This window comes from Prosthecobacter gellanilyticus, from assembly GCF_007992435.1.
GTDB lineage: Bacteria > Verrucomicrobiota > Verrucomicrobiia > Verrucomicrobiales > Verrucomicrobiaceae > Prosthecobacter > Prosthecobacter gellanilyticus.
The window spans coordinates 1-57,671 of sequence record NZ_BKAG01000036.1 but is presented as its reverse complement, the minus strand read 5'-3'; the positions used below and the strand labels follow the sequence as shown (position 1 = coordinate 57,671).

The following is a 57,671-nucleotide window of genomic DNA, read 5'->3' as shown; positions in this document are numbered from 1 at the left end:
CTGGAAGCGGAAGATCCAGCAGCATGCGATGGGGGCCTGGAGTCCTTGGACGAAGGTGGTTCCGAACAAGCTGTGATGGGTTAAACGGACAGTTGTGGTTGCCTGATCCCTTGGACTCCGTCCAGCCCATTGGAATGGGGTGGTACGACGGGAGCCGCGAAAAAACAGGCTGCAAGATGAGGCGCGCTTGACCCGTCCGTTTGTTTCTGCGTTTTCTCTTTTCTCGTGACTCCCGAACAAACCAACCTGCTTCTCCTTTCCGTCGCCTCCGTGGCGGTGCTCGTCGTGCTCATTGCCTGGGTGCGGATGAATGCCTTCCTGGCTCTCCTTCTCGCTGCCATGGTCATGGGCCTGGGCTCAGGCATGGACCCGATGGCGATGATGACCGCCTTTGAAAAAGGCATGGGCGGCACGCTGGGCGGCATCGCCGGCATCCTGGGACTCGGAACGATCCTCGGCGGCTTGCTCGCCGCCTCCGGTGGTGCAGATGTGCTGGCGAAGGCGCTCATTGGCCTCTTTGGTCCGAAGCGTGTGCACTGGTGCCTGATGGTGCTCGGATTGCTGATCGGTCTGACCACCTGGTTTGCGGTGGGCCTGGTGATGCTGGTGCCGATCCTGCTGACGCTGGCTCGCGAGACGAAGGAGCCTTTCCTGAAGCTGGCGATCCCACTGCTGGCCGTGCTTTCCATCATGCATGGGGTCATGCCTCCGCATCCCGGCCCCGTGGTCGCGCTGCAGGCGCTGCATGCGGATCTGGGCAAGGTCATCCTTTGGGGGCTGCTGGCCGCAGTGCCCGTGGCAGCTGTGTCAGGACCTATCTTTGCCCATTGGGCCATTCGTCATGTGAAGGTCGAAGCTCCTGAACCACCGCCGGTGGATCCTGAAATTGCAGCCCGTCCGAAGCCTTCACTGGGCGTGACGGTGGCGGTGCTGCTGGTGCCGATTCTTTTGCTACTGACTCAGACCGTGGCCGAACTGCTGTATGAGGACAAAACCCACACGGTGCGCAAGGTCGCCTCAGTGATTGGCAATCCGACCCTGGCGCTGGGCATCTCGGTGATCTTCGCGGGCATCGTATTCCGCTTCTCACGCAGTGAGGCGCTGAAGATGGGTGAAAAGGCCATCGGTGCCGTGGGCATGACGCTGCTGGTGGTCGGTGGTGGTGGTGGTTTTAAAGGTGTGCTGGAAGCAAGCGGTGCTGCGACGGCCATCGGTGCCATGGCCACGTCTGCTCATCTTCCTCCGATGATCTTTGGCTGGCTCTGTGCAGCTCTGGTGCGCGTGGCCACAGGCTCCGCCACAGTGGCGATCACGACCGCGAGCGGTCTGGTGGCACCCGTGGTGCTGGGCAATCCCGATGTGAATCCCGAACTCGTCGTGGTGGGGATTGGTTGCGGATCACTGTTCCTTTCGCATCTCAATGATGCAGGCTTCTGGATCGTGAAGGAGACGCTCGGCATGTCCGTGGCCCAGACGCTGCGCACCTGGACAGTCACGGAAACCCTGGTGGGCGTGACGGGACTCCTGGTGGCGTGGGGGCTGGACAGTGTGTTTTAAACCACACACTGCATCGCCCCAGTTCATGCGTGAGGCTCAGTCAAAGAGCGATCCAACGGCCGAGGCAATGCCTTCAATGGCATGACCTAGAATCTCAGCGGCATCCACCGCATCCATAGTATCCAGGATCCTCGACAAGGTTCTCCGCACTCCAAAGATCCCGAAGAGCAGCAGCATCAATGACACGGATGCCCAGATGAAGCCCTGGCCGTCAGCATCCTGCATGAAGCTGCTGAAGCTGAGAAGGCCTGCGATGCCTCCGAGGACACCGAAGATGATGCGCAGCGGACTCGGCAGAACCTGGACCTTGATGTCTCGCAGTTCGGCCTCCGTGAGCGGATGCCCTTCTTTGATGGAGGCGCGTATTCCTGCCTTTTCGATCTTCTTGACCAGACGCTCGGATTTTGGGTCCATGGTGATGGGATGGTTTCTCCTGAACGCTAAATCTCCCCCATCTGGGCGGCAAGGTTGTCATCTCTGAATCTCAGCACAAGCTCGACCAGCTTCGTCCAGTGCCTCTCAGTCGCATAGACCATCAGCCGGCGCGTGAGGGGAAACCCCGCCCAAAATCGCGTTCGGCGAGGCCTGTCACGCAGATTGCGAATGATCTGCGAACACAACCATTCCTCGTCAAAGCCAGCCCACGCACCGGCAACGCTGAGCAAATTAAGCGAGACCACCGGTGCCACCTCCACAAGATAGACCTGCCGTAACTCTTCAATGCTGAGCTTCGACTCAGCCATGACCTTGGCAATGCGCTCCAGATCCTCATTCGCCAGTTCAGTATCCAGCCAAAGCTCAGAGAGGGCGATCCACACCCGCCTGCGCCTTTGGATCTGCGATTCATCAAGCATGGGAATGGAGTCAGAGTCGTGTCACCCGAGCTCCTCAGCAAGCCCAACAATGATGCCTTCAGGCCCGCGAACATAGGCGAGCCGACAGGCGTTCTCATACTGTACCACCTCACCGACGAGCTCAGCACCTTGGGCCAGCAGACGCGCAACAATCTCGTCAATGCCTTCCACCGCAAACATGAGGCGGCGGATCCCGAGTGCATTCACCGGCGCTTTCGCGGGCTCCATCTTGATCGGCTCCGGCGTGTGAAACTTGTCCAGCTCGATCCGTGAATATCCATCCGGAGTGCGCATCAGCACCAAAGTAGCTCTAACACCTTGAAGACCGATAAGGCGGTCCACCGAAAGTCCCTCGACCGTTGTTTCGCCCTCCACCTCAAGCCCCACCGCGAGAAAAAAGGCCTTCACCGCCTCCAGGTCCTCCACCACGATGAGGATGTTGTCCATTCGCTTGAGCGCAGGCTTCTTCGTGGGATTGGATGAGGTGGACATAGCGGTGCGTGACAGGATTGGAGTCTTGTGTACGAGGAGTGACTTCAGGTAATCTCTGGCCATCCAGCAGGCGAGACAAAACGTGGGAGTCCAAGACTAGATACCCCAGGTCTGGGGGTTGCCCAGAAGCCATCTCTGCCTTATTCTTTTCTCATGCCCGACTCTGAACAAACGCTCGATTACCTGGAGCAGCAGATTCCCAGCCTTTCCGCCGCTGCTGTGAATGTGGCTTACTGGCAGGCGCTGGCCACAGGTCAGGCTGTCCTCGTCAGTGGTGAATGCGGCATCTATGAGGCCCTGGCAGATGGCACGATGAAACTGGTCAAGCCGCTGGCCAAACCTCTGAGTGTGCCAGTTGGAACGCGTGTGAAAATCCCCTGAACCATGAGCGTGCCGCGCCTGCGCATGTTTGCCGGCCCCAACGGCTCTGGCAAAAGCACCATCAAGGGTGTGCTGCCGCCAGGGCTGCTAGGGGTCTATCTAAATCCTGATGACATCCAAAAGGAAATCACAGAACTTGGATACTTAAAGTTAGACCGTTATGAGGTGAACACGACGAGGGAGGAGATCCTCACCTTTTTTCAGGAGTCCACGCTGCTACGAAGAGCCCAGTTGGTGAAGCAGTCATCCCATCTGTGGTTCGATGACGGAAAACTGCACTTTGAAGGAGTGGAAGTGAATGCCTACTTCGCATCCGTAGCAGCGGATTTTTTGCGGCAGAAACTGCTGGAGAAACGGGTCTCTTTCTCTTTCGAGACTGTAATGTCATCTCCAGACAAAGTGGAGCTGCTCGAAAAGGCGCAAGCCCTGGGCTACCGCACCTATCTCTACTACATCGCCACTGAAGACCCTGCCATCAACGTGGCACGCGTTAAGACTCGGGTAAGCCTGGGTGGACATGATGTGCCTGAAGAAAAGATCGTGAGTCGCTACGCTCGATCGCTGGATCTCCTGCTGGCAGCGGTGAAACACACCAACCGCACTTACTTGTTCGACAACTCTCAAAACGGCGACGGACGCCTTTGGGTAGCGGAAATCACGGATGGACGTAATCTTGAACTCAAGTGCGACCCCATGCCGCTATGGTTCCAAAATGCCGTTTGGGACAAGATCAGACCATCGCTCTGAAACTCACCCCGCCTGCTGCGCCGGCGTCTTCACCTGATCGAGGAGCTTGGTGATCACGTCATCAATCTTCACGTTCTGGGCTTCGCCTTCAAAGTTCAGGATGATGCGGTGACGCAGGGCGACGTGGGCGATGGCGCGGATGTCATCCGTGCTGACGGCGGTCGCACCATTCACGGCGGCGAGTACACGGGCACCACGGATGAGACTCTGCAGACCACGGGGGCTGCTGCCGTAAGAGACAAAGCGCTGCACTTCAGGCAGGGCGCCGGGTTGCTCGGGATGAGTCGCCAGTACCAGACGGCTGGCGTAGTGGGCCACAGGATCCGCCACAGGCAGCTCGGCGAGCTCCTTTTGCATGCGGGTCAGGTCCGCACCACTGATGATGCTGGAGAGCTTCGGCTCGGTGAAGCCTGTGGTGCGGCGGCTGATCTCGACCAAAGAATCCAGATCCGGGAAGGGCACACGGATCTTGAACATGAAGCGGTCCAGCTGGGCCTCGGGCAGCGGGTAGGTGCCTTCCATCTCCATGGGGTTCTGCGTGGCCAGCACGAAGAAGGGATCTGGCAGGATGTGGCGCTCGCCACCAGTGGTCACAGCGCGCTCCTGCATCACCTCCAGCAGCGCGGCCTGGGTCTTCGGAGTGGCACGGTTGATCTCATCCACCAGCAGCAGATTTTTAAAGACGGGGCCTTTCTCAAAGAACATCACGCGGCGGCCATGCTCGTTTTCGTTCACGATGTGCGTGCCCAAAATGTCTGCCGGCATGAGGTCCGGCGTGCACTGCACGCGACCTGGCTCGAGGCCGATGACCTGGGAAAGCGTCCGCACAAGGAAAGTCTTGCCGAGTCCGGGCACGCCTTCGAGCAGCACGTGACCTCCTGCGAAGACAGCGACGAGCACGTCCGTGAGGAGCTGGTCATAGCCCACGATGGCCTTTTGCAGTTCCGTTTTAAGCTGACCGAAGAGGGGGCGGAAGGTGGACATGGGGATGTGCGCTGGCGAGTCATAGGCGGCTCTCGTGCTCGTGCAAAGGAAAGCACGGGAAGCTTGCGGGTTGCTGCATCTGGCTGAACATCCACGCACCGCTGTTTTCGGTTCTCAGTTTCCGGCTCTCCGCGTCTCCCCTCACCCTTTCTCCGCGTCTTCCTCCCCCATGAGCACTCCCCTACCCCGCGTCGGTCTCCTCGGTCTTGGCATCATCGGCAGCCGCGTGGCTGAAAACCTGCGCAAGGCGGGCTATGAAGTCTCCGTCTGGAGCAAAACCGGCCGTGATGTGGAAGGCGCGCTCCCCAGCGCTCTCGAGGTGGCCCAGGCCACGCAGGTGATCCAGCTTTTCGTCCGGGATGATGCCGCGCTGCTGGAGGCCATCCGCGCCATGCAGTCCTCTTTGAAGTCCACCCACGTGGTCATGAACCACGCCACCGTGAGCAAGGAAGCCACCCTGGAGGCCGCCCGCCTCTGCGCCAGCAAGGAAGCCGCGTTTCTGGATGCCCCCTTCACCGGCAGCAAGATGGCCGCGCAGAATGGCAAGCTCTGCTACTACATCGGCGGTTCCACGGAGGTGCTGGAGCAGGTGCGTCCCGTGCTGGAGGCCAGCTCCGCCAAAATCGTCCACCTCGGTGCCATTGGCGATGCCATGGTGCTGAAGATCGTGACCAACCTCGTCACCGGCGTGACTGTGAAGGCGCTGGCCGAGGCCGCCGCCATCACCCAAGGCGAAGGCGTGCCCTTGGAAGCCCTGAAGACCGCGCTCGAGTCCAATGCCAACTACAGCACACTCATCGGCATGAAGCTGCCTGCCATCATGAGCGGTGACTTCGAGGCCCATTTCTCCCTGATCAACATGCTCAAGGATGCCGACTTCGCCCGCATCCTGGCCGCCGGTTCAGGCACAAAGACCCCCGCTCTGGACTGCACCGCCGAAGCCATGCGCGCCGGAGTGAGTCAGGGATTCGGTGATCTGGACTTCTCCGTGATCGGTAAGCTGGGGTAGACAGCCCACATCCTCCCGGCGGAGGCGGCTCGATCCTTTTTCAGCCCCCATCGTTTAACCTCAGCCCCTCACCGCCATGAACCACACCTGCCCACGCTGCCACCGCGCTCTTTACGACAGGCATCTTAAAGCCTGTGGTTACTGTGACACGCCCATCCCTGAAGATCGGCAATACGCTCCGCACCAGATTGCTGAGCTCGACCAGACTCTGGCGGAGCTTAATATGCAAAGATGGCAGCAGGAAGTTGATGCCGATAGACGCCGAAACCACATCGTTATCTTTGCCGACGGCGGATCAGTTTGATCACAAACAAGCACGAGGTCCCCCCATGACGCAAAACACCCGCACGAAATCCGCGCGGGTGTTTTGTAAAAGGCTTGTCGACCCGGATTTCTCCGGAACCAACAGGCTGAATGGATTAGCGATTGAGCGGCAGCAATTCCACCGAGACGGGCATCGCAGCGCCGGAGACGCTGACGACATCCACATTGTGGGGTGACGGAACCACGTCATCGCCTTCAAAGTGGCGGCTGAGCAGGATGCCCTCGATCTCCAGCTGACGATCATGTTCCACTTCGCGGATCAGCTCGCTCTCCACGGCCAGCGAAGGCTGGGCGGCGAGAGCGGCTGGCATCGGCTCAGCGGCAGCGATCATCTCATGAGATGAGGAAGCCAGTCCAGGACCAGAGACTTTGACAGTTCCCCAGGCGGCAACCACAGCCACACAGGCGGTGACGGTAGCGGCCGTCCACTTTGGCGAAACCAGATTATCCCAGAAGGTCGTCATGCGCTCCCAGAGGAGGCCACGTGCCGACTGGCGCAGAAGCTCAGCCCGCTGACGCTGGTGAAAGCTGGCGAGAAAATCTTCCACAAAGTCCTCCCCGGGGGTCTCATAGCGCTTCAGTCGAATGATTCTCTGCAAATTTTCGAATTCGCTCATGGGTCGATTGTTAATGATAGGGTTACGGGGGGTTGTAAACAGATTGGCTTTGATAGACGTAGCAATTATTTGACCAAATCCTCCAAGTAACTCTGCAGCAAACGGTGTGCATAGAAAAGCCTGGAGCGCACGGTGCCTTCTGAGACACCCAGGATCTTGGCAATTTCATTATGCTGAAGGCCCTGGACATCATACAGCGTGACAACTGTGCGGTGGTCCTCCGACAGCCTCTGCAACGCGTCGTTCAACCTTTTTTGCAATTCGTGAATATTCACCTCCCGGACCGTGTCCCGGTTGGCCGTGGTGATCTTGATGAAGTCCGGATCGTTCTGAATGCCGTTGTCCACGTCATCCAGGCTGACCTTCGTATACCGGCCACGCTTCTTCAGGAAGTTCAGCGTCATGTTCACCGCGATCGAGTAGATCCAGGTGTAGAACGATGATTTGCCCATGAAGCGCTTCAGAGAGCGGTAGGCCTTGGCAAAGACCTCCTGCAGCAGGTCCGCCGTGTCATCCCGGTTTGAGGTCATATTATAGACCAAGCCGTAGAGCTTCGGCGTGTATTTGCGCACTAGGTCGTCAAACGCACGCGTGTCACCCGCCTGCGCCCTTTCCACAAGAATCCGGTCTTCAGCAGCGCTGCTGTTGGGAGGGGATTCGGGCTCGGTGGCAGTTTCCATCACGGAATGTATGGGCGGTGTAAAGACAGGGGTTGTCATAACAGCAAATCATTGTCACGAAACAGAAACAAGTTATTCTTCATCTAAAGAAACGCATGGGATCATCAAAACGACCCCCCAAACGGTGGAAAATGGGGTGAAGACCCGGGCGCACACCCATCTGGCGTTCAAACTTAACTCCTCAGGAGCATGGCCATGAGGCTCATCAGGCCATAAGAAAAGTCATAGGGTCAAGGCATGTTCCGAAGGTCACACCCACTGATTAACCGATCTTCTGGGCGCATTCTTGGCATTTGGGCCGTCTGCCAGGGCGCAGCAGCCAGCTTGACGGAAGACGATCAGGGGTGGGCGGAGACTCAGGAGGCACTTGACCCAACGCGGCATGGAGCAGCGTCGGATTTGACATAACGAACGATGATAGAACTCGAACCACTCTTCACATCATAGACGGACAAAACCTCTCCCCAGAGATATTTGCCGACGGGTAGTCGTAGCATCTCAGCAAGCCAGCGTTCATGATAGGCCTTTCGGGCCAACTCGCGCTCCTCAGACCAGTCATCCCAGGAAGTGCCGAAGCGAGCGGCATCGTGGAAAAGACGGAGTGAATCCAATCGCTCACCGTGAAACTGTAGCGTGATAATGAGTTCAGTGTCCCGTTGTGGAATGCTGGGCAGTTTGAAGCTGCACCAAGGCTCATTACGGACCAGCACTGAAGAGCCTGAAAAGGAACCATCTTCAAGAAAGCGCCCACGCGACAGTGCCGATGAGATGACGGCACTTGTTGCTGGGAGAATGATACGGCCCGTATTTGGATCAGCCATCATGGACGGAAACTAAAATGGTTCTTGTCGTAGCGGTGTGAATCTCTGCACCCTCCCTTGTCTGCGGAAAAAGTCACTGCATCTGCCACCGATCTATCTCGGAGCCAGATGCTTCTTCACAAACTCACACACCGGCCCCACGCCGCCCTGTACCACCGGGAAAGTGTGACCTCCGGGCAAGCGAAGGGTTTCGTGCGAGATGTCAGCGACCTTGAGCTTCGCGGAAAGCCGGTCATTCATCACAGCATCCGTGGCCTTTTCACCGATAACCAAAAGGATGTTCAAGCCACGCAATTCCTCGGCACGGTTCATTGGATTGAACTCAGGCCAGCGGGCGGGATCAGTGCCAAACGTTTCGGGCGTGCGCGGGAAGTGCGCTTCCTGCGCCGGAAAGTCCACCACCGCGATGATGGTGGCCAGAGTGGAGAAGGACTCGGGATGTCTCAAACAAGCCCAGGTGGATCCAAAGCCGCCAGCGGACCATCCCCCAATCGCTCGTTGAGAACGTTCCGTACTGATGTGCACCACCTTGCCAGCGAGAGCGATGACCTCATCCAGATAGGTCGCGTATTGGCGCTGAGGATTGAACGGCGAATCAAAGTACCAGCCGTTTTCCCCCTTCGGCAGCACGATCACATAGGGCTGCGCCAGCAGATGCTCGCGGCTCGGCGGATCTTCGATTAGCGTCTTCTCATTGCGACCCAGGCCATGCAGGAAGAACAGCACCGGCCAGGGCTTTCCCGTCTCCTCATACCCCACCGGATACACCACATTGAAGGCCATTTTCTTTTGCAGCGCCTTGCTCGGGAAATCATAGTGCTGGATGCGCTCCTGCACCGGGGTCATCACCACGCCCTCAGGCAAGGGAGCAGCCGCCACATCAAAACGGATGGCGAGAGTCAACGACAGCAGGAGAAGAAGACGATGCATCATGAGACGCGATTTTTGTCATCCAGGCCTTCAAATGACAATCGCCAAAATAAATCACGACCGAAGCAACTCATTCCATTCAGTCTCCCGTCTCCTTATCGGATGACTTTTTGGAAAGTTCACGAAGCAATCGCATCAATCGTCGATACTGAAGCTCGTCCACTACCATCAGCACCAAGCCCAAGATGAAAAGGCACCGTCCGCCGACAGCCCATCCCTTCCATTCAGCGCGAACCAAAAACGGCATCAGTATAAATGACGGGCCTGCCAAGAGGAGGCCGACGAACGACATTTCATAGTTGTAGAATCCGGCTGCTTTCGGAAACCGGCCTGCTGGGCGAGTGAGTCGCATAACCTTTGATCACGATGATCTCAAATCACGGCCATCGTGGCAATCATTTTGATCCCCGTTCGCCAGCCACCCGCGTAACACCTTGGCTCGCCATGTCCCTCCACATACGCCCCGCCGACTCCAACGACATCCAAGTCGTCTCTGCCATCCTCGGTGAAGCAGCGGAGTGGTTGCAGCAGCAAGGTACGCCGATGTGGAAGGCGGATGAATTGCTGCCGGACAACATCGAGCAAGACGTGCTGGATGGCTTGTTTTACCTGGCGGAGAAAGACGGAGTCTGTGTGGGCACCGTGAAGTTCCAGCTCGAGGATCCGCTCTTCTGGCCCGACCTGCAAGAAGGCGAGGCCGCCTATGTCCATCGCCTGGCCGTGAGCCGCGCAGCAGCGGGCGGCGGTATCTCGAAGCAGTTGCTGCAATGGGCAGCGGATCGCACTCGCGAACTGGGGAGGCGCTACCTGCGTCTAGACTGTGAAGCAGACCGCACCCGCCTCCGGGAAGTCTACGAGCGCTTCGGCTTCAAGCATCACAGCGACCGGCAGGTAGGACCGTATTTCGTGTCCAGGTATGAGCTGGCGTTGGCATGAAGGCGGGGCCCCCTGCTTTCGCCCCGAAATCACCGCGTCAACTCATAAAGTTCAAAAGAACACCTTCCAACTTGCACCCGGCAAACGTAGCCACTACCTACGCCCACCCCCATGCCGAAGAAAGCCGCCGCCCCCTCAAAGCCTGCTGTTGTCGCTCCTGTCGCCCCCACGGATGCCATCCAGATCCGCGGCGCGAGGCAAAACAACCTGCGCGGCTTCGACCTGGACCTGCCCCTGGGCAAGCTGAGCGTGGTCACCGGCCCCAGCGGCAGCGGCAAGTCCTCCCTGGCCTTTGACACCATCTATGCGGAAGGCCAGCGGCGGTATGTGGAGACCTTCTCCCCCTACACCCGACAGTTCTTTGAGCGCATGGACAAGCCGAAGGTGGATGCCATCCACGGCATCCCGCCGGCCATCGCGATCGAGCAGGTCAATAACATCCGCTCCACGCGCAGCACGGTGGGCACGATCACGGAGATCAATGACTACCTCAAAATGCTCTTCCCGCGCCTGGCCGAGGGCACCTGCCCGGAATGCCATCGCCCCGTGCGCCCAGAAACGCCCGAGAGTATCCAGGCGGAGCTTTTGACCAAGCATGCCGGGCAAAACGCGCTCATCGGCTTCGGCGTGCCAGTACCGAAGGACACCAAGACCGAGGACTTCTTCCCCTTCCTCCAGGCCCAGGGCTATCTGCGCATCTGGGTGTATGGCGAGCTGATCCGCACCGATGAAGCCACCGCGCTCAAAGGCCGCAAACTGCCCGCCATCGTACTCGTGGTGCAGGACCGAGTCACCCTCGAAAAGAAGAACACCGCGCGACTCAGCGAAGCCGTCGAAGCCTCCTTGAGACTCGGCAAAGGCCAGCTCACGGTGATCCTTACAGCCGAAGGCCAGCCGAAAACCGCGAACAGCGAACCGAGAACACTTTCCTTCTCGACCGACTGGCGCTGCGCGAACTGCGACATCACTCTTCCCGCCCCCACGCCAGGCCTCTTTTCCTTCAACAATCCCATCGGCGCCTGCTCTGCATGCAAGGGCTTCGGGCGCACGCTGGGCATCGACCTGCGCAAGGCGATGCCGGACGAGTCTCTGAGCATCCGCGAGGGCCTGGTGAAGGCCTTCAGCGGCAGCACGTATCAAGAGAGTCAAGATGACTTGGAGCGCACTGCGAAGCGCAAGGGCATCAACCTCGACACCGCCTTCGCCGACCTGCCTGCCGACGAGCAGAAGTGGATCATCGAAGGCGAGGACAAAGATCCCGAGCGCGCCTGGAGCAACGGCCTGTGGTATGGCGTGCGCGGCTTTTTCAAATGGCTGGAGGCACGCGCCTACAAGATGCATGTCCGCGTGTTCCTGAGCCGTTACCGCGCCTACACCACCTGCTCGGAGTGCGATGGTGGCCGCCTGAAGAAAGAGGCGTATCACTTCCGCATTGGCGACAAAACCATCGCCGATCTATGGAACCTGCCAGTCACCGATCTGCTGCCACTGACTCAAAACTGGCCCGTGCTGAAGGGCGACAACGCGACACGCATGCTGCGTGATGAGATCGGCAGCCGTTTGAGTTATCTCGACCGCGCCGGACTCGGGTACATCCATTTGGATAGGCAAACCCGCACGCTCAGCGGTGGCGAGCTTCAGCGCGTGAACCTCACGACCTGTCTCGGCGCCTCGCTGGTGAACACGCTCTTCGTGCTGGATGAGCCAAGCATCGGCCTGCATCCGCGAGACATCGGCCGCCTCATCGGCGTCATGGAAGGCCTGCGCGACAAGGGCAACACGCTCCTCGTCGTGGAGCATGAGGAAAGCGTGATGCGCGCCGCGGACAATCTCATCGAGATCGGCCCCGGTCGCGGCGACAAAGGCGGCCAGCTGGTCTACTCCGGCGGCTTGGATGGACTGATGATGAAGAAGGGATCACTCACGGGTGATTATCTCTCCGGCATCAAATCGATCCCAGTGCCGGAGAACCGCAGACCAGTTCTCAGTTCTCAGTTCACGGCTTCCAGTTCTCCGGCCAGCAAGACCAGCCCTCGCAAAACAAAAACCGAGAACCGTGAACCGAGAACCACGAACTCTTTGTCCATTCGTGGAGCACGTCAAAACAACCTGAAGAACATCGACGTGGACATCCCGCTCGGTGTCTTCTGTTGCATCACCGGTGTTTCAGGATCAGGCAAGAGCACGCTCATCCATGAGGTGCTTTACCGGAACCTGCTGAGACTGCGTGGCGAGGTCAGTGAAGATGAGCCAGGCCGCGTGAAAAGCATCACCGGCCATGAGCAGCTCAGCCAGGTAGTGATGGTGGACCAGTCACCTCTGGCACGCACCCCGCGCAGCACGCCTGCGGTGTATGTCGGAGCCTTTGACACGATCCGCCAGCTCTTCGCCGATGGTGAAGACGCGAAGGCGCTGGGCATCACCTCCGGCTTCTTCTCCTTCAACAGCGGCGAGGGCCGCTGCGAGCGTTGCTGGGGCACGGGCTATGAGAAGATCGAGATGCAGTTCCTCAGCGATCTCTTCGTCACCTGCCCGGAGTGCGAAGGCAAGCGGTACCAGCCGCATGCACTCAAAGTGCTGCTGCATGGCAAAAGCATCCACGATGTGCTCTGCATGACCATCGAGGAATCCGTGGACTACTTCCGCCAGCCCGAGTTCGCGAAGGCCAAGAAGGCCGCTCAAGTGGCTAACCAACTTTCCATTCTCACTGAGGCCGGACTTGGTTATCTTAAGCTCGGCCAGCCGCTCAATACCCTCAGTGGTGGTGAGGCTCAGCGACTCAAACTTGTCGGTCACCTGATCGAATCTGCTTCACAGCGCGTGCCGGACAGCAAGACCTCTCTGCTCTTGCTCGACGAACCGACCACAGGCCTGCATTTTGATGACATCGCGCTCCTGGTGAAGCTGCTTCAGCGCCTCGTGAATGAAGGCAACAGCCTCATCGTGATCGAGCACAACCTGGACGTGATCCAGTGCGCGGACTGGGTCATCGATCTCGGCCCCGATGGCGGAGCCGCAGGCGGACAACTCGTGGTCACAGGCACACCCGAAACTGTGGCCGAATGCAAAGCTTCCTGGACCGGAAAGTATCTGGCGGAGAAGTTCTCCGTTCACGGTTCTCAGTTCACGGTTGCCGAGAAGCTAAGCGCGCCTCGCAAGTCACCAACCGAGAACAGTGAACCGAGAACAGCGAACGCCATTTCCATTCGCGGCGCTCGCGAGCACAACCTGAAAAACATCAACATCGACATCCCCCGCGACCAGTTTGTGGTCGTCACGGGTTTGAGCGGCAGCGGCAAGTCCACACTCGCCTTTGACCTCGTGTTTGCGGAAGGGCAGCGCCGGTTCCTGGACAGCATGTCCGTCTATGCGCGCACCTTTGTGGAGCAGATGGAGAAGCCGGAGGTGGATCTGATCACGGGCGTGCCGCCCACGGTGGCCATCGAGCAGCGCATCTCGCGCGGCGGTGGCAAGTCCACCGTGGCCACGGTCACAGAGGTCTGGCACTTCCTGCGACTGCTGTTTGCGAAGCTGGGCACGCAGTATTGCCCGAAGTGTGATGTGCCCGTGGTCAAACAAAGCGCCACGGCTATCACGCAGACCATTTCGGATCATGTGAAGCGCGGCGGACTGCATCTGCTCGCGCCATTGATCAAGGCACGCAAAGGCTTCCACACCGAGGTGGCGGAGAATGCGCGCAAGCATGGCATCGAGACCCTGCTGGTGGATGGAGAACTCAAGGACACGCTGACCTTCAAACCGCTCGCTCGATTCAAAGAGCACACCATCGATGCGGTGATTGCACAGGTGCAGAAAGGTCTGTCGCCACTGGAACTGCGTCCCTTGGTCGACAAGGCGCTGAAGATGGGCAAGGGCACGATCAAGCTGCGCTTTGCGGACAAGTCCACGCAAGTGCTGAGCACGGAGATGAGCTGTCCGACATGTGATCTGAGCTTTGAGGAACTGGATCCGCGCTTGTTCTCCTTCAACAGTCCGCACGGCTGGTGCTCGCACTGTCGTGGCTTCGGCTTTGTGGTGAGCGCGCATGGTGCGACACCGAATCGCGATGACATCTCGCAGCTTGCAGCCGAGCTTGAGGAAGAACGCCGCCTGACCCGCCACGAAGATGATGACGAAGGCGACAATGTGCGTCTCCCTTGCCCTCACTGCCACGGCAGCCGTCTGAACCAGACCGCGATGTTTGTGAAGCTGAAGGTGGAGGGAGACACCAGCCTGCCTAACAAGGGATCAAAAAAATCCAGCAAGGCCGCAAGCAAGATGCTTGCGCCACCTTATCTGCGCATCCAGGACCTCAATGGGCTGGCTGCGGAAGAGGCGGAGGTCGAGATGGCCAGGCTGCACTTCAGCGGCACGGAGGGTGAGATCGCACGAGATATCCTGGTGGAGATCAAGCAGCGACTGCACTTCATGAAGGAAGTGGGTCTGGGCTATCTGCAGCTCAATCGCAGCGCGGACACACTGAGCGGTGGTGAGGCCCAGCGCATCCGGCTGGCGGCACAGCTTGGCTCAAACCTGCGCGGCGTGCTGTATGTGCTGGATGAGCCGACCATCGGTCTGCATCCGCGTGACAACGTGCGCCTGCTGAACACGCTCACGGCCTTGCGCGACAAGGGCAACTCGCTGCTCGTGGTCGAGCATGATGACGAGACCATGCGCCGCGCAGACACGATCATCGACCTCGGGCCGGGCGCGGGTCGCTTCGGCGGCGAGATCATCAGCCAGGGCTCGCTGGATCACATCCTCAGTGATCCGCACAGCGTCACCGGCAAGGAACTGCGCGCGCCGCTGAAGCATCCGCTGCGTGGCGAGAGACGTCCCCTGCCCTCCGCCAAGAAGAAGGAAGGCTGGCTCACCATCGAGGGCGCTCGGGCGAACAACCTGCGTGACCTGAAGATCAGCATCCCCATTGGCCGCCTCACCGTGATCACTGGCGTGAGCGGCAGTGGCAAGAGCACTTTTATGCACAGCGTGCTGTGCCCTGCGGCGAAGATCGCGACGAACAAGACGAGTGCGGCCAGGAAGGAAGCGAAGCCCTGGAAGAGCGCGGTCGGTTTCGATCAGCTCTCGGCGGTTCACGAGGTGGATCAATCGCCCATCGGCAAGACCTCGCGCTCCTGCCCGGCGACCTATGTCGGCGTGCTGGATGATATCCGGAAACTCTTCGCGCAGCTTCCGGCTTCACGGGCTCGTGGCTATGATGGCGGACGCTTCTCCTTCAACACCGAAGGCGGGCGCTGTGAAAGCTGCCAGGGCAATGGCGAGATCAAGGTGGAGATGAACTTCCTGCCAACGACCCGCGTGCCTTGTGAAAGCTGCCATGGCCTGCGCTTCAACAGCGCCACGCTGGAGATCGAGTACAACGGCAAAAACATCGGCCAGATCCTGCGCATGAGCATCACAGAGGCAGCGGAGTTCTTCGCCAGCCAGCCGAGGATCGCGCGGCCGCTGCAGTTGCTCGCGGACACAGGTGTCGGCTATCTACAACTCGGTCAGCCGAGTCCGACTTTGAGCGGTGGCGAGGCCCAGCGCATGAAGCTGGTCACGGAACTCAGCGTCGGCCAGGGCAAGACCATCACCCAGAAGCTGCGCGGTCTGAAGACCGAGAAGCGAAACCTCTATCTCATCGAAGAGCCAACCATCGGCCTGCACATGAGCGATGTGGCGCGGCTTCTGGATGTGCTGCACAGGCTCGTCGAGGAAGGCCATACTGTGGTCGTGATCGAGCATCATCCAGACGTGTTTGCGGAAGCGGACTACCTTCTCGATATCGGCCCCGAAGCCGGTGCCGAAGGCGGCCAGCTCGTCGCCAGCGGCACTCCGGAGGAAGTGGCCAAGCACAAGACCAGCTGCACAGCCCCGTTCTTGCGCCAGGTGCTCGGGATCAAGTAAAGTAGTCATGCGCTTTAGCGCGTGAGCACCCGTTACGCCGTAAAGTGACGGGTGCTGGGAAGACATGGATTGGCCGGTGGTTCGCGGATGGGTGCGGGCTGAAGCCCTGCACTACTTTGGTCCCCGCAAGTTCGCCGCCCGTTGTTCCCAAAGTAAGGGCGCCAGCGGCGCCACAAAGTACTCATGCGCTTTAGCGCGTGAGCACCCGTTACGCCGTAAGGTGACGGGTGCTGGGCAGACATGGATTGGCCGGAGGTTAGCGGATGGGTGCGGGCTGAAGCCCTGCACTACTTTGGCCCGCCCAGTTCGCCCCCCGTTGTTCCCAAAGTAAGGGCGCCAGCGGCGCCCCAAAGTACTCATGCGCTTTAGCGCGTGAGCACCTGTTACGCCGTGGAGTGACGGGTGCTGGAAAGACATGGATTGGCCGGCAGCTCGCAGCCAAGTGCGGGCTAAAGCCCTGCACTACTTTGGTCCGCCCAGTTCGCCCCCCGTTGTTCCCAAAGTGAAGCGCCAGCGGCGCCACACAGTACTCATGCGCTTCAGCGCGTGAGAGCCCCGTTACGCCCCAGCGCCAAGGACCCGGGAAATGACAGACTGGTGGACGATTCGCAGCCAAGTGCGGGCTGAAGCCCTGCACTACTTTAGGTTGACCTGCCCCCGGTCTCCCCCCACACTCCGCCCGTCACGACAGGGGCGTCCCGTAGCAGGGACTGAGATGGGTCTTCCTGGACCCGAACCCTCCGAACCTGATGCGGGTCATACCGCCGAAGGGAGCTCGCTCGGAGGTATCTCAGTTCACGGCCACGCGCCGCCCCAACCGAAAACTGAGAACCCTGAACCGAGAACTTCACCACCCATGATCGCCGATCCCAAGACCTCCTTTGAGCCGCATTCTTCTGAGCAGCTCCCCGCCTCCACCCGCGTGTATGTGCAGGGCCAGATCCATACGGATGTGCAGGTGCCCATGCGCGAAATCACGCTGAGCCCCACCAAGGCTTTCAATGGCCGCATCGAGGTGAATGAACCCGTGCGCGTGTATGACACCTCCGGCCCCTGGGGCGATCCGAATTACACCGGCACCGTGGAGGAAGGTCTCCCGGCCCTGCGCAAGGCCTGGATCCTCGCCCGCAATGATGTGGAGGAGTATGAAGGCCGCGCCATCGAGCCACGTGACAATGGTTACCTCACCGCGAACCATGCCGAGTATGCTGCGGCGAAGCGTGAAGGTCTGCTGAGCCCGCTGAAGGCGCCGATCAATGCGCAGCGCAATCCTTTGAAGGCGAAGAGCCATCCCGTGACGCAGCTTCACTACGCGCGTCAGGGCATCATCACCCCGGAGATGGAGTTCATCGCCATCCGTGAAAACATGCGTCGCGCGCAGATCGCGGACTTCACGAACGACATCGTCCGCAATGACCTGGACAAGCAGCATGTGGGCTCGTCCCAGGTCCAATCGGAGTACACCCCGGGCATCTTCCGCCGCTTCCCGCAGCGCATCCCGAACGAGATCACCGCAGAGTTCGTTAGGTCAGAGGTGGCTGCAGGGCGCGCCATCATCCCGGCGAACATCAATCACCCGGAGCTGGAGCCGATGATCATCGGCCGCAATTTCCTGGTGAAGATCAATGCGAACATCGGCAATAGCGCCGTGGCTTCCAGCATCGAGGAAGAGGTGGAGAAAATGCGCTGGGCCACGAAGTGGGGCGGCGATACCGTGATGGACCTTTCCACGGGCAAAAACATCCACGCCACGCGCGAGTGGATCCTGCGCAACAGCCCCGTGCCGATCGGCACAGTGCCCATCTACCAGGCGCTGGAAAAAGTGAACGGCAAGGCCGAGGACCTGACCTGGGAGCTCTTCCGCGACACACTGATCGAGCAGGCCGAGCAGGGCGTGGACTACTTCACCATTCACGCCGGCGTGCTGCTGCGCTTCGTGCCCATGACCGCCTCCCGCATGACGGGCATCGTCAGCCGTGGCGGCAGCATCATGGCCAAGTGGTGCCTGGCCCATCACAAGGAAAACTTCCTCTACACCCACTGGGACGACATCTGCGACATCATGGCCGCTTATGACGTCAGCTTCTCCATCGGCGACGGACTCCGCCCCGGCTCCATCGCCGATGCGAATGACAAGGCGCAGTTTGGCGAGCTGGAGGTGCAGGGCGAGCTCACGAAGCGCGCCTGGGCCAAGGGCGTGCAGGTCATGAACGAAGGCCCCGGCCATGTGCCCATGCACATGATCGAGGAAAACATGGCCAAGCAGCTCGAGTGGTGCCACGAGGCGCCCTTCTACACCCTCGGGCCCCTCACCACGGACATCGCCCCCGGTTATGACCACATCACCAGCGGCATCGGCGCCGCCATGATCGGCTGGTATGGCTGCGCCATGCTCTGCTACGTCACGCCGAAGGAGCACCTCGGCCTGCCGAACAAAGAGGATGTCAAAGCCGGCGTCATCACCTACAAGCTCGCCGCCCACGCCGCCGACCTCGCCAAAGGCCACCCCGGCGCGCAGTACCGCGACAACGCCCTGTCCAAGGCCCGCTTCGAGTTCCGCTGGGAGGATCAGTTTAACCTGAGCCTCGACCCCGTCACCGCCCGCGCCTTCCACGACGAAACCCTCCCCCAGGACGGTGCCAAGAGTGCCCACTTCTGCTCCATGTGCGGCCCCCACTTCTGCAGCATGAAGATCACCGAAGACGTCCGCAAATACGCCGCCGAGCAGGCCATCTCCGAGGATGAAGCGATCAAGCGCGGTATGGAAGAGAAATCGAAGGAGTTTGTGGAGGCTGGAGCGGAGGTTTACACCACGGCCTAACCATCAAATAGCGTCGTTCTATGGCTCTAGTGCAGCAAAATTCCATTCTCTAAAGTCGCCCATGGCCCCACTATTCACGATCGAAGCACCAGCTCGAATTCATATCTCACTAATTAATGAATCTGGTGTATTTGGTCGTGTAGATGGTGGTATTGGTTTCGCCGTGACTGAACCCAAATGGGTTATTGACATTCACCTATCCGATAGCAAGGACGATAAACCAGTCACTGAAGTAGAAGTATTGATTGACCAAGCAATGGCGAAGCTTGGTCAACGGTTCCCTCGAGCTTTGTCACTTAAACTGAACGTTCGGCATTTTCTAGCATCTCATATCGGGCTTGGAGCAAAGACGTCGCTTCTTTTGGCGGCAGCCAGAGCCGTCTGTGAAGTGGAAGGTTTAGCGTTTGATGCCATCGAAATGGCTGGCTATTTAGGAAGAGGGGGAACTTCTGGTGTGGGAGTTCATCTTTCAGACGGAGGCGGGATTGTCTGGGATATCGGACGCAAATATCCTCACGATAAGTCTGCATTCGGACCATCATCGCTTTCATTAGCCCCGCCGCCACCGCTCCTCCTACGTCGACACGCAGAATGGTTACACGTTGTGCATTTCCGCGTAGCTGAAATCGGAATCTTTGGCAAAGCGGAGGTGGACATCTTCAAGAAACATTGCCCAGTGTCTTCTGAGGAGACATGCTCACTCATCGGAATTACAGCCTCGCAAATTTTTCCAGCGCTAATCGAGCACGATGAAGAAGCTTTACAGCAATCTTTGTCTTCGATTCAGGATCTCGGGTTAAAGAAAATAGAGTGGGATCATCAACATGATGTCACCAAACAATTCAGAGAATATTGGCTCCAAAACCATCAAGAATACGCACTTGGCCTATCTAGCATGGGCCCAACCATGTACGTACTCACTTCAAAACCAGAAGACGTTAAGAGGGCGATTACGCAGTCCGGTTTTCATTTTCTGCACTTGACGATGACTTCTATTTCCGATTCAGGTTTCATCATTAGCTACCCGAAAATAACCTAATCCCATGAGCCCAGCCTTTCATACTCATATTTTCTCTATCGGAATTAATGAGTATATCAATTACCGATCACTTCGCTGTTGTGTTAACGATGCCGAAAAGATAGCCGCTGAGCTTACCGGGTTAGCTCAAAACCTCCAATCGTGCTCTCTCAGTACCGGAACCAATGGCACACCACGACCTACTCAAGCAGAGGTTCGGGATGTTCTTTCCAAGATAGGTGCTCTAGACGCAGGAGAGTCTGATATAGTTTTTTTCTATTTTGCCGGTCATGGCAGTCAGTTTGAAGGACGTGACTATCTACTTTGCAACGACACAGCCAAGGACTTAGTATCCGCGATATCAACCGATGAAGTAATAGCATCTTTAGTATCATCAAAAGCAGGGACAGCGGTTCTAATCATTGATGCGTGCCGCTCTGAATTCACAAGGGATGCGAATTCATTCGGAGAGAGGACAGCTGAATTAGCCAGAAGGCGAGGGGTTGTAACTTTTTTCGCATGCAGCCCGGGCGAAGTGTCCCAGGAGCTTGTTGAATTGGACCCCGGGCACGGCGTCTTCACATACGCTTTTTTAGGAGCGCTGAAGCAGCTTTCTCATATCACACCACTTGATCTTGATAGAAAAGTTTGTGAGGAGGTTGCCAGCCTTTGTCAACGGTATAGACTTTCTAAGCAGAGGCCATACACTGCTGTAGCCCCGATCCAAAAGAGTTTAATAGACTTGGTCACGGGCAAATTGGTGGTCGGGTTAGGGGCAGAAGCTAAAAAATGTATTCTTATCTCTGGGCCATCAAATGCAGGTAAAACTACCCTCGGTCAGTTTATTGCGAGTGAGTTCGGATATGTCCACGTGGAAATGAGCACGTTCGCTTGGCAGCGCTACCTTCAAGCTGAGAGCTTTGCTGGCAATATTCAGGAATTTATGGAAGATGTGGTCTGGAAAGACAACTCTTTCGACGTTATTGCACGTGACCTGCTAGATTCACGACTGGACATGAACAAGATTGTAATTTGTGGTTCACGTCGCCCGGAAGAGATCGAAACGCTCAAAAAACAAGGGTGGAACATGATCGAACTCTATCTCTATGCGAATTCTTCTCTTCGATTTAAAAGACATCTAGATTCGTCACCAAAATCACGCTTCGGGGTCGACTATCGCGCCTTCGTGAAACGAGACATGCAAGAGTATGCGTGGGGTCTAGCAAAAGTTGCAACCATGCCAAATTTCAAACTTTTGACGAACGAAGGAAGTATCGAGTCACTGTTAGGCGACACCAAGGCCTTTCTGAGTGACAAGGCCTAAGATGCTCATGCGGATCAAGGACCCGCTAGCAGATCGTATTTCCACGCGCCCGCTTAATGCCAGCGGGAGAAGACTCTGAATAATGCAGGGGCATCTTAGCAGCCAGTGCGCTGAGTTCTCGCGTCCCACAAACGATTCATGAATAGATGCACTTTCTCAATTTCCGTTCGCTCGGTTTCCTTTAATTGTTGTTTCTCTTCAAACAGACCGGCTGATAGCAGATAAAGTGCAGCCATTTCGAAACCAGTTCCTACAATTGACCCTATTCCTGGCACGGCGCTATTGCCTGATGATTCAATCAGGAGTTTGGCAAGAGGAAGTGTTATAGATATGCCTGAACTCAGATTTGGGATGACCTTCTTTCGCTCTCTATCAACATTATTCATTGTGGCCTCTCTTGTTAGTCTTCCATAATCTTCCGCAGCAGAAATGACCTCCTGTGCATTTAGCGCCAAAAACTCAGGAATTGAAGTTGGGTCTGTGATTCGCGCCTTCTCAACCATCTTAGTTACAGCGTCACTAAAACTTTTCCGCTCTGACTCCAAACCTGCTCTAATTCTTGCCGCCTCATGAACTGTTAGAACTTCGTCCATGGACACATGCTTGGCAGATAAATCTGCGGCGTTATTACGCATTAGAAGCGAGATGCAAAAATCTTGGAGTCGCCCGCTCACATCCTCGAAGGGTAATACCTTCCCGAAATACTTTCTAAACAACGGGTTCCGAATTATATCCTCCGCTACTTTCATGTCAGTTGAAATTGGCTGACCATTTCGTTGGGAAATACTACAGGCCAGCAGGGTCATGTATACATTGCATAATTCATTGCTCAATTCGCATGCGTACATGGCATCATCAAACCGTGCCCAACCGAGTTCTAACAACTTTTCAAAGACTCGCTGATCAAACTTTTGTGCGTAGACGAAGTGCCTGGTGAATCCAAAATTCTGCCGATTTTTGAACTCAAATTTTTGCTTATAATCTTTGCCAAGCAAGGACTCAAATATAGCGCCATTTTTAGCGGTTGCTGCATCTGTTAAAAAGTGACAAAACATCTGCGCCACGTCTTCTCTAGCCTCCCAAAACTCGGCGGCTTGAATAAAGTCATATCCAAGATACTGCCGACATATCGCATTTGAAGTTTGAGCGCTCTCAAAACGTTCTTCATCCATTCCGCCAAAAGAAGGTATTATTCGTTGGGCTCTTTCTTGAAAGAGAAGTGCATTAACCAACATCTTGTCTGGGATATTGATAAAAGGATAATATAGAAATGAGCCCGAAAGAGACATAGGTAAATATGTGGCAAAATCACGATGTCACAGCAAGACAAAATACTCTACCATGCATCTTGTCTCTTGGCATATCACCTATCGCGATATTGAGACTTAACCTCCATCCAAAACCGGATATTTCATCAGTGGCTTGCCGTTACATCAAAGATCCTTGTTAAGCATTATACGAAAACAAAAGGAAATGAATAAGGTGCTGATCACGCAAGTTCGGCTATGCGACCGTAAACACTTCTTCTCGCGATATAATATTGCAGCTAGAGCCAACCGATCCGACCACCAAATCACCTCAATCTCACCATGAAACCCAAAAACATCATCTGCCTGTGGTTCGATAAAGATGCGGAGGAGGCGGCGCGGTTTTATGCGGCGACGTTTCCGGACAGTGAGGTCACGGCGGTGCATCTGGCACCGGGGGATTACCCTTCAGGGACGGAGGGGGAGGTGCTGACGGTGGAGTTCACGGTCTGCGGGATTCCCTGTGTGGGGCTGAATGGCGGGCCGGAGTTCAAGCACTGCGAGGCGTTCTCCTTTCAGATCGCCACGGACACGCAGGAGGAGACGGATCGCTACTGGAACGCGATCATCGGCAACGGTGGCGAAGAGAGCCAGTGCGGCTGGTGCCGGGATCGCTGGGGCATCTCCTGGCAGATCACCCCGCGCACCCTGACAGATGCCATGGCCGCCGGTGGAGACGAAGCCAAACGTGCCTTCGCCGCCATGATAGAGATGGGCAAGATCGACATCGCCAAGATCGATGCGGCTCGGCGGGGGTGATGGATTCCCTGGATTGGAGAACCACGGAGTGGTTCCCCATGAGTAGCCCGGGGTGACCAAAGGAAACCCCGGGTAGACCACCATGAATTCACCGCTCAGTATCAATCCCGTAGGGATTGCCCAATGCACGCAGCGTTCACGGTCCCAAACCATGGACATCGCATGCTTCGCTGATTTCCGATTGGAAAAGGCTGTCCCCGCATTGGGCAACTCCTACGGAGTTGATTTTCAGGAAGATGTCAAATATGCCTAACCAGGGGTTTCGCGCGCTAACGCTTGCTGCACCCCTGGCTATTCGGAGGGAACCACTCCGTGGTTCAAGACAGAACTCTCCGTGTCGAAATGCATCAACCTGTGGGTAAAGCCCACAGTCGTGCTGGCCGTCACCAACACAAAAATGTCAGGAGCATTATCGCGGCTCTTTTCCCAGCAGCAGGGCTGCTCAACACTAAAGCGGCAGCAGGCTGCCGCAGTCCATGGACTGAGAATTTTGAGGGTGAGCTTTTCAGCCTGGCGCCTCCGTCAGGACCTCTAATTGCTAGGGGATAGGATTTCCTGCATTCCCATACAGTGGCTGAATGGTCATCAACAGCAATGCACCCAAATTGCGGGGCATGTCTTTGGCGTTGCTGATCCCTTCCACCAGGGTCTTGGTTTTCTTCATCAGTTCCTCATGCGAAATGGGATTCGTGTCACTCATGTCCATGAGGGCCTTGAAAGCATTCCAAACCTTCGGCGGACATTGATCTTTGATCTGATCCTTGGTTGGGTCATAATTCGCGTCGTAATGAGTCATGATCTCATCGGACAGCTTGTTGAGCCGGTCCACTTCGCTGAGAACCTTCTTGGCAAAGCTCGCGGTGTCGTTGGGGGAGGTGGCGATGATGTTTTTCGGTGTGGGCTTGGAAGCAAAAGCTTTCGCACCTCCGCGTTCCATCAGGTTGGTGATGTAGCCAGCGCAGTTCTCCTCATGTGACACCATTTTGTAAGGCATCACGTGCCCTTGCTGATTGAGCAAGGTCTGCAGATCGCCGAGGAACTTTTGTGCCTTTGGAAGCGTGTCGACAGAACCGTCGTCCATGCATTTTTGAATGTCCTGATACTCCTTGCTGGTGGGATCATAGCAATCCCGGAGGTCTTCAGCCCAATCCATCAGATAATCCACGCCATCACCATTCCAATCGTCAGCGACCTCCTCCGGCGTCAAACTAAGCAGCGAACTCCGCTCCGTCGCTTTGGCCCCATCCTTCTGAAGGCTGTCATACCGCTCCACCATGCTGCTCTCATTGAGGCCAAAATAGACAAACTTGTCGCCGGTTGCATCCCCATTGCGCCCGGCAAGGGGCAGGTGAAATTTCTCAGCCTTCAATCCCCAACTGGCCTGGTTGGTATCTGTGTCAACGTAAGCCTTCTGCCGGGCCTTGGGCTCAAACTTCGCATACTCGAGCAACTTTGAAGTGTAGTTGTTGGATGCCTCCTTGAGTTTCGACATGCATTCCTCAAACGAGATTTCCTCATTCTCGAAGGCCGTTAGCGCCTCATGCATGTTTAATTTCATCCGGCCTTGCAGCGTTTGGGTCTCTTCCGGGTCCCCATTTGTGTCCAACAAGATGTCGATGTGATCCGTGTAGTCCTCAACTGCATCCTCCAGGTTGTCGAGGGCGTCGTCATCGTCCTGGATACCGCGGAGGTCCGCAAAGAACTTGTTCGCTTTGGGAGTCACTTCTCTCAGCTCTGCCCTGGTAACTCGCGAATCCTCCAGCCTGGATTCGGTTCGGTCCGCGATCTCGCTTCCGTAGTCATCACGCGCAGTTTCAGACAGATGCCCCTCCTGATTCTTGCCGCGTAGAGCATCGAGAATCTCCCCTTTGCCGCCTGCTGAATCACCGGGCCAAAAGCTGACATACTTGTCCTGAGCGTTGGGATTCACGGTTCGATTTCGAATGCCGGCGGCGGCGTGCCCTGGATGGTCGAGTCCGGAGCTGACCCACCAGCGCACCACGAGATTCCGTTTCAAGGACTGCGCATCTCCCTGCCCGTTGAAGCTCTTCGCAATCGACTCCATTTTCGCCACATTCTTGGCGTTGAGCTTGGGAATCTTGCCTCCAAAGGCTTCACGGATCGCCTTGTCGATGTTGGTTTTGTTCGTTTCCTGCTTCTCTCCAACACCCTTCCCATACTCCTGCTTCAAAGCGCCAACAAAAAGATTGAAAGCCAATTTTTGCTGGGATTGCAGTTTGGTTAGACGTTCGCTTCCCCAGTCGGTGTTTTTGAGAATGCCGCCCGCCAACCAGTCCAGGGCCTTCCCTCCGAATTTCTTGCCCGACGGGACGACCTCCGCCTTGTCATTTCTCTGCTCGATCGAAACCGTGCCTAGGAGCGAGGTTTCCCGGAATTTTTGAACGTTGATGCCGCTCATAAGATTCGACTGAGTTGTTGGTTTGATCGCTTTCCTTTACACAAGCCGGCTCATCACAGTGAGGGCGTCTTCGGCAACAGCCCCGTTCTCCAGGGAGGCATCGCCCTCACGAATCTTGGCGACGACCTCGCGCACTTTCTCCATGCGATGGACGAATGTCTCGAGAAGCTCTTCCATCTTGCCAGCCTCGAGTTGATGCTCGAAGACCGGTTGCACGAAAAGCACGCATTCGACATTACGGTCATAGGTCAGCGTGGCGGGATCGCCATCCGTGGCGAGAGCATGGTTGATCTCCAACAGCGAGCGCCACTGGTCTGCGGACAGCGTCAGCTCCTCGAGTTGCTCCGCCTCAGCCACCTCGGCGATAAAGCCAATGAACTGCCACTTGTCGTGGCGCATGCGGATTGCGACAGGCAGTTCATCGATGGCAAAGATGCAGTCGCCTTGTTCATCGAGTTCGAGACCGTCGATGCCCAGATTGGCTCCGAGCTCATTCATCAGTTTTGAGGCAAAGTCAGTGTTCGGCATAGGGAGAATAACAGCGATTGTGGAAGAGTTGGGTGTGAAGTCAATCTGATTGCTTGAGGCTGACTCGAGGTTCCTTTCCCGGCAGTAAGGCTGCCCAACCCTAAAGCGGCTGCAGGCTGCCGCAGTCCATGTCGCTGCCGCGCTGACGCTCCATTCTGGAGGACTTTGATCATCGTGGAAGAACGAAACCGATTGTCGAAGCGGCACCAGAAGTTTAGAAGCCCCCGCATGAATTCCCTGTATCTGGCGCGCAGAGTTTTTTTGGATGAGGCAACGACGATGGAGGTCGTTGAGGAGATGAAGCGCTGCCACGCGGCGGCGGCTCCGGTCTATGGAGGCGAGAAGCCGGGAGGAGCGGTGAATCCTTATATTCGCAAGGTGTCGCGTCTCGCCATCGCCCCGGAGATCAGCGAGCGGATCAAGGCATTGCTGATGCAGGAGAAGGACCAGCTGGCGCGGCACTTCGGGGTGGAGCTCACGCACTGCGAGGAACCGCAATTCCTGCGCTACGAGACCGGAGATTTCTTTGTGATGCATCAGGACGGCAACACGCCGATGGTTCACGATCATACCCGATTCCGGAAGGTCTCGGTGAGTGTCTACCTCTCCCAACAGGGCGAGCCTTCCGCGCCTGGAACGTATGGTGGCGGGGAGCTAGTGCTCTACAGCCATTATTCGGCCCCGGGTGAGCGGGTCTTCGAACCGCGCGGCACCCTCGTCGCCTTCCGCTCTGAAACGACGCATGAGGTCCTGCCGATCACGCATGGCGAGCGCTATGTGATTGTGACGTGGTTTCGCAGTGACGAACCAAAGGTATGATCTGACGAATCGCGGGCGTGCGCTTGGTGTGGCTCCCCTGACGATCTCAAGTTCCACGACGTTGTGCTCGTGAGATGAAAGATGGCTGCTGATTCGCTGTTATCGCACCATGAAAACACTCCTCGGCCGGTTGGGCATGGTGTTCGCGGTGGTACTCAGCACGGTGACGTCCTGGGGAGAGCAAGGAATGACTCTGGCGGGATCGCAGATGATCTGGGACAAAGCGCCGCACAATGCCTTCACGGATCTGCACCGGCAGCATGGACGCTGGTACTGCACGTTTCGTGAGGGTGCGGCTCACGTCTCGCCGGATGGAGCGGTGCGCATCCTCGTCTCGGATGACTGGCAGAAGTGGAGGTCGATCGCGCTGCTCACGGTGCCATGGGCGGACCTGCGTGATCCGAAGCTGACGGAGACACCGGACGGCCGGATGCTCGTCACCGCCGGTGCCCTGCTGCATGAGGCCAAGGACGGCACCACCAACCGGTCGCTGGCCTGGATCAGCAAGGATGGTGAATCATGGGACGGGCCGCACGAGATCGGCGAACCGAACATCTGGATGTGGAGTTGTGTCACCCACCAAGATGCCATGTATAGCTTCGGTTACTTCAAGCAGTGGCCCACGCTGAAGAATGGCGGCAGCAAAGAGACATCGCCGCAAACGCCCGGGGCGCGGATGATCCGGCTGTATCGCAGCACGAATGGTCTGCAATGGACGCCGGTCACCACGCAGTCCTACGAGGGCCGCTACATCAATGAGACGGCCATCGCCTTTCAGCAAGACGGACGCATGATCGCGGTCACACGCCGCGACAACGGCCCTGAGCCAAGGGTGGCACGAATCGGCTTCAGCTCACCACCCTACACCGAATGGACTTGGAATGAGAGCAACCATCGACTGAACGGTCCGGCACTGTGTGCCCTGGCAGACGGTCGTCTTGCCACAGGTGCCCGCTGGAAACTAGGCGGCAGCGAAAACACCTCGCTGGGTTGGATAGATGCAGAAAAGGCCATCGTGACACCAGGGCTTGTTTTGCCCTCGCTGCGCGAGACAGGCTATCCATCCATCGTCTCCCACGAGGGAGGCCTCTATGTCAGCTACTACGCTTCACAAAGCGGCAAGCCAGCGATTTACATCGCCAAGGTCGATCTGAAGCCGTGACGGCAGAAAGCCCGCGTGAAGGGGTGGCGACTTCGGCAAGCACGAGACCTGTCAAGGAGCCACCCACTCCACAGACATTAGCATCACCCTGGCAGGCCTAACAAGATGCCCGGCATTCAATCCGGGCACCCGAAGGCAGAGTGGAAGGATGCTTCAGCGCATGCGGAAGACCACGACCCTGCGGTCCAGACGGCGGGCAGCTTCGTTACCATCGGCCGGAGCGGCGGCTTCGGCTTCACCTTGGCCCACAGGCATGAGCCGCTCACCACTCACACCATGGTTCACCAGTTCCCGTGCGATACGCTCCGCACGTTCCTGAGAGAGAAGGAGGTTCTGTCCATAATCACCTTCGGCCGAGGCATGGCCTTCGATGACGAAGGTGTCCTTGCCGAGCTCCGGTGCCTTCATGGCGTTGGCCATGTCGATGACAAGGTCATATGAATAGGCGTCGGCAAAGTCCGTGGAGCCCTGGCGGAAGAGGATGGCATCCGTGCTGATGGCCGAATCCGGATCAACGCTGTAGGAGACCGCATACGCATCCCCAGTAGTATAGGAAGCGGGGACATCGTTCTGGTAACGTCCCTGCTCCGGTGCTGGCGGCCTGACGGTGTACGTGCTTTGTGCGTGAGGCACGAGCTGGACGCGGTTGAGCTGCTGGGAGGCGACGATGACTGGCGGGATCTCCTGCATGGAGGAGTAGCGGATCACCCGGCGGTTCCCTTCGTAAAACTGCGTGCGCCGCTGGGTCTCGACGGTATCGAAGATTCTTTGTTCGCGATAGCCCCGACCGGAAGGCACCTGCTGCGGGGCCCGGCCCTGGAAACGTTCGACGATGGTAGTGACGGCGCGTTCGCGGTCCTGCTGGGTTCTGCCCACTTCCTCGACAGAGGGACGGTAGCCAGGCCTGAAGTTGTCTGGACGGCGCCTTGGATCGCCACGGTCAGGACGATCATTGGAATCAACTCTAACGGCGCCACCACCGAGGATGTTCAGAAGCAGGCGCTTGGCGGCGTCCGGGCTGTCAATTTTTCGCGCCTGTTCGGCATCAGCGCGGCGGTCACGCTTGGGCTCATCTTCGAGCACCTTTGCCGTTTCCTGCGTCGGCGGCTTCTGGGCGGCCGGGCGCTCAGGCCGTTCGGTGGCTTTCGGCTCGCCTGGAACTTCGGGTGTCGTGGTCACGGCAGGCATCGGAGTGCCAGGGGCTGGCGGCACCGGGTTGGCTGTTTCTGGCCCAGGGGCCTTCGAATCGCCAGGGCGTCCAGGCCGCTCGCGTCCTTTTGGACGTTGGCCGGATTTCGGTTCGCCGGGGGCTTCGGGCGTCGTCGTGACGGCAGGCATGGGAGTAGCCGGAGCAGGCGCGGCCGTGGTGCCTGGGTTCGCGGGTGGCGTGCTGGGCGTAGACGGTGGAGTGTCGGTGGTGCCTGGGGTCGCGGGTGGCGAACCTGGGGTCGCGGGTGGCGAACCTGGGGTCGCGGGTGGCGAACCTGGGGTGGCAGGTGGCGTGCCGGGCACATCCCGACCTTTGGTCCGGCCCTTGCCCTTGCCTTTGCCGCGATCAGCCGGTGGCGTCTCCGCAGGTTCATCCGAACGTCCCGAAGGCTTGTCCGTGCGTGAGGCCGGTGCCGGGCGCTCGGGAGGAGTGGGTGGATTGGTTTCCGGAGCGGCGCCCGGTGGTGCCGGCACCCGTTCTGGAGGCGCACCGGGTTGATCAATGGCATCAGGCGGACCACGGCGTTTAGTGCCAGGAGGGCCATCCCGTTTGCTGCCAGGCCTGTCGGGGCGATCCACTCCCGGTGTTGCAGGTTTCTCCGGCCGGCCAGGCACAGCAGGTTCGGCTGCAGGAGGCTGGTCAGGGGTCACGGGGCGGGGCGCAACGGTTTCAGGTGCCGGAACGGGCGCCTTTGGCACGAGGGGCTTTTCGTCCTCTGGAGGAGGAGGGGTGGTCTGCGCCACCGCCAGGAATGGAAAGGCAAGTGTGGCGAAGGCGAATAGGATGAAACGTTTCATAGTGGTAAGGTGCGGGGCGTGTCGGTGATTCAGGCTAGTGTGTGGCGGTGGGGCGTTTCCATGGGGATTAACCCTGCCTTGAGGATTGAAAGGCACAGTGGCGAAACAATGGACCGCGGCAGGCCTTGCCTGCTCATGATCAGCCGCTGCTTCCTTATCGCATCTCCAGCCGACACAGGCCCTGCCCGGAGGCGTTTTTCTTTTTCACTGCTCTTGGCAGGCCGACCGAGCAGAGCCTTGCCGTCACTCAGCCGCTGCCGGAAGAAAGCGTTCGGCGATGCGATCGACGCCGAGGTGTTTGCCTTCAACCGGCTTGAAGGTCTTGGTCGATGCGTCCCAACCGGTCTGCGCGGGATAGGGATAGAGGGGCATTTCAAAAGTCGCGGCGGGCTTGTCTTTTTCGACGTGGCGACCTAACAAAGAGGTGGGTGGGGTGGATGGCTGGCTTTCGCGCCAGGTGCGGACGGCTTCGAGGAGGTTGGGCGGTTGATTGATGCCAGGGCCGCCGCCGTGGGCGAGGCCGGGGACGACATAAAATTGGAAGGAGGACTGGGCTTTCTCCAGGCTGCCTGCACGCTCGATGACGCGCTCGTAGTAGTCGATGGAGGCGTGATAAGGGACGACGGAGTCGGCGGTGCCGAGGGTCATAATGAGCTTGCCACCACGCGCGGCGAAGGCGCTGAGGTCGGGGTTCACGGCGTTGAGATACGGCGCGAGCTTGGCGGTGTAGGTGTCAATGTCAGCGCCGAAGTTGATGTCCTCGACTTTCTTGTCTTTGCCGAAGACCCACTGGAAAAGATACAGGTGACCATGCGCAGCAAGGATGGAACTGCCGAGAGGGATGCCGTTGAAGAGGCGCTCGCCCGTGACGGCGTGGCGCGGGCCATCGAAGAGTTTGGTTAACGCAGCCGCGTGGGTGTCGGTGAGGGTGGAGTCTTTCTTCCGGGCGAGGGTGATGACGGCCTGGATGTCTTCTTTCGTGCAGCGTGGATCCGAGACGAACTTGCCAGCGGCGAGGGGGACTTTTTCGCGCGCAGCCATGAACTCGTTCGCGGCAGCGATGAGGGTGGCGTCCTGCGCCGGAGTGATGGGGCACTGCTTCAGGATCTGGTCGTTCCAAAGGAAGTAGGCATGCAAGGGTGTGCGGCAGTGCGCGGCGACGGCGCCAGCGATGCCATCGTAGTCTTCAGGATAGCGCTGGGCCTCCTGCAGGGCCTGCTGGCCGCCGGTGGAGCCGCCGCTGAAGTAGGAGAACTCCGGGCCGCGACCGTAATGCGCGCGGACGAGTTGCTTGCCCACAACCGTCATGAGGTGGGTGGCGCGATACCCAAAGTCTTTCCACACTTCTGGATTGCCGATGCCGGAATCCGGATTGGGTGCCGTGCCCATGTCCGTGGTGACGACGGCATAACCCGCGGCGCTCATGCTGGAGAGACCGGCGGGATTGATCTTGCCCGCCGCACCGCCATTGCCGAGACCGAGGAAGCGGTTGTTCCACTTCTCCGCATCCGGCAGCCAGACTTCGACGAGGATGTTCGAGCCTTTCGCGGGATTGAGTGTGAGCTTGATGATGGTGCGCGTGGCGGTGGGATCGCGCTCAACACTGGTAATGGTGCCGTGATCGATGGAGACGGAGCGGAGAGCGGCGAGTTTGGCCTCAGCAGGCTGCGCGGGTGTTTGGCTGAAGGCTGGAGAGAGCGCGAGGAGAACCGCCAGGGTGAGGGTGCGCGTCTTGGGCATGCGATAGATCATGAGGTGAAATTAGGCGGGTTGGTGGGGTGGAGTCGAGTGCGCAGTGGGCGGACTGAAAATTGTAAACTGAAAACTGAAAACTGAAAATTGGATGGGACGAAGAACGGGGTGATGGATGGGGGCGCGAGCTCCGATCCAGAGCGCCAGAGGACAGGCGCAGTCCAGGACGCTGCGCGACCCCGAGAGCGATGGGTGGGGGTGAGGACTGGGGAGACTTCGGTTCTGCACAGAGGACTGCACGGACCACTCCGCGGGTGATGCGCTCTGTCGGAGTGAAGCCTTTAGGCGATCTGGGGGCTCGGGGATTTTGCGTGGGCGTCTCCAGATCGGCTAAAGCCTTCACTCCAACTTATCGGAACGCGCCTTGGTTGCATGCGAGGCGTTTGGAGCCGCGCCCTATCCAGTTATACTACCAAAGGTTTATTGTTGTGCATGAAGTGAGGGCTAGTCTCCGCGTCCCAAACCAAAAACGTCAAAGCCCCCCTAACCATGAATTTCGAAACCTTGCAGCTTCACGCCGGACAGGAGACCGACCCCATCACAGGTTCACGCGCTGTGCCGATCCACCAGACGACGGCTTATCAATTTCAAAGCTCCGGGCACGGGGCGAAGCTCTTTGCCCTGCAGGAGTTCGGCTTCATCTACACGCGTCTGATGAATCCTACGACGGATGTCTTTGAGAAGCGTGTGGCCGCTTTGGAAGGCGGTGTGGCGGCGCTGGCGACGGCTTCCGGGCACTCGGCGCAGTTCATCGCCATCAACAACATCGCCACGGTGGGCGACAACTTTGTCACGACCTCGCATCTCTACGGCGGCTCCTACAACCAGTTTAAAAACTCGTTCAAGGGCATCGGCGTGGAGGCACGCTTTGCCGATGGTGTGAAGGTGGAGAGCTATGAGCCGCTGATCGATGCGAAGACGAAGGCCATCTACCTGGAAACGATCGGCAATCCCGGCCTCACAGTGCCGGATTTCGAGGCCTTTGTGGCCCTGGCGACGAAGCATGATCTGCCGCTGATCGTGGACAACACCTTTGGTGCAGGCGGAGCGATCTGCCAGCCGCTGAAGCATGGCGCGCATGTGGTGGTGGAGTCGGCCACGAAGTGGATCGGTGGACATGGCACGAGCATGGGCGGCGTCATTGTGGATGGCGGCACCTATGACTGGGGAAATGGCAAGTATCCGCAGTTCACCTCCCCTTCCCCGAGCTATCATGGCCTGGTGATGAATGATGTCTTTGGTCTGGAGGGACCGTTTGGAAACATCCAGTACATCATCCGCTGCCGTGTCGAGGGCCTGCGTGACTGGGGTCCATGTCAGAGCCCGTTCAATTCCTTCCTGCTCCTGCAGGGCCTGGAGACTCTGTCTCTGCGGGTGGAACGCACCTGTGACAATGCCCTGGCGCTGGCGGAGTGGCTGGTCGCACAGACTGAGGTGGAGTCCGTGAACTATCCAGGCCTGCCGGATCACCCGACTCATGCGAGCGCGAAGAAGTATCTGACGCGTGGTTTTGGCGGCGTGCTTTCCTTTGTGCTGAAGGGTGATCGCGCCCGTGCGGAGAAGTTCGTCAACAGCCTCAAGCTGATCTCGCATCTGGCGAATGTAGGCGATGCCAAGACACTGATCATCCACCCGGCCTCCACCACGCATTCGCAGCTCTCCGCTGCGGAGCAGGAGCGTGCGGGTGTGCAGCCGGGCATGCTTCGCATCTCGCTGGGCATCGAGCACATCGAAGACATCCGCGCGGACATCACCCAGGCGCTGAAGGCCTGAAGGCTTTAGCCCTGCCGCCCCCGGATCTCGAGGAGCTGCTTCATGACGTGATGCAGCTTCCCGCTCCAGTCCGCCGAACCAAAAGCATCGTGAAGAGTGCGGTAGAGGGTGTAGAGCTCAGCGTAGATGGCGACGTTTTCGGGGATGGGGTGATACACCTTCTCGCGGACGGCGGTGACTTTGGACTGAAGGTCCTGCCAGGTGCCGGCTCCGGCGGCGGCAGCGCCGAAGATGGCGGCACCGAGGGCGCAGGTCTGCTCGCTCTGGCTCACCTTCATGGGCTTGCCAATGATGTCGGCGTAGATCTGCATGAGAGTGGCGTTCTTGATGGAGAGGCCGCCGGTGTTGATGACTTCCTCGATCTTCACGCCGTATTCCTCCACGCGCTTGATGATGGTGAGAGCACCGAAGGCGGTGGCCTCGATGTAAGCGCGGTAGATCTCATGGGCCTGGGTGTGGAGGGTCTGGCCTAACAAGAGGCCCGTCAGACGCACATCGACCAGGATGGTTCGGTTGCCGTTGTTCCAATCGAGCGCGAGCAGGCCGGTGGCGCCGGGTTTCTGGCCTTCCATGGCTTTCTCCATGGCGACGAACTTCTCACCGACGGTCTTGCCATAGCTCTCGGGCACGAGGTGATTGACGAGCCAGAGGAAGAGATCGCCCACAGCGCTCTGGCCGGCCTCGATGCCGTAGTGGCCGGGGAGCACGCTGCCATTGACGATGCCGCACACACCCGGGATGTCTGCCAGCGGCTTGCTGGTGGGTGAGACCATGATGTCACAGGTGCTGGTGCCGAGGATCTTCACCAGTGTACCTTCTTTGATGCCTGCACCGACGGCGCCGGTGTGTGCATCAAAGGCTCCAACACACACAGCCGTGCCTTCAGTTAGGCCGAGGCGGGCGGCCCAGGCAGCGCAGAGGCCACCGACTTTCGTGTCGGTGGTGTGGGCTTCGGCGTAGAGTCGATCGCGCAGATCGGCGAGCTTGGGATCGAGCTTCGAGAGGAACTCTTTGTCCGGCAGGCCACCCCATTCGGTGCTGAACATGGCCTTGTGACCCGCGGCGCAGACGCTGCGCTTCAGCGTGAGTGGGTTGGTATCGCCGGTCAGTACAGCGGGGATCCAGTCACAATGCTCGACGAAGCTGTAAGCGGCCTCGAAGACCTGGGCATCGACACGACGAAGGCGGAGGATCTTGCTCCAGAACCATTCGCTGGAATAGATGCCGCCGCACTTGGCCATGATGTTAGGCCGGATCTCGTTGCCGAGCTTGGTGATCTCCGCTGCCTCGGCGTGGCCTGTGTGGTCTTTCCACAGCCAGACCATGGCGTTGAGCTTACCTTTGAACTCAGGAAGCAGGCCGAGCGGCGTGCCGTCCTTGTTCACCGGAATCGGAGTGCTGCCGGTGGTGTCCACACCAATGCCGACGACTTGCGCCGCCTCAAAGCCCGGAATCTTTTCCTTCGCCTGTTGCAAGGCACCGCGAGTCACGGCCTCAAGGCCATCCAAGTAGTCCTGCGGGTTTTGCCGGGCCACATGCGGGTCCTTGGGATCAAGCAGGATGCCCATTTCACCGCTGGGGTAGTTGAAGACGGTGCTGCCGACCTCCGCGCCGTTGTCGAGGTCGATGAGGAGGGAGCGGCAGGAGTTCGTGCCGTAGTCGATACCAAGGGCGTAGCGTTTCATGCGAGAGCGTGGCTGGGACAGAAGGTTGGAAAAAGTGCGCCGATAGTGCGCAGTCACATCCCCCATGGCGAGCGAAAACCGGACACGGTTTCTGATCTCGATGCCTCAGTTTTTGACCGCTATTGATCGAGCACGGGAGACGCGGGAAACACGGAAGGTCTCAGAGTCCTTTGGGTAGAGCGCCTTCGGTGATGATGACCTTCTGAATCAGGAGAGGAGAGTTGCTCGCTGAAGGCTTGCCTGAAAAGGCGGGATAGTATTTGAGATACACAGGCGCGGGCTGGTCCGCATCCACCGTGATGCCCGAGCCGACCAGCAGCAGCCAGCCGTCCTTGCAGGTACCCAGGTCGGGAAAGAGGAAGGTGCGGATCTCGCCGCCAGAGCGGCAGACGAAGCTGCCGATGGCGCGGACTTGGTCCGGCGCGCTGCGAACGAGGGCGGTGATGCTGATCGTCTTGCCCGAGATGGAGGCGGTCTCCTCCTTGGTGAGGACTTTCATCAGGGAAGCCTGCACGCTGCCATTGGGACGGATGGCGATGGCCTTGTCCACCATCTCCGTGGTAGCGTCCCCCTCGAGTTTCCAATCCGCAGGAAGGCTGGTGGTGAAGTCACTGCGGACAAGGCTTTCACCCGTCATGGCAGGCCAGGATGGAGTGGTGAAAGCTGCATTTAGCGCAGCACTGGTCCAGGAGGCGAAGAGCGCATCCGCCACGAGTTGCGCGCCCTTGCTGTTGGCTGCGCTGTCACTGGGATGGATGGCATCGTTAGGCCGGTAGAGGTCAGCGGTCTTTCCTGCGGTAATGAAAGCGCTGTTCGAATCGATGAGAGTGATGGAAGGCTGCGCGGCGGCGGCGGTCTCGATGGACTGGAAGATGGTTTTGTATTCGTCGCCATTCTTCCACGGGTTCTGATTCGTGATCGCCTGCGGCACGCCGGGCCACTTCAGCGAGGTCATGCCAATGGCAGCGAGGAACATGCCACGACCACTGCTGCGATCACCCGCCAGCGATTGCGGGAAGCCGCGCATGTTATGACCATGATGCAGGATGCAAACATCAGGAGTGGGAATCGCATCAATGGCCTTCGCACGTCTGGCACCTGCAAACATGTCCGAAGCCACCGAGCCAGGTAGTGTCGCGAGGCATACGTTGAGTGTGGCTTTGCCGGTCTCACGCAGCGTCTCGGCAGGCTCATACTCTTTGGGACCGGTGGGCTTGCCCTTGTTCCATTCCGCCCAGCGGTGAAGGATCACCTTGCAGTCCATCGCATCGCCAATGGCCTTGGCGAAGAGATAGTAGGGACCGTGCTTCTCGTAGCTCGTGCTATCGCCATTGATAAAGAGCACCGCGTCCTTGCCCGCAGCGAGCTTCGTCTTGATCGGCGAGAAGGCATTCGCCACGGAGGATTCAGCACCGAGAGTCCAAAGAGGCAGGTGCGAGAGAGCGGTCGTGGCGAGGAAATGGCGGCGATGCATGTTGCGGCAGAATGGAGCGCGGGGATCCCATCACGCCAGCAGAGAACGCACGACTTGTCCACCCTCGGTGATGAACATCATCCGCCGAGGCTAGTTCAACCTAGCGCTCGGACAGAGCGTCGTTGTGACTCGACTTATCTCCGCTTCTTCTTACCCTTACCGCGGAGGATGGCTCGGGCCTTGTCTTCTTCGTCCAGCACGGTGGTGTACTTGTAGCTGAAGCCTTCGAGCTTCTTGCGCTCGATCTTCTGATTGATGAGGCGCTCGATGCTGGCAACGTAAGGCAGTTCTTCGGCGGAGAAGAGGGTGTAGGCATCACCTTCCTTCTTCGCACGACCGGTACGGCCGATGCGATGCACGTAGTCTTCGGAGTTCTCAGGCACCATCACATTGATGACGTGCGTGACACCGCTGACGTCCAGACCGCGCGCAGCGAGGTCGGTGGCCACGATGATCTCGAACTCACCACTGCGGAAGCCTTGAAGCGCTTTCTCACGCTCCTTCTGGCTGATGTCCGAATGCATGACGGCGACCTTGTATTCCTCAGTCTGCTTCAGAGAGGAGTAGATCTGGTCCGCCTGTGCCTTCGTGCGGGTGAAGATCATGAGGCTGTTGAAGTGGGTCTGCTTCAAGATGGCGAGCAGGAGCTCTTCACGCTGATCGCTGGCCACGGGATACATGTAGTGGCTCACGGTTTCCGCAGGCGAGAAGCGGATGCCGACCTCGACACTGATGGGGTCCTTCAGCGCGAACTCCGCGAGGCTCTTGATCTGCGGAGGCATGGTGGCGGAGAAGAAGAGCGTCTGGCGGCTCTTCGGCGTGCTTTCCACAATGCGGCGCACGTCAGGGAGGAAGCCCATGTCCAGCATGCGGTCCACCTCATCGAGCACGAGCACTTCGAGGTTCTTCATGTTCGCGGTGCCATCGCTCATGAAGTCAAGCAAACGGCCAGGAGTGGCGACAACGACGTCAACGCCTTCCTGAAGAGCCTTGCGCTGCTTTTCATAACCGACACCGCCATAAATGGCGATGACGCGAAGGCCGGTGTGCTTGCCGTATTTTTCAAACTGCTCCACGACCTGGAGGGCAAGCTCACGAGTCGGCTCAAGCACAAGACAGCGGAAGTTTCCAGGAGGGCCGAGGCGGCTGAGGGTGGGGAGGGCAAAGGCGGCGGTCTTGCCCGTGCCGGTCTGGGAAGCGCCGATGACGTCCTTCAACTCAAGCACGAGCGGGATGGCACGCTGCTGGATCTCGGTGGGGTTCTCGTAACCGGACTCACGGATAGAGGCCAGCACGGAGGGGCTCAGGCCGAGGGCTTCAAAAGCCGGAGGAAACGGACCTTCCGGCACAGGCGGTGCGGGTGGTGGTGGCTGGGCCTCGAAATTCTGAATGGGAGCGCGCTTTTCTTTCTCCTCACCACCACGTCCGCCACGACGCGGACCACGATCACCTTCGCGGCGTGGGCCACGGTCGCCACGCTCTGGGCGGTCGCCACGGGGTTCACGTTCTGGACGTGGGCCGCGATCAGCGCGAGGTTCGCGCTCAGGACGCGGGCCGCGATCACCCTCACGACGCGGACGGTCATCACGGCGGGGACGCTCGGGGCGCTCAGCACGGGGTTCTCCTTCTTTATGATCGCGTGAAGGAGAGTAGTCATCCTTATGAGGCCGGGCATGCGGGTGCAGCTTGGCAGGCTCATGCGGGTGACCTTCGGCGGCATCGTGAGACTTCTCCGCAGAGTGACCCTTTTTCTTATTGTCGAGGCCGATGGCTTTCTTCAGCTTGTCCTTGAGACGGCTGATGAGGGAGGGTTTCTTTTTCGGCTCGGAATGACGGCTGGCGCTCACGTTTAGGAAATGGGGAGTAAAAATTCGGAAAGAGTTCTATCGGCCACGATGGCAGCGAATGCAAACAGGAGAGTCTGGAGGGGCATTTTGATGCTGGCGGGGCTCGCAGTCCACGCTTAAAGAGAGTCAGTCTCACTAATCATGCTCATCCGCGCCGTTCTCGCCTCTTTGTCCCTTGCCGGGACGCTTTTCGCCCAGGAGGTCTCCGTCTCCCCTGCCCCACCTGCTGCGCCGGCCCCCGCTCTGCCCTCTGCGCCAGCGGCCCAACCAGCCAATCCAGGTCCCGCTCTGCCAGGGTCTTCCGTCGCAGAACCACCTGCCCCCACGCCCAAGAAGGAGAGGCCAAACATCATCCTGATCCTGGCTGATGACCTGGGTTACTCGGATCTGGGCTGTTTTGGCAGCACCACCATCCGCACGCCGAACCTGGACAAAATGGCCACGCAGGGCACGAAATTCACCTCCTTCTATGTTACGCAGGCGGTGTGCAGCGCCTCACGCGCTGCGCTCATGAGCAGCAGCTACCCGAACCGTGTGTCCATGCAGGGCGCGCTGAACCACACCAGCAAAGAGGGCATCAACCCGGACGAGCTTTTGCTGCCGGAGATCCTGAAACAGCAGGGCTACACCTGCGGCGCGCTGGGCAAGTGGCACCTCGGCACCACGCCCATGTATTCGCCCATCAAACACGGCTTTGATGAGTTCTGGGGCATTCCTTACTCGAACGATAACAGCAAGTTCCACCCCAGCCTCGCGGCGGAGATGCCTCCCCTGCCCCTCTACGAGGACGAGCAGGTCATTGAGACGGATCCTGACCAGAGCAAGTTCACCCGCCGCATCACCGAGAAGGCGGTGAGCTTCATCCGCCGTCATGAGGAGAAGCCCTTCTTCCTCTATGTGCCGCACATCATGCCGCATGTGCCCATCTTTGCGTCCGAGCGCTTTCACGGGAAATCGCCGAACGGCCTGTATGCCGATGTGGTGGAGGAGCTGGACTGGAGCGTGGGCATGATCCTCGCCGCGGTGCAGCAGGCAGGCATCGCGGAGAAGACCATCGTCATGTTCTTCTCCGACAACGGCCCCTTCCTCAGCTATGGCAATCACGCGGGCAATGCCAAGCCGCTGCGTGAGGGCAAGCTGACCAGCTATGAGGGCGGCGTGCGCGTGCCCTTCATCGTCAAATGGCCCGGCAAAGTGCCTGCGGGCAAGGTCTGCGATGAGCCGGTCACCGAGATGGACATCCTGCCCACGCTCTCGGCCTGGCTGGGAGCGCCTGCGCCGGAAAAGAAGACGGATGGCAAGAACGTGTTGGATCTTTGGTTCGGCAAAGAAGGTGCGAAATCACCGCATGAGGCCATTGTCTTCTACGCGGGCAATGAGCTGCAGGCCATCCGCAGCGGCGACTGGAAGCTGCACTTCGCTCATCCTTATATCACCGTCACGGGTGAGCCGGGCAAAGACGGCAAGCCTTCCAACTTCGAGAACATGAAGCCCGCCGCCATCACGCAAAGCGGCATCGAAGGCATCGCCACGCGGCACGGTTACCAGGTGGCCCAACAGGAACTCGCCCTGTACAATCTGAAGGACGATGTGGCCGAGTCCAAGGACGTCAGCGCGGCACATCCCGAAGAGGTCGAGCGCCTGAAGAAGCTCGCGGAGCCTTTTCGTACGCAGCTTGGGGATGCTCTTACAGGTGCCAAAGGCACGGAAGTGAGGCCTGCCGGGAAGGACGAGCCAAAGCCTGAGGCTGCCAAGCCTGATACAGCTCCGAAAGCACCAGAGCAGTCAACTCCTTCAGCCGAGGCCAAGCCGGAACAGCGGCGATTCCGCACCTGACTTTCTCCCAGGCCCGTGCCACTTTCAGCGCATGCCTGATCTCCTCACGCTTGCCCAGGGTGTTGCTGAACGCGCCTACGCGCCCTATTCGAAGTATCAAGTAGGCTGCGCGTTGGAGACCTCTTCAGGGAAAATCATCACCGGCTGCAATGTGGAGAATGCCAGCTACGGCCTAACCATCTGCGCGGAGAGAAATACCATTTTTCACGCCGTGGCGGAGGAGGGGCCTGGAATGAAAATCGCCCGCCTGAGCGTGATTTGTCTCGGGCATGAGTTCCCACCCTGTGGAGCATGCCGGCAGGTCATCGCTGAGTTTTCTCTGCCTGGAGGTGCCAGCGAGGTGACGTTCCTTCGGGATGGAAAACCCGTGACCATGACCATCGCCCAACTACTGCCCGAAACCTTCGCCCTGTGATGAAGACGCTTCTTCCCCTTCTCTTTGCGACCAGCACTTTTGCCGCGGACCTTGTGCAGCATGCACAGGAGCATCCGCAAGGTGATGCCGCTTACAGCTTTGATGTCTCCGCCTTGAAAAAGGACACGCGCGACCTGCCCATCGGAGTTTTCGACTCGGGTATCGGCGGGCTCACCGTGCTGGAAGCGATCCTAACCATCGATGCTTTTCACAATGAGACCCTGCAGCCCGGTGCCGATGGCAAGCCAGACTTTGCCAACGAGCGCTTCCAATACTTCGGCGATCAGGCCAACATGCCCTATGGCAACTATTCCAGTGCGGGCCGCACGGACTACCTGCGCGAGCTGATCGTCAAAGACGCCATCTTCCTGCTCGGCAGACGCTGGTTTGATCCAGACAAAAAAACGTTTCGTCAGGACAAGCCGCCGGTGAAAGCGCTCGTCATCGCCTGCAACACGGCGACGGCCTATGGGATCGATGACATTCGCGCTGCCCTGAAAACCTGGGAAGTGCCGGTGTTTGTCGTCGGTGTCGTGGAGGCCGGTGCACGCGGCGTGCAGAGCGCGCACAAGGAAGGCGCGGTCGGCGTGCTGGCCACAGTGGGCACCTGTGCCAGCGGCGCCTATCCACGCGTGATTGGACAAACTCTTGGTTTGGCCGGCCGCAGCGTGCCGACCATCACCCAGCAAGGCAGCGCCAATCTGGCCGGCGTGATCGAGGGTGATCCCGCCTTCAAAGAAAGCGTGACCGAACGCTGTGATATGGATGTACGCGCCTTGGTGGAAGCACACCAAAAGAGCGGCGTGGCCTCCCCACTCTCCACCGTGGTGCTCGGCTGCACGCACTTCCCTCTCGTCCAATCCGAGATCGACCATGCCTTTGCAGCCTTGAGGAAAGATGCGGCCTTGGAGAAGCTCATCGCCCCGAAGATCGCCTATGTGAATCCGGCCGAGTGGACGGCCCGCGAACTCTTCCGAGAGCTGGCCGCGGCGAAGATTCAGGCCAAGGATGCTCCGACAGCCAAGGACAGCTTCTACCTCTCCATCCCGAATCCTCAGCGCGCGGACATCCCGCTGACCGCCGATGGTGGATTGGAGAAGGAGTTCAAATACTCACGGTCACCCGGCGAGTTGAATCGTGAAGACAGCGTGAACGTGCCGATGACTTCCGCACGCATTCCAAGCACGACTCGGAAGCTGATTGAGACGAAGCTGCCGGAGGTGTGGAGGAGGCTTGGGAAGTAGTCTCAGCGCACTTCTCTGGCCGCCTCCGGAAGTGCACGGCGCAGACGGTTGTTTTCTGCTACCAATTCTCCGAGAAGCTCGTGAACGAGTTGATCACGCTTTCTCTGCTTATCCATTCGATCTGCCACAAGGAACAACGCTGCCATGCCGACCCAGAGGATGACACCCGGAAAAGCATCTTTGCCGCTCATCACGAGATAAGCAATCGCCCCTCCCAAATAGATGATGCAGGGAACCAGCGATCCCCACGACATCATGCCCTCCTTGCGGCGGAGCTTCAGAAGAAGCTCCGTGGTCCGTGGCACATCCGGGAGATCATCCCCATCGGGATGCGCTCCGGATGAGGATGAGGGATCTCGCGGCATGGCCTGCGGTGGTTGAATTAGTGAGACACGTCAGCCGGAGCATCCAGCTCCTTCGGCGGATAGAAGGCGATCAGCAGCAGCACGGCAGCGGCGAGGGAAAGACCGGTGGGCCAAAGGAAGAGCTCCTTGTAGTTCACTACACCATTGACAGTGAGTTTGTCCTGCAGCGGGATGAAGAACAGTTTCGCAGCAAAGTCACCAATCCCCAGAACGAGCAGATTGAAGAGCCCCTGCGCACTGGACCGCACGTCTTTCGGGAAGGCGGCATCAATGAAGATATAGAGCGTGGCGAAGAAGAAGGCGTAGCAGATGCCGTGCAGCACTTGCACGAAGATGATCATGGTCTGGTTCTCCGGCATGAAGGCAAACACGGCGAAGCGTGCTGCGTGACCGAGGACGCCAAGGATCATCGTGGTCTTCCATCCCATCCTGGAAAGGAACCAGCCCAGCACGGCCATCGTCGCGATCTCGGCGATCTGGCCGATGCTCATCACTGGCATGATCCACTCCGGCTTGATACCGACCACATTGCTTCCCAGGAAACCACCCGCCATGAGGAAGTAACCGTTGTGAATGGTGGAGTCGATGAAGGTGACAATAAAGAGAACCAGCAGGTAAGGTTTGCTGAGAAACCTCGCTGCTTTGACCCAGGCAAAACCGCCTTCACCAGCAACAGCGGGCTTGGCAGGTGTGTGAGGCAGACTGAGACTGAACGCGGCCAGCACAAGCGAAGCAACGCCCGAGATGAGGAAGATGTTCCGGCTGGCAATCACGGCATCCACACCCGTTTTCCCCTGAAGGACGAAGTAGAGCGGCCAGGCAGCGAGGATCCAGCCGATAGTGCCGCCCATGCGCACAAGACCGAATTCCTTCTGGGCATTCTTCAAATGGGTGAAGGCGATGGAGTTCGAAACAGAGATCGTCGGCACATAGAGCAGCGAGTGGACGAGCATCAGGCTGAAGAAGGTGGTGAAGTCCTTTACCCAGAACATGCCTAGAATGGCGAGGCCACCGACCAAGTGACTGAAGGCCATAAACTTCTCTGCGGAAAAATTACGGTCGGCAAACTGGTTGCTGAAGAAAATGCCAAGGATGGACGCGATCACAAAAGCGCTGCCGACCATGGTGATCTGAAACCCCGAGAAGTTCAGACCATCCTTGCCCATGTAGCCCCAGATGAGCGGCAGCCAGGCCCCCCAGATGAAGAACTCGAGGACCATCATGACGAACAGTTTCTTGGCGGCAGGTGATTTCATAGAAGCGGGCGGAGGCTAGGGAGTGCGGTGGAAGCAGGCAAGGTTTTCTTCAACAAGAGAAGAGGGTCATCAGGCAGAGACGAATGCACTGGCAGCATAAAAGGATCAGACAGGCACGTCAGGCTCCGCGCTTCTGCTCGAACAGCCACTTCCAGAACTCCGGGTTGTCATACGTCTGGGTCCACGAGTCATGCCCCACGCCGGGGTAGATGGTGAGCTTTACGGGAGCGCCGATCTTCTTCAGCGCATCATGCATCTTGTGACTGAACTCGACCGGTACGGCGGCGTCTTTGTCGCCGTGGAAGATCCAGCAAGGCAGCTTGGCGATGCGGTCCGCCATGACCCAGCGCACCCCTGCCCCGCCGCACACAGGCGCAATGGCCGCGTAAGTGTCCGGATACTCCATCGCCGTCTCCCAGGTGCCAAAGCCACCCATGCTCAGACCTGTGAGATACACGCGGCTGGCATCGATGCGCTCCGTCTGGATGAGGTGATCTGTGACTGCCTTCACACCCTGAGGGCTCCAGATCTGCTTGGGCTCACACTGCAGACTGGCGATGACGGCGGGAAACTTCTGCCCGGCCGCGATGAGCTTTGGCGGGCCGTGTTTTTTCAACATCTCCAGGTCAGTGCCACGCTCTCCCGAACCATGGAGGAAGATCACCAAGGGCCATTTTTTGGCCGTGTCAGCCTCATAGCCCTCCGGCTTGGAGAGCAGGTAGCGGTAGTTGACCTTGATGACGAAATCCCCGCTATAGGAAGCAGGGGTTTGGGTGTCCGCAAAGCTTGGCGAAAAAGCAAGGAGGAGGGCGAGAAGAGAGAGCGTTTTGACCATGAAGGGCATTCAACGCTGAGACCACGGCAATGCTCTCAAAGGTTCATCACGAAAGGCAGGATGGACGATCCTCGGAACAACTTTGGAAGCCTTGAGCAAGGACATCCCCTTCTAACGGCAATAAAACCCATGCCTAAAACCTATGGAATTACAAAATTTTTACCACTAAACCAACTCCATTTTGAATCCATAAGGGCCCTCTCAACGAACATGCTCCAGATGCGCAATTTACGCCTAATCATTAACAAATAATTCATAAATTATGGAAATTATGTTTAAATAAGCTAAATTATACAGACGCATTTATCGTGACTCCACCTGCGCCTATCTCACCGACCTCACAGCCCCCTGCACTCAGCAGCGAGTGTGGACTCGCTGCGAAACATCGTCCCTATGAGAGTGAGGGAAGTAAGAAAGGGCTGAAAATGGGTGTCCTCAGCCGCAGTCTGCTGGCGTTCCTGACCATCGGCATTGCCACCATCCTCGTCAGCCCCAAGGCACAAGCGGCCACCTTAATCTGGACGGGGCTGGGGACCGATAACGGCATCACCACCACTGGCAACTGGAACACGGGAACGCCCGTGAATGGTGACAGCCTGACCTTCTCAGGGAACACTAGACTCACGCCCACGCTGTCCTCGGGGTTGAGCGTGGCCACGATTCTTTTTGACGTCAACGCCACCGGATCATTCACCCTGGGCGGAGCTGGAACCTACACCATTGGCTCCGGCGGCATCACCAACAGCAGCACGAACCTCCAGACGATCAACAATGCGATCACCCTGAACGCATCACAATCCTGGAGCGCCACCAGCGGCAATCTCACCTTCGGCGGGAACATCAGCACGGGTGCGAATTTGCTCACGATCACCGGCACCAAGGTGACCACGATCAACGGGGTGATTTCCGGAACGGGCGGCCTCAACAAAGCCACCACGACCGGCACCCTGGCGCTCAATGGAGCCAACACGTATTCAGGCACCACCACATTGGGTTCGGGCACCAGCAGCGCCGGCACGGTGATCATCGGTAATGATGCGGCTTTCGGTACCAGCGCCGTCTCCACGGGCGTCCTGACCCTGCAAACGGCGGGCGGTGCGCGCACCCTGGCCAACAACTTCACGGTCACACGGACGCTGACCTTTCAGAATGCGGACAACCTGACTTTCAATGGCACGGTCTCCATGAACTCCAGCCGGACCTTCACCGTCAACGGGGCGGGCACGGTGACCATGAACGGAGTCGTCACCCAAGTATCAGGCAGTCGTAGACTGACCAAGAATGGCACAGGAACCCTGATCCTGAATGGCGCGAACACTTTTAGCGGCGGCCTCACCGCCACGACAGGAACCTTGGTGTTCGGCAACAATGCAGCCGCAGGAACCGGTGGCATCATTTTCGGGTCGAGCACCGCTTCTCCGACCATCCAGGCCGGCGGCGGCACCCGGACGATCGCCAATGGGGTCACTCTTTCTGGCAACGTTACCTTCAGCGGAGCCAATGATCTGATCTTTACCGGTGCGACCTCCATGTCAGCCACACGCACACTCACGGTGACAAACAACACCACCTTCAGCGGTGTCGTCAGCGGCGCGGGCGGCCTGACCAAGAACGGAACAGGCACACTGACGCTCAGCGGCACTTCAGCGAACACATTCTCGGGAGTATCGACGGTGAATGACGGCACCGTGGTGCTGAACAAGTCATCCGGAAATGCCATGGCCTCCACCTCGCTGGTGATTGGCGACAGCACAGGAGCAGCGGCCTCTGCCATCGTCCAAAACAATGCCTCCAACCAAATCCCCGATGGTGCTGCGGTGACCATCCGCACAGACGGCCAGTTGAACCTGCAAGGCTTCACGGAAGGGATCGGCAGCCTCACCATGAGTGGCGGCAGCGTCACAGGCACCGCTGGCTCGCAACTCACTCTCGGGGGTGATGTGACCATCAGCCCCCTCACGACGAATGTCGCGCAGATCACCTCCGGCCTCGGTCTCGGCGGGAACCGGCTTTTCACGGTCAATGATAACTCCGTCACCACTGACAGCGATCTCACGGTCTCCGGTGTGGTCTCGGGTGCATTCACGCTCACGAAAGCAGGGCCGGGCACCATGACACTCAGTGGTACCAACACCTACACCGGTGTGACCACTAATAATGAGGGCACCCTGATCATAGACAACGCTAGTGCGCTGGGCACCAACTCCGTGAACGTGGCGAACACCTCCGGCAGCGTCAACGCCGCCCTGCTTTTCAGCGCGACGAGCGGGCGCACCGTGACCAATGCCATCACCGTGCAGACTGGCAGCAGCGGCACGGCCACCCTGGGAGGGATGAACACGGCCGGAACCAATACCTTCGGCGGCACCGTCACGCTGAACAAGACAGCCATCGTCACGGCGGAATCCGGCGGCGAGGTGGCTTTCAACGGCGTCGTGTCCGGAGCTGGCGGCCTAACCAAAATAGGTGCTGGCACGGTCCGCCTGGGTGCCGCGAGCACCTATACAGGGCTGACCACCGTCAGTGCCGGAACCCTGGCCTATGGCGTGAGCAATGCGCTCTCCACCGGTGCCGTGACGATTGATGGCCCCACAGCAGTGCTCGATTTCGGAGCCAACCGCACGGACTCCGTAGGTCAGGTCATTCTTGCCAATGGTGGCAGCATCACCGGCAGCGGCACCTCTGCTCTGACCAGCACCGCCAGCTATGATCTGCGCAGTGGCTCGGTGGGCATTCCCCTGGCGGGAAGCCTCGGCTTGGTGAAGTCCACAGCGGCCACGGTCATCCTCTCTGGCGTGAACACTTACACAGGCACCACGAGTGTGAGCGCGGGCACGCTGCAGCTCGGTGTGGCCAGCAGCCTGCCCTCCACCTCCGCAGTGACGGTCAGCAGCGGAGCCATCCTGAATGCGAATGGTTTCAGTCAGACCATCGGCTCGCTGGCCGGCGCGGGCAATGTGACCATGGGAGCAGGCAGCCTCACCACGGGCGGGGACAACACCTCCACGACCTTCTCCGGCATCATCAGCGGATCCAGCAACCTAACCAAAAGTGGCAGCGGTGTCTTCACGGTCAGCGGAGCCAGCAGCTACACCGGCACGACCACCGTCAATGCGGGCACCTTGAGACTCGGAGTCGTCAACGGTGTCACCACCACCTCCGCAGTGGCGGTGGCGAGCGGTGCCATCTATGATCTGAATGGCTTTAATAGCACGATCGGCTCCATCGCTGGCGCGGGAAATGTGACCCTGGGTAGCGCCACGCTGATCGCAGGGAGCAATGGCACCTCCACCACTCTTTCCGGCGTGATCAGCGGTACCGGTGGCTTCACCAAGGAAGGCACCGGCACACTCACCCTCTCCGGAACGAACACTTTTAGCGGAACAATGCTGGTGGACAATGGCACCGTGGTGCTCTCCGGCACCAATGGCAGCGCAGCCAATGCCTCCGGCATCACCATCGGCACGGGAGCCACACTGAATCTCGACAGCAGCACGAACGCGAACGCCAACCGCATCGGCAACAGCACGCCCATCACTCTGAGCGGAGGCACCCTGATCCTCAATGGCAACACCGTTCTGGGAACGACGGAAACGGTGGGTGCGCTCAATGCTGCGGCCGGAGCCTCGAACATCATCGTCAATCATAATGCCCTGCCCGCTCTGGCATCCTCCCTCACGTTCAGTTCACTAGGCACCATCTCCCCAGGTGCCACGGTGAATTTCACCGGCACCGGCGGCACCCTGGGCGCCGCACTTGTGGGTCCGCACATTTATATCACCGGCCAGCCCAACGGTCTCATCGGTGGTTGGGCCACCGTCGGCAGTGATTTCGCCGAATACACGGTGGACGGCGTGCGTGCCTTCAGCAGCTACTACACAGGCAGTGATGGCATCAACGTCAACGATCCCACCAAGATCGTGTTGCTGAACAACGCATCGCCAACCTCCGCCTACACTCTTACCAACGCGGGAACCACGACTGATCTGGGCCTGAACCTCGCGGATCTCGCCACCGTGGATCTCGGAGCATCTAACACGCGCACGCTGAATCTTGCGGGCGGCGGCCTCATCAAAAGCAGCGCCACAGCCACCACGATGTCTGGAGCCGGACGTCTGACCGCCGGTGGCACTGCAGCAGGCACTTTGGCCGTCTCCGTGGATGCGGGCCATCAACTCACCATCTCCTCCAGCATCATCGACAACGCCGGCAGCAACGGCATTTATGGCGATGCTGGCGATGGTGTGGTCTCCCTGTCCAAGGCAGACGCGGGAACCCTGACCCTTTCCGGCACGAACACTTTCACTGGCAACGTGTTTGTGAATGCTGGCACCTTGCAGGTGGCAGCAGAGGCGAATCTGGGAGCCGCTGGAAACGACGTCATCTTCGGCGGTGGCACACTCTCCATCACCACGGGGTTCGCCGCCAGCACGACCAAGGTGCTCACGGTCAGTTCCGATCTGAGCGGCACGCTGGACATCGCCGCCAGCCAGACTCTGACCCTGGGAAATGCCAGCGGCACGCTGACCACTGGAAACACCAACAGCGTGCTGACGAAAAGCGGATCGGGCAACTTGGTCGTGCAGGGAGCCAATGCGGCGTTTGACGGCACTCTGCAGATCAATGCGGGCGGTGTGGAACTGCGAAACGCCCAGTCCCTGGGTGATGCCACGAACCGTGGCAAGGTCACACTCAATGGCGGCACTCTGCTGCTGCGCAATGATGCCAGCACCAGTTTCAGCAATGATGTGCTCGTCAGTGAAAACTCAACCATCGATGTCGGCAGGCTCACCGGGACAACACCTGCGGTCACGCACACTCTGGGAGCCTTGAGCATCGGCGCCAAGACACTCACCACCACCGGCAGCAATGGCGCGATCGCAGCCACTGGGAATGTCACCCTAACAGGAAATGCGACCTTCAATCCGACAACTGCGGATCTTTCTCTCGGAGCTGTGTCAGGCTCATTCGGCTTCACCAAGACAGGCGCGGGAGCGCTCATCATGGCGGGTAGCAGCACCTACACCGGCACCACCACCGTCAGCACCGGCACGCTGCGCCTCGGTGCCGCAGGCGGCGTGTCCGCCGCCTCGGCCGTCAGCGTGGCCAGTGGCGCGGTCTTTGATCTGAATAATCTCAGCGGCGCCATTGGCTCGCTGGCAGGCGCGGGAAATGTCACGCTCGGCAGCGGCACGCTGACAACAGGCGCTGACAACACCTCCACCACCTTCTCCGGGGTCATCAGCGGCACCGGAGGCCTAACTAAAAGTGGGAGTGGCGTCTTCACGCTCAGCGGAACCAACACCTACAGCGGCTCGACGACGATCAACGCCGGCACCTTGAGACTGGGCAGCGCCGGGGGCGTGCCCTCCAGCTCGGCCCTGAGCGTGAGCGTGGCCGTTGGCGCCACATATGACCTGAACAATTTTAACAGCACCATCGGCTCACTCGCAGGTGCGGGCAGCGTGCTGCTGGGCAACGGCACTCTGAACACGGGTGGTGACAACACCTCCACGACCTTCTCCGGCGCGATCAGCGGCACGGGTGCTCTGACGAAGAGCGGCACCGGCACCTTCACTCTCAGCGGTGCCAGCACCTACTCCGGCGTGACCACCATCAGCAATGGTGTCCTTCTAGTTCAGCACACCGCAGCACTCGGCAGCACCGCTGGTGCCACGGTGGTGAACTCAGGAGCAGAACTGCGCCTCGCAGGCGGCACATCCGTGGGGGCGGAGCCGCTCACGCTAAATGGTTCGGGCATCTCTTCCTCGGGAGCCTTGCATCTGGTCAGCGGCACCAGTTCCTGGTCAGGCCCCGTGACCGTGGCGACCTCCGCCACCATCGCGGCGGATGCTGGTCAGCTCACCCTCGGAAGCACCGTGGACCTCGGAGCCAACACCCTCACCTTCACAGGAGCGGGAGCTCATCGCGCCGATGGAATCATCATCGGCACCGGCAACCTCATCAAAAGTGGTGCAGGCTCCTTGACGCTTTCGGCAGTGAACACCTTCAGCGGCACCACCACGGTGAACGCAGGCACGGTGAACGTGCAGAATGGAGCGGCCTTCGGCGCGGCGGGTGTGGGCTCGGTCACGGTGGCCACAGGAGCGGCCCTGGTCTTTAACAACGTGGATGGCATCAATGTCGGCAACAAGCCGCTCACCCTGAACGGCACCGGCATCAGCGGAACGGGAGCTATTTCCAGCGTGCTGGGCAACCACTCCTGGGCAGGCAACATCACCCTGGCCTCAGACTCGACCATTGCCGTCGAGGCAGACAGCTTCATGGCTTCCGGTGTGATGGGTGAGAGTGGTGGTGCACGTGCTCTCACCAAGACAGGCGCAGGCACGCTGATCCTGGGCGGCAGCAACACCTACACGGGGGCGACAAACATCACCGCAGGCACCCTGCAAATCGGCTCCGCTGAACGCATCGGCGACTCCTCAGCGGTCACCGTGGCCTCCGGAGCCACGCTGGATCTGAACGACGCCGATGAAACGATCGGGTCTCTCGCGGGAGCTGGCGCAGTCTCCTTCGGCATTGCCCCCGCCGCTGAAGCCACAGCGTCCCTCACCGCGGGTGGTGACGGCACCAGCACCACCTTCTCCGGTGCCCTCACGGGAGCCGGTGATTTCACCAAAGTTGGTTCGGGCACGATGACACTCAGCGGCGCCAACACCTTCACCGGCCTGGTCTCGCTCGACGGCGGGGTGCTGGCCATCGACACGAATGCAAGACTCGGAGACACCGCCAACGCGATCGACTTCGGAGGCGGCACGCTGCGCATGACCTCCTCCATCAGCATGAGCCGCGCCATCACCCTGAGCACCGCCGGGACCGTGGACACAGCCGGGGTGAACTCCACCATCAGCACCGCCATGAGCGGCGGCGGGAGCTTTACCAAGACCGGCACCGGCACGCTGACACTGACGGGCAGCAACAGCTACACTGGCACCACGACGGTGAGCCAGGGCAGCCTGCAGGTCGGCAGTGGTGGCAATGGCACCAGCGGCACCGGAGCCGTCACTGCGGCGAACACCTCCGTCGTGCTCGGCACGGGTGTGCTCCAGGGGACCAGCTTCACCGCGCAGAGCGGTTCCACCATTCATCCGGGAGACTCCATCCTGCCTGCGGGTCATGGCACCCTGAGCTTCACCCCTGCTGGCGGGACCGGCACCTTTATTTTCCAAAGCGGCAGCCAGGTCGAGCTGGGCATCACGACTCCCAATGCCACCAGCGCGAGCTATGCTGGCAACGCGCTGGGCTCCGCAGGCTACAATGCCTGGGCGGACAGCTTTACCGGAGTGGGCAGCGGCAGCCATGACCTGATGAACTTCAATGCCTCAGGTGGCGGCACACTGACCGTCAGTGGAAACATCAAGGTGAATGCCTCAGGCCTGAGTCCCAGCGTGGGCCAGGTCTTTAACCTGATCGACTGGAACACGCTGATCACCGCGAACTTCAGCGGATTCAACGTGGGCAACAACTACCGTAACGGTAGCGGCGACAATGGCTTGCAGTTCGACCTGCCTGACATCAGCGGCACGCCCAACCTGGCCTGGGACGTGAGCCGCTTCACGACCTCCGGCGTGATCGTCGTCGTGCTCATTCCAGAGCCATCACGCATTCTTTTGTTAGGCATGGCTTTGAGTGCCATGTTCTTCCGCCGCCGGAGACCTTGATGGCTGGATGCCTTCAGCCGCCAGTTCCTCCGCGAGCCGTTCCATTGGCAGCCCCATGACATTTGTCCATGAGCCTGCATGACCGGAGATGATCATGTCTCCGTGCTCCTGGATCCCGTAGGCGCCCGCCTTGTCCAGAGGGTTCACTCGCTCGTGGTAGGCGAGGATAAGCTCATCCGTCAGCGGCTTGAAGATGACCTCGGAGATGACATGAAATCCCCTGCCCTGACGGCCACCATCCCAGGCCAGATAAACTCCGGTGCACACTTCATGGGCACGTCCCGAGAGTCGGCGCAGCATGACCAGTGCCTCCTCACGATCCGCCGGCTTGCCCAAAGGCTCGCCATCCAGATACACCAGCGTGTCCGAGCCAAGGCATAAGGCATCTGCTCGTGTAGCAGAGGCTGCGGCAGCCTTTCGACGAGCATTCTCCACCGTCAGCGCCTGCGGAGTCAGTGAGGCATCATGCGCCTCCTCCACCTGCGGCACGATGATCTCAAACTCATACCCAGCCTCCCGCATCAGCTCCACACGTCGTGGAGATTGCGAGGCAAGAATCAGCGGTCGGCTCTGAGAAGTCATGCAGCCTTCCTAAACTGCTCGTCAAAGGACTGAAAGGACAGAAACGACCTCTGGGAAAACAACGGCAAACCACTGCCAACAATGGCAAACACCTGTCCTCCGAAGCGTTCCGCGGAGGAGGAACCGCAAACGGCTCCCGCCTCAGGTCCCCATATCCTCGATCATGAGCACTTCGTCAGCACGCAGCATGGCATCGCGGTCCTGGAAGGTCCGGTAGCGATAGTAGCCCGTTTTGCCCACAAACTGGGGCTCGCCCTTGCACAAAAATTCGCGGCCATCCTTGAGCGTGATCTTGTGATTGCTGCCGGACTGGCAGCTGCTGAACAGGCCGAGGGTGATGAGGAGCAGGAAACAACGAAGGACAGTCATGTCGAAGGAGACAGTTGGACAAAGAAAAACGTTCGCCGCGCACTCAGGCAAGCTTAATATAAAACGAATGTCCGCCGCCACCTTCCTCAGTGAATTTTTCCGCAATTGGCAAACGGTGGGTGCTGTCGCACCCTCCAGCCCAGCCTTGGCGGAGCAGATGATGCTGGCCGCAGAGGTGGGGAAGGCGCGGCACATCCTGGAGCTCGGGCCCGGCACGGGCGCCTTTACCGAGGCCATCCAGGCCGCCATGACCAAGGACGCCAGCTACCTCGGGATCGAGATTAACCCCACCTTCACCGAGCAGCTCCGCCAACGTTTCCGGGGCATGACCTTCGAGGTCGCCGGGGCGCAGGAGTTTGATTTCGAGGCCTATCTCGCCGGCAAACCGCCGATCGATGTCGTCGTCAGTGGCCTGCCCTGGACCGCCTTTCCGAGATCCCTTCAGGAGTCGATCCTCGGCAACGTGCTCCCCCATCTGAGCCAGGGCGGACGCTTCGCCACCTTTGCCTACTTCGGCTTTCACTTCCTCCCCAGCGGCCAGCGCTTCCGCGAACTGCTGCAGCAAAGCCTCCCGGAAGTTGATACGAGTGCCGTGGTGTGGGCGAACCTGCCGCCTGCGTTTGTTTATATCGGACGGAAATGAGGTGATCTAGGTCAGGGAGGCGTTACCACGACATCACTAAGCTGAGTGACCTCTGACTTCTTGGCATCTCTGACTTTGTAGTTCACGGACACAACGACCTTTGATCCTACTGGACGACCATCCTTGAACCTCGGCTCGGCACGTGCGTTTTTCTTCACATGGCTTAGCACATAGTCCTGGAGTTCCTGAGGAGCGTCGGACTTTATCACCTTGGCATCGGTGACTTGGCATGCCGGCGAAAAAGTGACCATGATCCTCATGGAGCCGTTCTCACCAGTTGCTTGGCCTTTGGGGGTCGCGCAACCCGTGCCTAGCAGACAAATACACGCCATCTGAAGCAAGAACTGCCGGGTCACTTTAGAGAATACAGACATGAGGAGTAGAAGGACACAGGTCAATAGCGAGCCCAGCCAATCTACCAACTCAATCCAATGTCTTCTCTCCCACGATGCTCCAGGCCTTGGCGATCTTCCCGTCCTGGACCTCATAGATCATCATCAGCCGGATCTTGCCCGTGCCCTCCGGAAAGGTGCGGCTGACCTCTTCATAGTCCACCACTGTCTGCCCCATTACCACCCGACTCAGCAAATGAGCATGCAGATTCGGCTCCTGAAAACGCAGCGCGAAACGTTCCCGCAGCACCGAGGTGCCACTGGCCAGCAAGGTGGCAGGATGCTCAAACAACTGCGCATCATCCGCATACATGTCCATTAGCGCATCAAGGTCTCGCGCATTGTAGGCATCTAGTTGCCTTTGAATGACGGAGGCGGGATCGGTGGATGATGGCATGACAGGAAGTAGCGAAGACGTTGAGCCCGCAGTGATGACAGGCAAGTCATTCGTCAATTTGCAGCGAGTCGGGACCGACCTCGCGAAAGGCAATCTTCCGCGGCTTGACGGCCGGCCAGTCTTCCGCATGGACAAAGTTTCTCGCCAGCATCACCAGATCCTCCGGCGCTTCGGACAGAAAATTCACCTCGTCAGCGGTCAGCTTCATCGCGATGCTCTCATAGGAGTTACCACGACGGACCGCCACCAGCACATGCGTGCCAGTTTCTTCTGAACGATAAACAGAGAACCAATAGGCAGAGTCCCTGTAAACAAGCTTGAGCGTCATGACTTGTGAACTGAGCCGATCACAAAGATTGAGCAAGGTGGAACGCATGCAATGCATGAGGAGAACCCCTGTAGATTTCTCCGTGCGCTCAAGCCAAACAATCTTGCATTCCCTCTCGCAGCATGGCTTCATTAAGGGATATGAAATTCCCCCCCGCTTTCATCTGCGCCGTGATGGTTGCCTTCGCCACCCTGGCTCCGGCCAAGGATGCACCTTCGGATGTGCTTCCGGCCACGATTCATCCATCGGACCGGCACTACATTGATCTGGAGACGGGTTACCTTTGGAAGGTCGGGGGCAGCACAGAGCTTAACTATGGCATGGTGCCGGTGATGCTCACCTGGCGCTCACCCGAAGTGTTCGGGCTGGATTTTTCGGATGGATCCAAGCTCTTCGTTCGCAATCGCATTTCTCTACTCGGACAGTGGATCGAAACCGGGCCTGAGAACCATTACTTCGGACTCATGGGCGCGCCCTCCATCGAATGGTGGAACGCGGCAGGCACCTGGTCCGTCTACGCGGGCATCGGTGGTGGTGCGGGCTGGATTGATTCCCAGGGCGTGACCGGCGGCCAAGGCCAGGACTTCACCTACAACTGGTTCGCCAATGCCGGTGTGGCACGCGCGATTACGGATGATGTGCAGCTGCGCGTCGGTGCGATGTTTCAGCATTTGTCCAACCGTGGTGCCACGGATCCAAATCCGGGTGTGAACACACTGGGTGTCACCATCGGTCTTTCATGGGGTTTCTGATTGGAAAGAGGCATGAGCAAATTCAGCATCGTACAGGCCATCCGTGAACGCGCGCAGCCCGAGGCCACTGCGCTGGTGCAAAAAGACCGCAGCTTGAGTTATCGGAAGTTGTTCGAGCGTTGCGATGCTCTCGCAGCCTTGATCCGACCGCATCTCACCGCATCACCTGACCGCGTGGACCGCCTCCGCGTGGGTGTGCATTTCCCGAGCAGTCTGGACTATGTGCCGCTGGCGCTCGCCACGCTGGCTGCGGACACCTGCTTCGTGCCCATTCCAGATGAACTCGCGGAAGAAGAAAAGCGCGAGCTCCTGGCCCGCACGGCCCTGGACTATGTCCTAGTGATCGAATCCGCCGCTGCCTGGCTGCCTGCGGATTCACAGCGTCTGGGCGACTTCGAACTGAACGGCCAGAAGGTCCTGATCGCCAAAGTTCCGCCTCAGCAAGCCGCCTTCCCAAGAGATGCTTTTGAGGCGCTGAACCCGGCCTTCATCCGCTTCAGTTCCGGCACCACGGGCAAATCCAAAGGCGTGCTGCTCTCCCACGAATCACTTTTGCAGCGCATCACCGCCGCGAATGAAGGCCTGCGCATCGGCGCTGGCGATCGCGTGCTCTGGGTGCTGCCGATGGCGCATCACTTCGCGGTTTCCATCGTCCTTTATCTCTATCACGGGGCCACGACGATCATCGAGGAAACCCACCTCGGCGAAGACCTCCTGCGTGCCGGTGCTGAGCAAAAGGCCACCGTCATGTACGGCAGTCCCGTACACTACCGGCAGCTTGTCGAAGCACCTGATGTGGCCCAGTGGACCACGCTGCGCTTGGCCGTGGCCACCGCAGCTTCCCTGGATGCCGCGACGGCGGAAAAATTCCGCGCGCGCTTCGGAAGGGATCTTGTGCAGGGCCTGGGCATCATCGAGCTCGGCCTTCCCTTGATGAACTTCGGTGGAGCCGTGGAGGCCCCGGAGGCCATCGGTCTTCCGCTACCTGCCTACGAGTGCCTTTTGAAGAATGACGACGGCGAGGAACCGCCCACCGGCGACCCTGGTGAGATCTGCCTGCGCGGTCCAGGCATGTTTGATGCCTACCTCGACCCCTGGCTGCCCCGTGCCCAGGTCGTGGATGCAGAGGGCTGGTTTGCCTCGGGTGACCTCGGCAAGCGCGATGCCGCAGGCCGGGTCTTTATCGTCGGCCGCAAGAAGACACTGATCAATGTCGGCGGCATGAAAGTCTTCCCTGAAGAGGTCGAGGCCGTCATGGATTCCCATCCCAAGGTCCAGCGGAGCCTCGTCGAAGCCCGCCTGCACCCCCTCTACGGCGAGGTCCCTGTGGCCAAATACATCGCCAGTCCCGAAGGCGCCCCGACCTCCATGGAACTCCGCACCCATCTGAAGACACGTCTGGCCGGGTATAAGATTCCCCTCATGTTCAGCGTCGTTCCCGAACTCCCCCTGACCGCGAGCGGGAAGCTGAAGCGGGCGTGACTACTCGCCTCCGGCATACTCAATGCGCTTGATGACCGGCGTTTCAGGATCGCGGAAATCCACATAGAACCGGTAGCCAGCCATGAAATTGACGTCGTCGCCGTCGACGGACGGCATAGCTTTCGGATTCAGGATGGCCCCTGCACCTGCCGTGTA

46 protein-coding genes and 1 riboswitch (1 of these 47 running past the window's edge) are annotated in these 57,671 nt (G+C 59.0%); of the genes, 22 read left to right on the top strand and 24 right to left on the bottom strand.

Annotation, left to right across the window (positions count from 1 at the left end; genetic code table 11):
• Together BGE01nite_RS20440 and BGE01nite_RS20435 are read left to right on the top strand one after the other, a co-directional pair.
• Window positions 1-76: the 3' end of an RICIN domain-containing protein gene (locus tag BGE01nite_RS20440; protein ID WP_146853120.1), read on the top strand. The gene continues 2,138 nt to the left of window position 1, outside the view; 76 of the gene's 2,214 nt are visible here — the last part of the coding sequence; its start codon lies beyond the left edge, outside the window; its stop codon occupies window positions 74-76.
• A gap of 149 nt (window positions 77-225) precedes the next feature.
• The gene (locus BGE01nite_RS20435; protein WP_146853118.1) at window positions 226-1,557 is read left to right on the top strand and encodes a GntT/GntP/DsdX family permease; all 1,332 of its coding nucleotides are present in this window, start codon (window positions 226-228) and stop codon (window positions 1,555-1,557) included.
• A 36-nt stretch (window positions 1,558-1,593) separates the two neighbouring features.
• On the opposite strand, the gene BGE01nite_RS20430 is transcribed toward BGE01nite_RS20435, so the two are convergent.
• The 3 genes from BGE01nite_RS20430 to BGE01nite_RS20420 are packed head-to-tail and all read right to left on the bottom strand — an operon-like array spanning window position 1,594 to window position 2,903.
• A complete protein-coding gene (locus BGE01nite_RS20430; protein WP_146853116.1) occupies window positions 1,594-1,971 on the bottom strand; it encodes a hypothetical protein in 378 nt (125 codons plus the stop codon).
• A gap of 26 nt (window positions 1,972-1,997) precedes the next feature.
• Window positions 1,998-2,411 carry a DUF7079 family protein gene (locus BGE01nite_RS20425; protein WP_146853114.1) on the bottom strand — a complete coding sequence of 138 codons (414 nt, stop codon included), beginning with the start codon at window positions 2,409-2,411 and terminating at the stop codon, window positions 1,998-2,000.
• Between the two features lie 21 nt (window positions 2,412-2,432).
• Entirely contained in the window at window positions 2,433-2,903 is a 471-nt protein-coding gene (locus BGE01nite_RS20420) for a VOC family protein (protein WP_218033049.1), read from the bottom strand.
• A gap of 153 nt (window positions 2,904-3,056) precedes the next feature.
• On the opposite strand from BGE01nite_RS20420, the gene BGE01nite_RS20415 reads away from it, so the two are divergent.
• Window positions 3,057-3,284 (top strand): hypothetical protein, encoded by a 228-nt coding sequence (locus BGE01nite_RS20415; RefSeq protein ID WP_146853112.1) that lies wholly within the window; start codon window positions 3,057-3,059, stop codon window positions 3,282-3,284.
• 3 nt (window positions 3,285-3,287) lie between these two features.
• A complete protein-coding gene (locus BGE01nite_RS20410) occupies window positions 3,288-4,031 on the top strand; it encodes an ATPase (RefSeq protein ID WP_146853110.1) in 744 nt (247 codons plus the stop codon).
• A 3-nt stretch (window positions 4,032-4,034) separates the two neighbouring features.
• Here the strand turns inward: BGE01nite_RS20410 and BGE01nite_RS20405 are convergent, their stop codons facing one another.
• Window positions 4,035-5,015 (bottom strand): AAA family ATPase, encoded by a 981-nt coding sequence (locus BGE01nite_RS20405; RefSeq protein WP_146853108.1) that lies wholly within the window; start codon window positions 5,013-5,015, stop codon window positions 4,035-4,037.
• Between the two features lie 169 nt (window positions 5,016-5,184).
• Here BGE01nite_RS20405 and BGE01nite_RS20400 point away from each other — a divergent pair, with 169 nt between their 5' ends.
• Window positions 5,185-6,024: an NAD(P)-dependent oxidoreductase gene (locus tag BGE01nite_RS20400; RefSeq protein WP_146853106.1), complete on the top strand. Its 840-nt coding sequence runs from the start codon at window positions 5,185-5,187 to the stop codon at window positions 6,022-6,024.
• A gap of 76 nt (window positions 6,025-6,100) precedes the next feature.
• Window positions 6,101-6,328, top strand: coding sequence for a hypothetical protein (locus BGE01nite_RS29440; RefSeq protein WP_218033048.1), 228 nt, complete (start codon window positions 6,101-6,103; stop codon window positions 6,326-6,328).
• A 115-nt stretch (window positions 6,329-6,443) separates the two neighbouring features.
• Here BGE01nite_RS29440 and BGE01nite_RS20395 read toward each other — a convergent pair whose 3' ends face one another.
• The 4 genes from BGE01nite_RS20395 to BGE01nite_RS20380 form a co-directional block, all read right to left on the bottom strand.
• Window positions 6,444-6,965, bottom strand: a complete 522-nt coding sequence (locus BGE01nite_RS20395) for a hypothetical protein (RefSeq protein ID WP_146853104.1) — start codon at window positions 6,963-6,965, stop codon at window positions 6,444-6,446.
• A gap of 65 nt (window positions 6,966-7,030) precedes the next feature.
• On the bottom strand, window positions 7,031-7,645 hold the full coding sequence (locus BGE01nite_RS20390) for a sigma-70 family RNA polymerase sigma factor (protein WP_146853102.1): 615 nt from the start codon (window positions 7,643-7,645) through the stop codon (window positions 7,031-7,033).
• Window positions 7,646-8,001: 356 nt separating this feature from the next.
• Window positions 8,002-8,469, bottom strand: coding sequence for a hypothetical protein (locus BGE01nite_RS20385; RefSeq protein WP_146853100.1), 468 nt, complete (start codon window positions 8,467-8,469; stop codon window positions 8,002-8,004).
• Between the two features lie 90 nt (window positions 8,470-8,559).
• The gene (locus tag BGE01nite_RS20380) at window positions 8,560-9,399 is read right to left on the bottom strand and encodes an alpha/beta hydrolase (protein ID WP_146853098.1); all 840 of its coding nucleotides are present in this window, start codon (window positions 9,397-9,399) and stop codon (window positions 8,560-8,562) included.
• A gap of 441 nt (window positions 9,400-9,840) precedes the next feature.
• On the opposite strand from BGE01nite_RS20380, the gene BGE01nite_RS20375 reads away from it, so the two are divergent.
• The 5 genes from BGE01nite_RS20375 (at window position 9,841) to BGE01nite_RS20355 (ending at window position 21,405) form a co-directional block, all read left to right on the top strand.
• Window positions 9,841-10,332 carry a GNAT family N-acetyltransferase gene (locus BGE01nite_RS20375; protein WP_146853096.1) on the top strand — a complete coding sequence of 164 codons (492 nt, stop codon included), beginning with the start codon at window positions 9,841-9,843 and terminating at the stop codon, window positions 10,330-10,332.
• Between the two features lie 111 nt (window positions 10,333-10,443).
• Complete coding sequence (locus BGE01nite_RS20370) at window positions 10,444-16,242, top strand: excinuclease ABC subunit UvrA (protein WP_146853094.1); 5,799 nt, start codon at window positions 10,444-10,446, stop codon at window positions 16,240-16,242.
• Between the two features lie 679 nt (window positions 16,243-16,921).
• A riboswitch (TPP riboswitch) is annotated at window positions 16,922-17,033 on the top strand.
• A gap of 65 nt (window positions 17,034-17,098) precedes the next feature.
• Entirely contained in the window at window positions 17,099-19,063 is a 1,965-nt protein-coding gene (gene thiC / locus BGE01nite_RS20365) for a phosphomethylpyrimidine synthase ThiC (RefSeq protein WP_146853092.1), read from the top strand.
• A 61-nt stretch (window positions 19,064-19,124) separates the two neighbouring features.
• Complete coding sequence (locus BGE01nite_RS20360; RefSeq protein ID WP_170266933.1) at window positions 19,125-20,102, top strand: beta-ribofuranosylaminobenzene 5'-phosphate synthase family protein; 978 nt, start codon at window positions 19,125-19,127, stop codon at window positions 20,100-20,102.
• Between the two features lie 4 nt (window positions 20,103-20,106).
• Entirely contained in the window at window positions 20,107-21,405 is a 1,299-nt protein-coding gene (locus BGE01nite_RS20355; protein WP_146853088.1) for a caspase family protein, read from the top strand.
• 95 nt (window positions 21,406-21,500) lie between these two features.
• Here BGE01nite_RS20355 and BGE01nite_RS20350 read toward each other — a convergent pair whose 3' ends face one another.
• A complete protein-coding gene (locus tag BGE01nite_RS20350) occupies window positions 21,501-22,694 on the bottom strand; it encodes a hypothetical protein (protein ID WP_146853086.1) in 1,194 nt (397 codons plus the stop codon).
• 300 nt (window positions 22,695-22,994) lie between these two features.
• Here BGE01nite_RS20350 and BGE01nite_RS20345 point away from each other — a divergent pair, with 300 nt between their 5' ends.
• Window positions 22,995-23,471 carry a VOC family protein gene (locus BGE01nite_RS20345; protein WP_146853084.1) on the top strand — a complete coding sequence of 159 codons (477 nt, stop codon included), beginning with the start codon at window positions 22,995-22,997 and terminating at the stop codon, window positions 23,469-23,471.
• Window positions 23,472-24,009: 538 nt separating this feature from the next.
• Here the strand turns inward: BGE01nite_RS20345 and BGE01nite_RS20340 are convergent.
• Together BGE01nite_RS20340 and BGE01nite_RS29085 are read right to left on the bottom strand one after the other, a co-directional pair.
• The gene (locus BGE01nite_RS20340) at window positions 24,010-25,890 is read right to left on the bottom strand and encodes a hypothetical protein (protein ID WP_146853082.1); all 1,881 of its coding nucleotides are present in this window, start codon (window positions 25,888-25,890) and stop codon (window positions 24,010-24,012) included.
• Between the two features lie 36 nt (window positions 25,891-25,926).
• Window positions 25,927-26,418: a CesT family type III secretion system chaperone gene (locus tag BGE01nite_RS29085; RefSeq protein ID WP_170266932.1), complete on the bottom strand. Its 492-nt coding sequence runs from the start codon at window positions 26,416-26,418 to the stop codon at window positions 25,927-25,929.
• A gap of 228 nt (window positions 26,419-26,646) precedes the next feature.
• Between BGE01nite_RS29085 and BGE01nite_RS20330 the strand changes: the two genes are divergently transcribed.
• Window positions 26,647-27,237: a 2OG-Fe(II) oxygenase gene (locus BGE01nite_RS20330; RefSeq protein ID WP_146853080.1), complete on the top strand. Its 591-nt coding sequence runs from the start codon at window positions 26,647-26,649 to the stop codon at window positions 27,235-27,237.
• Window positions 27,238-27,346: 109 nt separating this feature from the next.
• On the top strand, window positions 27,347-28,399 hold the full coding sequence (locus BGE01nite_RS20325; RefSeq protein ID WP_146853078.1) for a sialidase family protein: 1,053 nt from the start codon (window positions 27,347-27,349) through the stop codon (window positions 28,397-28,399).
• Window positions 28,400-28,552: 153 nt separating this feature from the next.
• Here BGE01nite_RS20325 and BGE01nite_RS20320 read toward each other — a convergent pair whose 3' ends face one another.
• Both BGE01nite_RS20320 and BGE01nite_RS20315 read right to left on the bottom strand, forming a co-directional pair.
• Complete coding sequence (locus BGE01nite_RS20320) at window positions 28,553-30,406, bottom strand: OmpA family protein (protein ID WP_146853076.1); 1,854 nt, start codon at window positions 30,404-30,406, stop codon at window positions 28,553-28,555.
• 243 nt (window positions 30,407-30,649) lie between these two features.
• The gene (locus BGE01nite_RS20315; RefSeq protein ID WP_170266931.1) at window positions 30,650-32,146 is read right to left on the bottom strand and encodes a tannase/feruloyl esterase family alpha/beta hydrolase; all 1,497 of its coding nucleotides are present in this window, start codon (window positions 32,144-32,146) and stop codon (window positions 30,650-30,652) included.
• A 501-nt stretch (window positions 32,147-32,647) separates the two neighbouring features.
• Here BGE01nite_RS20315 and BGE01nite_RS20310 point away from each other — a divergent pair.
• Window positions 32,648-33,931 carry an O-acetylhomoserine aminocarboxypropyltransferase/cysteine synthase family protein gene (locus tag BGE01nite_RS20310; RefSeq protein WP_146853072.1) on the top strand — a complete coding sequence of 428 codons (1,284 nt, stop codon included), beginning with the start codon at window positions 32,648-32,650 and terminating at the stop codon, window positions 33,929-33,931.
• A gap of 5 nt (window positions 33,932-33,936) precedes the next feature.
• On the opposite strand, the gene BGE01nite_RS20305 is transcribed toward BGE01nite_RS20310, so the two are convergent.
• From BGE01nite_RS20305 to BGE01nite_RS20295, 3 genes are all read right to left on the bottom strand, one after another.
• Entirely contained in the window at window positions 33,937-35,616 is a 1,680-nt protein-coding gene (locus tag BGE01nite_RS20305; protein ID WP_146853070.1) for a ribulokinase, read from the bottom strand.
• A gap of 160 nt (window positions 35,617-35,776) precedes the next feature.
• Complete coding sequence (locus BGE01nite_RS20300; protein ID WP_146853068.1) at window positions 35,777-37,090, bottom strand: SGNH/GDSL hydrolase family protein; 1,314 nt, start codon at window positions 37,088-37,090, stop codon at window positions 35,777-35,779.
• Window positions 37,091-37,224: 134 nt separating this feature from the next.
• Window positions 37,225-38,937: a DEAD/DEAH box helicase gene (locus BGE01nite_RS20295; protein ID WP_246145767.1), complete on the bottom strand. Its 1,713-nt coding sequence runs from the start codon at window positions 38,935-38,937 to the stop codon at window positions 37,225-37,227.
• 141 nt (window positions 38,938-39,078) lie between these two features.
• Between BGE01nite_RS20295 and BGE01nite_RS20290 the strand changes: the two genes are divergently transcribed.
• The 3 genes from BGE01nite_RS20290 to BGE01nite_RS20280 are packed head-to-tail and all read left to right on the top strand — an operon-like array spanning window position 39,079 to window position 42,432.
• Window positions 39,079-40,773, top strand: a complete 1,695-nt coding sequence (locus tag BGE01nite_RS20290; protein ID WP_218033047.1) for a sulfatase family protein — start codon at window positions 39,079-39,081, stop codon at window positions 40,771-40,773.
• Window positions 40,774-40,804: 31 nt separating this feature from the next.
• On the top strand, window positions 40,805-41,188 hold the full coding sequence (gene cdd, locus BGE01nite_RS20285) for a cytidine deaminase (protein WP_146853066.1): 384 nt from the start codon (window positions 40,805-40,807) through the stop codon (window positions 41,186-41,188).
• Window positions 41,188-42,432: a glutamate racemase gene (locus tag BGE01nite_RS20280; protein WP_146853064.1), complete on the top strand. Its 1,245-nt coding sequence runs from the start codon at window positions 41,188-41,190 to the stop codon at window positions 42,430-42,432. The genes cdd and BGE01nite_RS20280 overlap by 1 nt, the downstream gene beginning before the upstream one ends.
• A 2-nt stretch (window positions 42,433-42,434) precedes the next feature.
• On the opposite strand, the gene BGE01nite_RS20275 is transcribed toward BGE01nite_RS20280, so the two are convergent.
• The 3 genes from BGE01nite_RS20275 to BGE01nite_RS20265 form a co-directional block, all read right to left on the bottom strand.
• Complete coding sequence (locus BGE01nite_RS20275; protein WP_218033046.1) at window positions 42,435-42,797, bottom strand: hypothetical protein; 363 nt, start codon at window positions 42,795-42,797, stop codon at window positions 42,435-42,437.
• Window positions 42,798-42,814: 17 nt separating this feature from the next.
• On the bottom strand, window positions 42,815-44,053 hold the full coding sequence (locus BGE01nite_RS20270) for an MFS transporter (protein WP_146853060.1): 1,239 nt from the start codon (window positions 44,051-44,053) through the stop codon (window positions 42,815-42,817).
• A gap of 118 nt (window positions 44,054-44,171) precedes the next feature.
• The gene (locus BGE01nite_RS20265; protein WP_170266930.1) at window positions 44,172-44,888 is read right to left on the bottom strand and encodes a carboxylesterase family protein; all 717 of its coding nucleotides are present in this window, start codon (window positions 44,886-44,888) and stop codon (window positions 44,172-44,174) included.
• Between the two features lie 425 nt (window positions 44,889-45,313).
• On the opposite strand from BGE01nite_RS20265, the gene BGE01nite_RS20260 reads away from it, so the two are divergent.
• Window positions 45,314-52,570, top strand: a complete 7,257-nt coding sequence (locus BGE01nite_RS20260) for an autotransporter-associated beta strand repeat-containing protein (RefSeq protein ID WP_146853056.1) — start codon at window positions 45,314-45,316, stop codon at window positions 52,568-52,570.
• On the opposite strand, the gene BGE01nite_RS20255 is transcribed toward BGE01nite_RS20260, so the two are convergent.
• Together BGE01nite_RS20255 and BGE01nite_RS29080 are read right to left on the bottom strand one after the other, a co-directional pair.
• Window positions 52,523-53,152, bottom strand: a complete 630-nt coding sequence (locus BGE01nite_RS20255; protein WP_146853054.1) for a Maf family protein — start codon at window positions 53,150-53,152, stop codon at window positions 52,523-52,525. The genes BGE01nite_RS20260 and BGE01nite_RS20255 overlap by 48 nt on opposite strands.
• Before the next feature lie 141 nt (window positions 53,153-53,293).
• Entirely contained in the window at window positions 53,294-53,521 is a 228-nt protein-coding gene (locus BGE01nite_RS29080; RefSeq protein ID WP_170266929.1) for a YgdI/YgdR family lipoprotein, read from the bottom strand.
• A gap of 67 nt (window positions 53,522-53,588) precedes the next feature.
• On the opposite strand from BGE01nite_RS29080, the gene BGE01nite_RS20245 reads away from it, so the two are divergent.
• Window positions 53,589-54,164 (top strand): class I SAM-dependent methyltransferase, encoded by a 576-nt coding sequence (locus tag BGE01nite_RS20245; protein WP_170266928.1) that lies wholly within the window; start codon window positions 53,589-53,591, stop codon window positions 54,162-54,164.
• A gap of 11 nt (window positions 54,165-54,175) precedes the next feature.
• Here BGE01nite_RS20245 and BGE01nite_RS29925 read toward each other — a convergent pair whose 3' ends face one another.
• The 3 genes from BGE01nite_RS29925 to BGE01nite_RS20230 form a co-directional block, all read right to left on the bottom strand.
• Complete coding sequence (locus BGE01nite_RS29925) at window positions 54,176-54,496, bottom strand: energy transducer TonB (protein ID WP_425485709.1); 321 nt, start codon at window positions 54,494-54,496, stop codon at window positions 54,176-54,178.
• Window positions 54,497-54,587: 91 nt separating this feature from the next.
• Window positions 54,588-54,953, bottom strand: coding sequence for a nuclear transport factor 2 family protein (locus BGE01nite_RS20235; RefSeq protein ID WP_146853048.1), 366 nt, complete (start codon window positions 54,951-54,953; stop codon window positions 54,588-54,590).
• A 46-nt stretch (window positions 54,954-54,999) separates the two neighbouring features.
• A complete protein-coding gene (locus tag BGE01nite_RS20230) occupies window positions 55,000-55,329 on the bottom strand; it encodes a hypothetical protein (RefSeq protein WP_146853046.1) in 330 nt (109 codons plus the stop codon).
• Between the two features lie 92 nt (window positions 55,330-55,421).
• Between BGE01nite_RS20230 and BGE01nite_RS20225 the strand changes: the two genes are divergently transcribed.
• On the top strand, window positions 55,422-56,033 hold the full coding sequence (locus BGE01nite_RS20225) for an acyloxyacyl hydrolase (RefSeq protein WP_170266926.1): 612 nt from the start codon (window positions 55,422-55,424) through the stop codon (window positions 56,031-56,033).
• 12 nt (window positions 56,034-56,045) lie between these two features.
• Window positions 56,046-57,515, top strand: coding sequence for a class I adenylate-forming enzyme family protein (locus BGE01nite_RS20220; RefSeq protein WP_146853042.1), 1,470 nt, complete (start codon window positions 56,046-56,048; stop codon window positions 57,513-57,515).
• Window positions 57,516-57,671: the final 156 nt, after the last annotated feature.

Coding starts and splice junctions, on each gene's coding strand:
- BGE01nite_RS20430 (WP_146853116.1), bottom strand. CDS start 1,971: ATGGACCCAAAATCCGAGCGTCTGGTCAAGAAGATCGAAAAGGCAGGA.
- BGE01nite_RS20425 (WP_146853114.1), bottom strand. CDS start 2,411: ATGCTTGATGAATCGCAGATCCAAAGGCGCAGGCGGGTGTGGATCGCC.
- BGE01nite_RS20420 (WP_218033049.1), bottom strand. CDS start 2,903: ATGTCCACCTCATCCAATCCCACGAAGAAGCCTGCGCTCAAGCGAATG.
- BGE01nite_RS20415 (WP_146853112.1), top strand. CDS start 3,057: ATGCCCGACTCTGAACAAACGCTCGATTACCTGGAGCAGCAGATTCCC.
- BGE01nite_RS20410 (WP_146853110.1), top strand. CDS start 3,288: ATGAGCGTGCCGCGCCTGCGCATGTTTGCCGGCCCCAACGGCTCTGGC.
- BGE01nite_RS20405 (WP_146853108.1), bottom strand. CDS start 5,015: ATGTCCACCTTCCGCCCCCTCTTCGGTCAGCTTAAAACGGAACTGCAA.
- BGE01nite_RS20400 (WP_146853106.1), top strand. CDS start 5,185: ATGAGCACTCCCCTACCCCGCGTCGGTCTCCTCGGTCTTGGCATCATC.
- BGE01nite_RS29440 (WP_218033048.1), top strand. CDS start 6,101: ATGAACCACACCTGCCCACGCTGCCACCGCGCTCTTTACGACAGGCAT.
- BGE01nite_RS20395 (WP_146853104.1), bottom strand. CDS start 6,965: ATGAGCGAATTCGAAAATTTGCAGAGAATCATTCGACTGAAGCGCTAT.
- BGE01nite_RS20390 (WP_146853102.1), bottom strand. CDS start 7,645: ATGGAAACTGCCACCGAGCCCGAATCCCCTCCCAACAGCAGCGCTGCT.
- BGE01nite_RS20385 (WP_146853100.1), bottom strand. CDS start 8,469: ATGATGGCTGATCCAAATACGGGCCGTATCATTCTCCCAGCAACAAGT.
- BGE01nite_RS20380 (WP_146853098.1), bottom strand. CDS start 9,399: ATGATGCATCGTCTTCTTCTCCTGCTGTCGTTGACTCTCGCCATCCGT.
- BGE01nite_RS20375 (WP_146853096.1), top strand. CDS start 9,841: ATGTCCCTCCACATACGCCCCGCCGACTCCAACGACATCCAAGTCGTC.
- BGE01nite_RS20370 (WP_146853094.1), top strand. CDS start 10,444: ATGCCGAAGAAAGCCGCCGCCCCCTCAAAGCCTGCTGTTGTCGCTCCT.
- thiC (WP_146853092.1), top strand. CDS start 17,099: ATGATCGCCGATCCCAAGACCTCCTTTGAGCCGCATTCTTCTGAGCAG.
- BGE01nite_RS20360 (WP_170266933.1), top strand. CDS start 19,125: ATGGCCCCACTATTCACGATCGAAGCACCAGCTCGAATTCATATCTCA.
- BGE01nite_RS20355 (WP_146853088.1), top strand. CDS start 20,107: ATGAGCCCAGCCTTTCATACTCATATTTTCTCTATCGGAATTAATGAG.
- BGE01nite_RS20350 (WP_146853086.1), bottom strand. CDS start 22,694: ATGTCTCTTTCGGGCTCATTTCTATATTATCCTTTTATCAATATCCCA.
- BGE01nite_RS20345 (WP_146853084.1), top strand. CDS start 22,995: ATGAAACCCAAAAACATCATCTGCCTGTGGTTCGATAAAGATGCGGAG.
- BGE01nite_RS20340 (WP_146853082.1), bottom strand. CDS start 25,890: ATGAGCGGCATCAACGTTCAAAAATTCCGGGAAACCTCGCTCCTAGGC.
- BGE01nite_RS29085 (WP_170266932.1), bottom strand. CDS start 26,418: ATGCCGAACACTGACTTTGCCTCAAAACTGATGAATGAGCTCGGAGCC.
- BGE01nite_RS20330 (WP_146853080.1), top strand. CDS start 26,647: ATGAATTCCCTGTATCTGGCGCGCAGAGTTTTTTTGGATGAGGCAACG.
- BGE01nite_RS20325 (WP_146853078.1), top strand. CDS start 27,347: ATGAAAACACTCCTCGGCCGGTTGGGCATGGTGTTCGCGGTGGTACTC.
- BGE01nite_RS20320 (WP_146853076.1), bottom strand. CDS start 30,406: ATGAAACGTTTCATCCTATTCGCCTTCGCCACACTTGCCTTTCCATTC.
- BGE01nite_RS20315 (WP_170266931.1), bottom strand. CDS start 32,146: ATGCCCAAGACGCGCACCCTCACCCTGGCGGTTCTCCTCGCGCTCTCT.
- BGE01nite_RS20310 (WP_146853072.1), top strand. CDS start 32,648: ATGAATTTCGAAACCTTGCAGCTTCACGCCGGACAGGAGACCGACCCC.
- BGE01nite_RS20305 (WP_146853070.1), bottom strand. CDS start 35,616: ATGAAACGCTACGCCCTTGGTATCGACTACGGCACGAACTCCTGCCGC.
- BGE01nite_RS20300 (WP_146853068.1), bottom strand. CDS start 37,090: ATGCATCGCCGCCATTTCCTCGCCACGACCGCTCTCTCGCACCTGCCT.
- BGE01nite_RS20290 (WP_218033047.1), top strand. CDS start 39,079: ATGCTCATCCGCGCCGTTCTCGCCTCTTTGTCCCTTGCCGGGACGCTT.
- cdd (WP_146853066.1), top strand. CDS start 40,805: ATGCCTGATCTCCTCACGCTTGCCCAGGGTGTTGCTGAACGCGCCTAC.
- BGE01nite_RS20280 (WP_146853064.1), top strand. CDS start 41,188: ATGAAGACGCTTCTTCCCCTTCTCTTTGCGACCAGCACTTTTGCCGCG.
- BGE01nite_RS20275 (WP_218033046.1), bottom strand. CDS start 42,797: ATGCCGCGAGATCCCTCATCCTCATCCGGAGCGCATCCCGATGGGGAT.
- BGE01nite_RS20270 (WP_146853060.1), bottom strand. CDS start 44,053: ATGAAATCACCTGCCGCCAAGAAACTGTTCGTCATGATGGTCCTCGAG.
- BGE01nite_RS20265 (WP_170266930.1), bottom strand. CDS start 44,888: ATGGTCAAAACGCTCTCTCTTCTCGCCCTCCTCCTTGCTTTTTCGCCA.
- BGE01nite_RS20260 (WP_146853056.1), top strand. CDS start 45,314: ATGGGTGTCCTCAGCCGCAGTCTGCTGGCGTTCCTGACCATCGGCATT.
- BGE01nite_RS20255 (WP_146853054.1), bottom strand. CDS start 53,152: ATGACTTCTCAGAGCCGACCGCTGATTCTTGCCTCGCAATCTCCACGA.
- BGE01nite_RS29080 (WP_170266929.1), bottom strand. CDS start 53,521: ATGACTGTCCTTCGTTGTTTCCTGCTCCTCATCACCCTCGGCCTGTTC.
- BGE01nite_RS20245 (WP_170266928.1), top strand. CDS start 53,589: ATGTCCGCCGCCACCTTCCTCAGTGAATTTTTCCGCAATTGGCAAACG.
- BGE01nite_RS29925 (WP_425485709.1), bottom strand. CDS start 54,496: ATGGCGTGTATTTGTCTGCTAGGCACGGGTTGCGCGACCCCCAAAGGC.
- BGE01nite_RS20235 (WP_146853048.1), bottom strand. CDS start 54,953: ATGCCATCATCCACCGATCCCGCCTCCGTCATTCAAAGGCAACTAGAT.
- BGE01nite_RS20230 (WP_146853046.1), bottom strand. CDS start 55,329: ATGCGTTCCACCTTGCTCAATCTTTGTGATCGGCTCAGTTCACAAGTC.
- BGE01nite_RS20225 (WP_170266926.1), top strand. CDS start 55,422: ATGAAATTCCCCCCCGCTTTCATCTGCGCCGTGATGGTTGCCTTCGCC.
- BGE01nite_RS20220 (WP_146853042.1), top strand. CDS start 56,046: ATGAGCAAATTCAGCATCGTACAGGCCATCCGTGAACGCGCGCAGCCC.